At 45.6% G+C, this 57,671-nt stretch carries 47 protein-coding genes; 19 read left to right on the top strand and 28 right to left on the bottom strand.

Annotated features, from left to right (window positions below):
* Positions 1–269 precede the first annotated feature (269 nt).
* The gene (locus tag QUB52_RS03955) at positions 270–497 is read right to left on the bottom strand and encodes a hypothetical protein (protein ID WP_332967359.1); all 228 of its coding nucleotides are present in this window, start codon (positions 495–497) and stop codon (positions 270–272) included.
* Positions 487–759, bottom strand: coding sequence for a hypothetical protein (locus QUB52_RS03950; RefSeq protein WP_332972461.1), 273 nt, complete (start codon positions 757–759; stop codon positions 487–489). The genes QUB52_RS03955 and QUB52_RS03950 overlap by 11 nt, the downstream gene beginning before the upstream one ends.
* A gap of 199 nt (positions 760–958) precedes the next feature.
* On the opposite strand from QUB52_RS03950, the gene QUB52_RS03945 reads away from it, so the two are divergent.
* Together QUB52_RS03945 and QUB52_RS03940 are read left to right on the top strand one after the other, a co-directional pair.
* Positions 959–1,606 carry an RNA polymerase sigma factor gene (locus QUB52_RS03945; RefSeq protein ID WP_265235640.1) on the top strand — a complete coding sequence of 216 codons (648 nt, stop codon included), beginning with the start codon at positions 959–961 and terminating at the stop codon, positions 1,604–1,606.
* 129 nt (positions 1,607–1,735) lie between these two features.
* Positions 1,736–2,056: a 2Fe-2S iron-sulfur cluster-binding protein gene (locus QUB52_RS03940; RefSeq protein ID WP_265235590.1), complete on the top strand. Its 321-nt coding sequence runs from the start codon at positions 1,736–1,738 to the stop codon at positions 2,054–2,056.
* Positions 2,057–2,241: 185 nt separating this feature from the next.
* Here QUB52_RS03940 and treS read toward each other — a convergent pair whose 3' ends face one another.
* Positions 2,242–5,619 (bottom strand): maltose alpha-D-glucosyltransferase, encoded by a 3,378-nt coding sequence (gene treS, locus QUB52_RS03935; protein WP_332972500.1) that lies wholly within the window; start codon positions 5,617–5,619, stop codon positions 2,242–2,244.
* A gap of 380 nt (positions 5,620–5,999) precedes the next feature.
* Between treS and QUB52_RS03930 the strand changes: the two genes are divergently transcribed.
* Entirely contained in the window at positions 6,000–6,230 is a 231-nt protein-coding gene (locus QUB52_RS03930; RefSeq protein ID WP_265235591.1) for a photosystem II protein, Psb35-related, read from the top strand.
* 91 nt (positions 6,231–6,321) lie between these two features.
* Here the strand turns inward: QUB52_RS03930 and QUB52_RS03925 are convergent, their stop codons facing one another.
* The 3 genes from QUB52_RS03925 to QUB52_RS03915 all read right to left on the bottom strand — a co-directional run bounded on the left by QUB52_RS03925 (position 6,322) and on the right by QUB52_RS03915 (position 9,969).
* Positions 6,322–6,693, bottom strand: a complete 372-nt coding sequence (locus QUB52_RS03925; protein ID WP_265235592.1) for a DUF5615 family PIN-like protein — start codon at positions 6,691–6,693, stop codon at positions 6,322–6,324.
* Positions 6,690–6,920, bottom strand: coding sequence for a DUF433 domain-containing protein (locus QUB52_RS03920; protein WP_265235593.1), 231 nt, complete (start codon positions 6,918–6,920; stop codon positions 6,690–6,692). Before QUB52_RS03920 ends, QUB52_RS03925 begins: the two co-directional genes overlap by 4 nt.
* An 82-nt stretch (positions 6,921–7,002) precedes the next feature.
* The gene (locus tag QUB52_RS03915) at positions 7,003–9,969 is read right to left on the bottom strand and encodes an ATP-dependent Clp protease ATP-binding subunit (RefSeq protein WP_332972460.1); all 2,967 of its coding nucleotides are present in this window, start codon (positions 9,967–9,969) and stop codon (positions 7,003–7,005) included.
* Between the two features lie 250 nt (positions 9,970–10,219).
* On the opposite strand from QUB52_RS03915, the gene QUB52_RS03910 reads away from it, so the two are divergent.
* A complete protein-coding gene (locus QUB52_RS03910) occupies positions 10,220–11,635 on the top strand; it encodes an MBOAT family O-acyltransferase (protein WP_332972459.1) in 1,416 nt (471 codons plus the stop codon).
* A gap of 126 nt (positions 11,636–11,761) precedes the next feature.
* Positions 11,762–12,712, top strand: a complete 951-nt coding sequence (locus QUB52_RS03905; RefSeq protein ID WP_265235596.1) for an SGNH/GDSL hydrolase family protein — start codon at positions 11,762–11,764, stop codon at positions 12,710–12,712.
* A gap of 189 nt (positions 12,713–12,901) precedes the next feature.
* Here QUB52_RS03905 and QUB52_RS03900 read toward each other — a convergent pair whose 3' ends face one another.
* The 5 genes from QUB52_RS03900 to QUB52_RS03880 form a co-directional block, all read right to left on the bottom strand.
* Positions 12,902–13,552, bottom strand: a complete 651-nt coding sequence (locus tag QUB52_RS03900; RefSeq protein ID WP_265235597.1) for a Uma2 family endonuclease — start codon at positions 13,550–13,552, stop codon at positions 12,902–12,904.
* A 124-nt stretch (positions 13,553–13,676) separates the two neighbouring features.
* A complete protein-coding gene (gloA, locus tag QUB52_RS03895) occupies positions 13,677–14,072 on the bottom strand; it encodes a lactoylglutathione lyase (RefSeq protein WP_332972458.1) in 396 nt (131 codons plus the stop codon).
* A 110-nt stretch (positions 14,073–14,182) separates the two neighbouring features.
* Complete coding sequence (locus QUB52_RS03890) at positions 14,183–14,695, bottom strand: cupredoxin domain-containing protein (RefSeq protein WP_265235599.1); 513 nt, start codon at positions 14,693–14,695, stop codon at positions 14,183–14,185.
* Positions 14,696–14,714: 19 nt separating this feature from the next.
* Entirely contained in the window at positions 14,715–16,967 is a 2,253-nt protein-coding gene (locus QUB52_RS03885) for a heavy metal translocating P-type ATPase (protein ID WP_332972457.1), read from the bottom strand.
* A 214-nt stretch (positions 16,968–17,181) separates the two neighbouring features.
* Entirely contained in the window at positions 17,182–17,376 is a 195-nt protein-coding gene (locus QUB52_RS03880; protein ID WP_265235601.1) for a heavy-metal-associated domain-containing protein, read from the bottom strand.
* Between the two features lie 244 nt (positions 17,377–17,620).
* Between QUB52_RS03880 and QUB52_RS03875 the strand changes: the two genes are divergently transcribed.
* Both QUB52_RS03875 and QUB52_RS03870 read left to right on the top strand, forming a co-directional pair.
* A complete protein-coding gene (locus tag QUB52_RS03875) occupies positions 17,621–18,337 on the top strand; it encodes a DUF305 domain-containing protein (protein ID WP_332972456.1) in 717 nt (238 codons plus the stop codon).
* A 185-nt stretch (positions 18,338–18,522) separates the two neighbouring features.
* The gene (locus QUB52_RS03870; RefSeq protein WP_265235603.1) at positions 18,523–19,107 is read left to right on the top strand and encodes a D-glycero-alpha-D-manno-heptose-1,7-bisphosphate 7-phosphatase; all 585 of its coding nucleotides are present in this window, start codon (positions 18,523–18,525) and stop codon (positions 19,105–19,107) included.
* Positions 19,108–19,209: 102 nt separating this feature from the next.
* Here the strand turns inward: QUB52_RS03870 and QUB52_RS03865 are convergent, their stop codons facing one another.
* The 5 genes from QUB52_RS03865 to ftsH2 all read right to left on the bottom strand — a co-directional run bounded on the left by QUB52_RS03865 (position 19,210) and on the right by ftsH2 (position 28,235).
* Positions 19,210–21,693 carry an ATP-binding protein gene (locus tag QUB52_RS03865; protein WP_265235605.1) on the bottom strand — a complete coding sequence of 828 codons (2,484 nt, stop codon included), beginning with the start codon at positions 21,691–21,693 and terminating at the stop codon, positions 19,210–19,212.
* 96 nt (positions 21,694–21,789) lie between these two features.
* A complete protein-coding gene (locus QUB52_RS03860) occupies positions 21,790–23,016 on the bottom strand; it encodes a hybrid sensor histidine kinase/response regulator (RefSeq protein ID WP_332972455.1) in 1,227 nt (408 codons plus the stop codon).
* Between the two features lie 8 nt (positions 23,017–23,024).
* Positions 23,025–25,616 carry a PAS domain S-box protein gene (locus tag QUB52_RS03855; RefSeq protein ID WP_332972454.1) on the bottom strand — a complete coding sequence of 864 codons (2,592 nt, stop codon included), beginning with the start codon at positions 25,614–25,616 and terminating at the stop codon, positions 23,025–23,027.
* Between the two features lie 122 nt (positions 25,617–25,738).
* Positions 25,739–26,137, bottom strand: coding sequence for a hypothetical protein (locus tag QUB52_RS03850; protein WP_265235608.1), 399 nt, complete (start codon positions 26,135–26,137; stop codon positions 25,739–25,741).
* A gap of 208 nt (positions 26,138–26,345) precedes the next feature.
* A complete protein-coding gene (ftsH2, locus tag QUB52_RS03845) occupies positions 26,346–28,235 on the bottom strand; it encodes an ATP-dependent zinc metalloprotease FtsH2 (RefSeq protein WP_265235609.1) in 1,890 nt (629 codons plus the stop codon).
* Positions 28,236–28,926: 691 nt separating this feature from the next.
* Between ftsH2 and QUB52_RS03840 the strand changes: the two genes are divergently transcribed.
* From QUB52_RS03840 to QUB52_RS03830, 3 genes are all read left to right on the top strand, one after another.
* Entirely contained in the window at positions 28,927–30,009 is a 1,083-nt protein-coding gene (locus QUB52_RS03840; RefSeq protein ID WP_265235610.1) for a ParM/StbA family protein, read from the top strand.
* Positions 30,010–30,029: 20 nt separating this feature from the next.
* Positions 30,030–30,545: a hypothetical protein gene (locus tag QUB52_RS03835; protein ID WP_265235611.1), complete on the top strand. Its 516-nt coding sequence runs from the start codon at positions 30,030–30,032 to the stop codon at positions 30,543–30,545.
* A gap of 87 nt (positions 30,546–30,632) precedes the next feature.
* Positions 30,633–30,806 carry a hypothetical protein gene (locus QUB52_RS03830; protein WP_265235612.1) on the top strand — a complete coding sequence of 58 codons (174 nt, stop codon included), beginning with the start codon at positions 30,633–30,635 and terminating at the stop codon, positions 30,804–30,806.
* Here the strand turns inward: QUB52_RS03830 and QUB52_RS03825 are convergent.
* From QUB52_RS03825 to QUB52_RS03815, 3 genes are all read right to left on the bottom strand, one after another.
* Complete coding sequence (locus tag QUB52_RS03825) at positions 30,766–31,689, bottom strand: hypothetical protein (RefSeq protein WP_265235613.1); 924 nt, start codon at positions 31,687–31,689, stop codon at positions 30,766–30,768. The two genes, QUB52_RS03830 and QUB52_RS03825, sit on opposite strands and share 41 nt — an antisense overlap.
* A 165-nt stretch (positions 31,690–31,854) precedes the next feature.
* Positions 31,855–33,252 carry a magnesium transporter gene (gene mgtE, locus QUB52_RS03820; RefSeq protein ID WP_332967376.1) on the bottom strand — a complete coding sequence of 466 codons (1,398 nt, stop codon included), beginning with the start codon at positions 33,250–33,252 and terminating at the stop codon, positions 31,855–31,857.
* Positions 33,253–33,584: 332 nt separating this feature from the next.
* On the bottom strand, positions 33,585–35,321 hold the full coding sequence (locus QUB52_RS03815; protein WP_332972453.1) for an ABC transporter permease: 1,737 nt from the start codon (positions 35,319–35,321) through the stop codon (positions 33,585–33,587).
* Between QUB52_RS03815 and QUB52_RS03810 the strand changes: the two genes are divergently transcribed.
* On the top strand, positions 35,296–35,508 hold the full coding sequence (locus tag QUB52_RS03810; protein WP_332972452.1) for a hypothetical protein: 213 nt from the start codon (positions 35,296–35,298) through the stop codon (positions 35,506–35,508). The genes QUB52_RS03815 and QUB52_RS03810 overlap by 26 nt on opposite strands.
* A gap of 177 nt (positions 35,509–35,685) precedes the next feature.
* Here the strand turns inward: QUB52_RS03810 and QUB52_RS03805 are convergent, their stop codons facing one another.
* The 3 genes from QUB52_RS03805 to crcB all read right to left on the bottom strand — a co-directional run bounded on the left by QUB52_RS03805 (position 35,686) and on the right by crcB (position 38,266).
* Positions 35,686–37,029 (bottom strand): ABC transporter ATP-binding protein, encoded by a 1,344-nt coding sequence (locus QUB52_RS03805; protein WP_265235617.1) that lies wholly within the window; start codon positions 37,027–37,029, stop codon positions 35,686–35,688.
* Positions 37,030–37,237: 208 nt separating this feature from the next.
* Complete coding sequence (locus tag QUB52_RS03800) at positions 37,238–37,477, bottom strand: hypothetical protein (RefSeq protein WP_265235618.1); 240 nt, start codon at positions 37,475–37,477, stop codon at positions 37,238–37,240.
* 390 nt (positions 37,478–37,867) lie between these two features.
* Positions 37,868–38,266 carry a fluoride efflux transporter CrcB gene (gene crcB, locus QUB52_RS03795; RefSeq protein WP_332972451.1) on the bottom strand — a complete coding sequence of 133 codons (399 nt, stop codon included), beginning with the start codon at positions 38,264–38,266 and terminating at the stop codon, positions 37,868–37,870.
* Positions 38,267–38,359: 93 nt separating this feature from the next.
* On the opposite strand from crcB, the gene QUB52_RS03790 reads away from it, so the two are divergent.
* The 3 genes from QUB52_RS03790 (at position 38,360) to QUB52_RS03780 (ending at position 40,930) form a co-directional block, all read left to right on the top strand.
* Positions 38,360–38,989 carry a macro domain-containing protein gene (locus tag QUB52_RS03790; RefSeq protein ID WP_332972450.1) on the top strand — a complete coding sequence of 210 codons (630 nt, stop codon included), beginning with the start codon at positions 38,360–38,362 and terminating at the stop codon, positions 38,987–38,989.
* Positions 38,990–39,314: 325 nt separating this feature from the next.
* Positions 39,315–40,172, top strand: coding sequence for a M48 family metalloprotease (locus tag QUB52_RS03785; protein WP_265235621.1), 858 nt, complete (start codon positions 39,315–39,317; stop codon positions 40,170–40,172).
* Positions 40,173–40,324: 152 nt separating this feature from the next.
* Entirely contained in the window at positions 40,325–40,930 is a 606-nt protein-coding gene (locus tag QUB52_RS03780; protein WP_332970429.1) for a hypothetical protein, read from the top strand.
* Between the two features lie 248 nt (positions 40,931–41,178).
* Here QUB52_RS03780 and QUB52_RS03775 read toward each other — a convergent pair whose 3' ends face one another.
* From QUB52_RS03775 to QUB52_RS03755, 5 genes are all read right to left on the bottom strand, one after another.
* Positions 41,179–42,765 (bottom strand): hypothetical protein, encoded by a 1,587-nt coding sequence (locus QUB52_RS03775; RefSeq protein WP_332972449.1) that lies wholly within the window; start codon positions 42,763–42,765, stop codon positions 41,179–41,181.
* Positions 42,752–43,126 carry a hypothetical protein gene (locus QUB52_RS03770; protein ID WP_265235624.1) on the bottom strand — a complete coding sequence of 125 codons (375 nt, stop codon included), beginning with the start codon at positions 43,124–43,126 and terminating at the stop codon, positions 42,752–42,754. The genes QUB52_RS03775 and QUB52_RS03770 overlap by 14 nt, the downstream gene beginning before the upstream one ends.
* A gap of 281 nt (positions 43,127–43,407) precedes the next feature.
* Positions 43,408–44,136 (bottom strand): CHAT domain-containing protein, encoded by a 729-nt coding sequence (locus QUB52_RS03765; protein WP_332972448.1) that lies wholly within the window; start codon positions 44,134–44,136, stop codon positions 43,408–43,410.
* Positions 44,137–44,282: 146 nt separating this feature from the next.
* Positions 44,283–44,921 (bottom strand): response regulator transcription factor, encoded by a 639-nt coding sequence (locus QUB52_RS03760; protein WP_332972447.1) that lies wholly within the window; start codon positions 44,919–44,921, stop codon positions 44,283–44,285.
* Between the two features lie 259 nt (positions 44,922–45,180).
* Positions 45,181–46,377 carry a sensor histidine kinase gene (locus tag QUB52_RS03755; RefSeq protein WP_265235628.1) on the bottom strand — a complete coding sequence of 399 codons (1,197 nt, stop codon included), beginning with the start codon at positions 46,375–46,377 and terminating at the stop codon, positions 45,181–45,183.
* A 365-nt stretch (positions 46,378–46,742) separates the two neighbouring features.
* Between QUB52_RS03755 and QUB52_RS03750 the strand changes: the two genes are divergently transcribed.
* The 4 genes from QUB52_RS03750 to QUB52_RS03735 all read left to right on the top strand — a co-directional run bounded on the left by QUB52_RS03750 (position 46,743) and on the right by QUB52_RS03735 (position 56,445).
* Positions 46,743–47,204 carry a hypothetical protein gene (locus QUB52_RS03750; protein WP_265235629.1) on the top strand — a complete coding sequence of 154 codons (462 nt, stop codon included), beginning with the start codon at positions 46,743–46,745 and terminating at the stop codon, positions 47,202–47,204.
* A gap of 286 nt (positions 47,205–47,490) precedes the next feature.
* Positions 47,491–49,476, top strand: coding sequence for an efflux RND transporter periplasmic adaptor subunit (locus QUB52_RS03745; protein WP_332972446.1), 1,986 nt, complete (start codon positions 47,491–47,493; stop codon positions 49,474–49,476).
* 307 nt (positions 49,477–49,783) lie between these two features.
* A complete protein-coding gene (locus QUB52_RS03740) occupies positions 49,784–52,927 on the top strand; it encodes an efflux RND transporter permease subunit (RefSeq protein ID WP_332972445.1) in 3,144 nt (1,047 codons plus the stop codon).
* A 377-nt stretch (positions 52,928–53,304) separates the two neighbouring features.
* A complete protein-coding gene (locus tag QUB52_RS03735) occupies positions 53,305–56,445 on the top strand; it encodes an efflux RND transporter permease subunit (protein WP_332972444.1) in 3,141 nt (1,046 codons plus the stop codon).
* Positions 56,446–56,658: 213 nt separating this feature from the next.
* Here the strand turns inward: QUB52_RS03735 and QUB52_RS03730 are convergent, their stop codons facing one another.
* Positions 56,659–57,348 carry a phosphate ABC transporter permease gene (locus tag QUB52_RS03730; protein WP_265235633.1) on the bottom strand — a complete coding sequence of 230 codons (690 nt, stop codon included), beginning with the start codon at positions 57,346–57,348 and terminating at the stop codon, positions 56,659–56,661.
* On the opposite strand from QUB52_RS03730, the gene QUB52_RS03725 reads away from it, so the two are divergent.
* Positions 57,272–57,526 carry a hypothetical protein gene (locus tag QUB52_RS03725; protein WP_332972501.1) on the top strand — a complete coding sequence of 85 codons (255 nt, stop codon included), beginning with the start codon at positions 57,272–57,274 and terminating at the stop codon, positions 57,524–57,526. The genes QUB52_RS03730 and QUB52_RS03725 overlap by 77 nt on opposite strands.
* Positions 57,527–57,671: the final 145 nt, after the last annotated feature.

Here is a 57,671-nt window from a genome sequence, read left to right as displayed (position 1 = left end):
ACACTTGACCCTTGAAACACTAAATTATCTTTTGATGTGCGCTGGATACATATAGTTTATATGTATCAATTTAGATAGATGCAGCATCACCTACAACTCCATTATATAATTAAATTGACGTAAATATCAACAATATTTAAGCAGTTGCATTAAATGTATATGGTAGTGTAAAATTTGGCTAAAATACAATTTATTTTTAAAAGCGTTACAGAACAGTGGTGCAAACATTTAAGTGTTAGCAAGGTCTGCACTCTGCACGCTGCGAATCACTAAACATGGTAAGCAGTTATGGCAGTTTTTAAGTCAGAACTGTAGATAGACTCGACTCTAGGAAAAGTCGGATGACTCCACCAAAATTTAATTCTACTGCCTTTTGCTGGAGCTGAGCCAATACGAGTGTAACCTGCATTAAACATCAGTTGTTCAAAGTCAGCTACAGGCAAAGTTTTAGATAGAATTGGCGAAACACCTTGAATTGTGTGCTTGTCAAGGGTCATAACTCCCCTGATAAGTGGTATAGATTCGATAGTCTGACAATACTAGCCCTAACCCAGCAAAACTGTGAATTGTTCCCGGATATGTTTCTTCCGCTTCACTGCCACCAATACGGATTTTAAGCGGGCCAAACCAAGCATAAAAACCGGGAATCAGAGCATCCATACTGTAGGCGATCGCTCTTAATTGACCGTCATCAACCGCTACAGCTTTTTCTGGTACGGGTTCTTGTTGATTGGGAGTAATATAGCCTGAGTTTTTCATAACTTTTCTGCTCTGTGAAAAGCTCGATCGCGCGGATTCACATTATATACTATCTTCAAACACCGGCAAAATGCCAGGAATACCGATCTGCGGGCATCGTACCGCTAAAAAATCGCCCTCAAATCTGGAATGTCGATCGACAAATCGTGTAGAATCATGCTGCACCAGCATTTATTCCCACAACCGTTCCAGAACAATTGTGCAAACACCTGTTTTTTCCGAACTAAACCATCCTGTGGTCAAATCCCTGTTCCACCACAGCGATCGCGAATTATTGACTTTGTTTCAAAACCATCCCGATCAAGGGCGCTTCTTCACGGCAATTTTTTGCCGCTACGCTCAAATTGTCCACTCCCTGATCCGCCATTCCGTGCGATCGCCCGTACAAGGCGATTACCTGTTCGCCCACACTTGGCTGCACATCTATCACGAGCTCCGAGGCCTCGATTTGCGCCACGAAATGCCAGACTCTGATGGCGACAATCTCAGCCTCCAAAACTGGCTGATTAATGTCACCGCTATCTGCATCAATCAAGCCGAATTGCCCCCTGTAGAGTCGATTCACTACTCTCTGCAATCCGCTTCACCTCCCCTCTGGTGTTACGTCAGACAAGCCTTAGAATTGTTAGCGCCACTGCCGCGTTTAGTCGTGTTGATGGCTCAGACTTTCCGCTGGAGCGAAACTCGAATCGCAGCTTATTTGCAAGCAGAAGGTGAAGCAATTTCGCCCGCTCAAGTCAAGGCTTTGCTCCAAAAAGGATATCAAACTTTAGAATCAAATTTGCCGGAGGATATTCGCGCTATTTATCTAGATGAACATCTCGAATATCAACAAGCACTGGTCTAAATGTTGTATCCGATAAATTCGCTAATACCAATTATTCTTCAGTCCGCGGAGGCGGACTTCGTTTGTGTAGTAGCGGTTTCAACCGCCGACTCCTGAAACTCAAACTCAGACATAATATAAGAGGTGGAAATGGCAGTTTATCAAGTTCGGCTAGTGAATGAAGCGATCGCCCTCGATCGCACGATCGCCGTACCGGACGACCAGTATATCTTAGATATGGCAGAAGCAGCCGGCATCCGCTTGCCCAATGGATGCAAGCAAGGAGAGTGTTCTGCTTGCGTTGTCAAACTGCTCAGCGGTGAAATCGACCAAAGCGAACAAAAGTTTTTGAAGCCCTCAGAATTGCAAGCTGGCTACGCTGTTACTTGTGTTGCTTACCCGCTTTCTGATTGCACTTTGTTAACTCATCAAGAACAAGTTTTATATCAAGCAGCTCTTTATTTTAAGTAATGCAAAGTGGTTTATTTTTGAGTCCGCGAAGGCGGACTTCGTTTGTGTAGTCGCGAATTCTATTCGCCGATAAAATCAATATCAAAGCAGATTTAGTTAATATAAGGTGCGCACTGCGCACCCTACTCACTACTTAAAAATCAGCTACGGCCTGTGATTGACATTCAGCAATTCCAGAATCCGCTTCAATTGACATTCAGCAATTCTAGAATCCGTTTCAGCGGAATTTCCGCCCAATCCAATCGGTAATTGAGCTCGTAGGCCAGCTCAGAAACCCCTTTTTCCAAAATGTAAGCATCCAGCAAAACTTGCAGTTCTGGTATAGATTTGGGTAAGAAATTTGCATCGGCTGCTGTTACCAAATAGCTGTTAAGAAAAGTGAGGCTGACCCAGCGGTGCCAAACGTTCGCCCACTGCTGCATCTCCGGAAGATTTTCAGGGCGAATCATGCCACTTTGTACTTCATTGCGGAGTGCAAAAACAGAAGCATAATTGAAAGATTGTAGCATTCCCGCAACATCTCGCAGGGGCGATCTCTTCATCCGCCGCTCACTTAATGGTCGATTGCGTTCTCCTCCAAAATCAATAATTACGAAGTCTTTGCCCGTATAAAGAACTTGCCCAAAATGAAAGTCCCCATGACAGCGAATTCGATCGGCCGTGATTCTCAAGTTCAAAATAGACTTGAAACGTTCCATGAGCAAATCTTCGCGGTTGAGGATGCTTTGTCCCATTTTTTGCGCTTCTGGTGGCAGTTTGGACAAATGCTTTTTCAGCAGCAGCAAAGTTCTTCCTGCCATATTTCTCATCTGTTGATAGATAGAACGCTGGTAAAATGAGGTGAAGTTTTCAGGGGCAAAAGCGGGATTTTCTGGCTCAGAAGCTAAAGCGAGGTGGAGTTCGGCTGTCCGCTGACCTAAAAGTTCGGCTGATGCTAAGTAAGAGCCGATGAGTTCGCGAGCTAATGCCGGAATTTCTAGGGATAAATCGGCTACTAGCGAGTTTGACTGTCGCATTTGTGCGGTCAAAGCGCTGGGTAAATAATCTTCGGGAGAAGTAGATAAAAACTCGCCGGAATACTTTGCTTCTACTGTCATTACTTGCTCGAAATAGTCGCGTAGTGTGTCTAATGTATAAGACCAAGCGTCCCTACTGTCGGGGATGAGTTTTTGCAGTATTCCAACTGTAATTACTTGTTTTTCTGCTGTGCGGTATTCCAATGCTCCGGCAATTGGAGCGTAGTGTTGGATCGGGTTGTGCTCTGTTAAAAAGCGTCCGATTTCTAATTCGGGGTTGATGCCTTCCTCGACTTTTCGCAATATTTTCAAGACGAATTGATCGCCGTAACCTGCGGATGTATTGCTTTGTTCTTTTTTGAACAGGTGAGGCTCCAGGTCGGATAAATCTTGTTCTGAGCTGAATGCAATGTCAGGAATTCCTAGCAGTTGACCTGCTGCACCTGCGTAACTGCGAGAATTGGCGATCGCCCCCAGCAGCGCGCTCAGCAAGCCTTTGTCCCCAGCAGCATCAAATAGCACCCCGACTTCGTTGCTTTCAGGGAAGTGCAGGCGCGCGATCGCCCGATCGTCCAAATCACCTTTGATCTCTTCCCAACCTAAAGGCAAAACATAAGTTTCCGGCATTCCTTCAGTATAGTTCAACAACAAAAACAGAATGTAAACTTTAGAATCATCTCCGGTACTATTGTGGCATTCAACAGGCACGATATCGCTAATTTCTAACGATTGAATCGTCCTATCTGCACCCACAAACCAGCGATGGTTGTGCAAGTAATTAGGCAAAAGAGAGAGCAGCATCTCGCTTAATTGACTTGTAGCAAAAGCATTTTTCCAATTGCCGATGACCGCCAAACTCGGCAACTCTGTTTTAAAGCCGTGTGAAAAATCTTCTTGTTTAACAGTAAGAGTAAACCAGTAAAACGTGTGAGGACTCAAGCTCAAAAAGTAAGGCGACTCGCCAACTTGCGGAAACTCAGTGCGACCGAAAATCTCCACCGGAACAGCACCTTTAAACGGTGAAAGGTCTAATTCTGCCGTCTGCACGAAGCGCGACAAATTAGCGACTACCAGAATGTGTTCGTCTTGATAAGTGCGCACAAAAGCTAAAACTTTGCGGTTTTCTGGGTACAGAAACTCGCAAGTTCCGCGGCCGAATGCTTGGAAGCGTTGGCGAACAGCAATCAAGCGTTTCATCCACCACCACAGAGAACTCGGATTCGCCCGCTGCGCTTCCACGTTAACCGATTCGTAGTGATATTCAGGGTCAACAATTGGCGGCGCGTACAGCCGCTGCGGGTTAGCGCGGCTGAAACCTGCATTGCGATCGCTACTCCACTGCATCGGAGTTCTCACCCCGTTGCGATCGCCCAAATAGATATTATCACCCATCCCAATCTCATCGCCGTAATAAAGCACCGGCGTACCAGGAAGAGACAGCAACAAAGCATTCATCAACTCAATGCGGCGGCGGTTGTTTCCCATCAGCGGAGCCAAGCGGCGGCGGATACCCAAATTAATTCTCGCCTGAGTATCTTGAGCGTAAACCCGATACATATAATCTCGGTCTTCATCGCTCACCATTTCCAGCGTCAATTCATCGTGATTCCGCAAAAATAATGCCCACTGACAATTATTGGGAATCTGCGGAGTTTGCTGGAGAATATCGCTAATTGGGAAGCTATCTTCCATGTGCAAAGCCATAAATAAACGCGGCATCAGCGGAAAATGAAAGTTCATGTGACATTCATCGCCACCAGCATAATATTCAACCGCATCCTCCGGCCACTGATTCGCCTCAGCAAGCAGCATCCGGTTGGGAAATTTCTCATCTACGTGCTTGCGCAAATGCTTCAGGAATACGTGAGTTTCTGGCAAGTTTTCGCAGTTAGTACCTTCGCGCTCGTACAGGTAAGGCACCGCATCCATCCGCAGTCCGTCTACTCCCAGTTCCAACCAGAAATCTACCACATCTAAGATAGCTTGGCGGACGGCTGGATTGTCGTAATTCAAATCTGGTTGATGGGAATAAAAACGGTGCCAGTAATAAGCTTTTGCTACCGCATCCCAAGCCCAATTAGAAGTCTCAAAATCTTGAAAAATAATCCGAGCATCTTGATATTTTTCCGGCGTATCACTCCACACATAAAAATCTCTTTCGTTACTGCCTTTCGGGGCGCGGCGCGCTCGCTGAAACCATGCGTGCTGGTCGGAAGTATGGTTGACAATCAACTCAATAATGACTCTAATTCCCCGCTGGTGCGCTGCTTCTAAAAGCTCTTTAAAGTCCTCTAACGTGCCGTAAATTGGGTTGACGGTGGTATAGTGAGATGTATCGTAACCGTCGTCTCGAAGCGGCGAGGGGAAAAATGGCAGTACCCAAATTGCTGTTACTCCCAAGTTTTGCAGGTAATCCAGTTTTTCTGTCAGTCCCCGAAAGTCGCCGATGCCGTCTGCATTGCTGTCTGCAAAAGCGCGAATTGGTACTTCGTAAATGATGGCGTCTTTGAACCACAATGGATCGTCATTTAACATTGAGTTGGGCATAATTTTTATGGTGATTGGTAATTTTGATTTGGGAATGGCGATTTGGTAATTGAGATTTGTTAGTTCAAATCCAAACTGATAAATCATAACGCATAATTTTGCCACGATTCGTCATGCTAGCGGCAGAGTTTTAATCGTAATTTATTAACGCAAAACTTATAATTTCTTAATTAAAAAATTAAACAATCTATTTTGCTATTGCGGATACAGTTCACAATTGGGATACCGGTGCTTGCTAACTACACCCTATATTTCCCTCAAAGGTGCGGTATCCCGTACCTGCTGGACGGTTGGCACGACATTACACTACCTTGACGTTGATTGCTAAATTTTGTTACATTTATTTACATAAAGCAACAAAAGTTAAGGAAAAAACAAAAATGATTATTGTAATCGCTCTTTTGGTCGTCGGTTGGGTAGCGGCCTCAGTGATTGGTACTCAAGCATATTTTCTGGGCGAACAGTCAAAGCCCATTCACGATCGCAATTGGAATGATCAATCTTTTGAACAACTGGCAAAATCTGTGACTGGAACAGACATTGATTACCGCGTTCGCGTTCCCGCATACAGCATGGATGCTTATACCAGTCGCATGATGGGCAATTCGTAATATTCAGTAGCACGCTTCACTATTTTCAATAACAGGCTTTCTGGCCTGTTCCACAAGAAGATTTATTTTTTGTGGAACAGGCCAGAAAGCGTTATCGCAGTGTAATCGGCAAAATTCTCACCCTAGATCGCGTTTCATCCACAGAAATGAACGCCCCCGACTCAATTTGTGGCTCAAATTGACGCAATACTTCCACAATCAAACTCTCTATATTGGCAGGCAGTACATCTTGAATACGCACTTGAATTACAGTGGGAGAATCAGCTTGGGTAGCTGCCAGCAGTGTACCAAAATCTAAATCGTGAGTGAATACTGCATAGCCATTTACTCGCGCCCAGTCCATAATAACGCGATCAGTGGCACGAGGATCGCCGACTGTAGACCAATGAAGAGACTCTATTCCGTATTTAGTAAATACGAGAGTCCATTCAGGTGACAGGTTCATATCAATCAAAATTTTCACGCTATTTTGATAAGAATTTCTACTTCTTCAACTCGCCACGCTGCATAGGCAAGTGCTTCATATATATCTGCTTCTTCCAGGTAGGGATAAGCCTGCAAAATGTCGGACGGTGAGTGTCCCGATGCCATCAGTCCGACTATCGTGCCAACAGTGACTCGCAAGCCACGAATGCAGGGTTTTCCACCCATTACCTCTGGATTCAGAGTGATTCTAGTTAGTTGTTTCATGATTGTAAACTACCAGGCTTTCTGGGACACAAGAAGATTTATTTTTGGTGGAACAGGCCAGAAAGCCTGTTCCTAAATCCAGCTACAAACTGTTACCTACCAGGGCGGGGAGAGAGTCTTTTTTGCGAAACTGCAAAGCGTTATTTACGCAGTCGATCGCAATTGTATCACCTTCGACAAACGCATTTTCCAGAATCTTGTTAGCCAGCGGGTTTTCCAGCTCCCGCTGGATGGCGCGTTTCAAGGGACGAGCGCCATAAACTGGATCGTAACCGACATCTGTGATATGGTTTTTCGCCGCATCTGAGAGTTCCAAAGTGATTTTTTGCTCCGCCAACAACCGCTCGATCCGCTTCACTTGGATGGTGACGATTTGCCGCAGTTCGATCTTGCTCAACGTGTGGAACAAAATGATCTCATCCACCCGATTGAGAAATTCTGGCCGGAAGTGCGATCGCAAAGCAGTCATCACCCGTTTTAGCATTTGTTCGTACTCTTCGTCTGTCTCCCGTTCTTGAGTCAAGGATTTTTCATTGTTAGACTTGTTTTCAGACTTAATTTCAATCTTACTTTCCGTCTTACCTTCACTGTCAATATCAACTCGCTGGGCTGACACCTCGACAGTACCATCATCAGCAACTTTATAATCTGTCTTGGGAATTGATACCTCCTTCGGTTCGTGCTTGCGAGTTGCTGGTTTCTTGGCGGTTTTTTCCTTCTTCGCAAACACCTCTAAAATGTGATCGCTACCGATATTGCTAGTCATCACAATTACGGTATTTCTAAAGTCAACAACTCGACCTTGAGAATCGGTAATTCTGCCGTCATCCAACACTTGCAGCAAAATGTTAAATACATCGGGGTGCGCTTTTTCTACCTCGTCAAACAGCACTACCGAATAAGGATGTCTCCGCACTGCTTCGGAAAGTTGTCCGCCTTCGTCGTAGCCGACATATCCGGGGGGAGCTCCGACTAACCGGGAGACGCTGTGCTTCTCCATGTATTCGGACATATCGATGCGGACGATCGCATCATCGCTGTCAAACAAGAACTCCGCCAACGCCCGCGCTAACTCGGTTTTTCCCACGCCTGTGGGGCCCATAAACAAGAAAGAACCGATCGGTCTACCGGGATCTTTCATACCAGCCCGCGCCCGCCTAATCGCCGCAGCAACCGCCGTTACAGCCTCCTCTTGACCGATGACTTTTTTGTGCAAATGGCTTTCCAATTGCAGCAATTTTTGGCGTTCCGACTCTAACAACCGATTGACCGGAATTCCCGTCCATTTCGCCACAATTTCCGCAATATCACCCTCAGTAACTTTTTCCCGCAGCAGTGAAGAACCTTGAGCTTGCTGTTTCAAAAGTTCGGCTTCCTTGGCTTCGCGATCGCGCACCGCAGTCTCCAATTTACCGTATTTCAACTGCGCCGCTTTATTCAAATCATAAGCTCTTTCTGCCTGTTCGATTTGCACTCGCAATTGGTCTTCTTCTGCTTTCAATTTATTGATTGCATCCAACAACTGCTTTTCGCCCAGCCATTGAGATGACAATTTTTCCTGCTTGACTTTTAAGATGTCAATCTCTGTTTTGATGCGATCGATCCGGGGGCTGATGGTGGGGCTGGGAGAACCTTTTCCCTCGCCTTCAATCGACAATTTTTCCATTTCCAACTGCATCACCCGGCGGTCGATTCCTTCCAATTCCACGGGTTTGGAGGTAATCTCCATTTTCAAATGGGCGGCCGCTTCATCTACAAGGTCGATCGCCTTATCCGGCAAAAAGCGATCGGAAATATAGCGAAAAGACAGAGTTGCAGCAGCAACCAGCGCCGAATCGGTAATTTTTACCCCGTGATGGCGTTCGTAGCGGTCTTTCAATCCGCGCAAAATTGAAACAGTATCTTCCACAGTCGGTTCGCCAACAAATACTTGTTGAAAGCGGCGTTCTAGTGCCGGATCTTTTTCAATATTTTTGCGGAATTCATCGAGAGTTGTAGCGCCGATACAGCGCAATTCGCCTCTGGCTAACATCGGTTTCAACAAATTGCCAGCATCCATTCCCGAACCGGAACTGCCGCCGCCGCCAGTGCCAACAACGGTGTGCAATTCGTCAATAAATAGGACAATTTGCCCGTCGGAATCGATAACTTCTCGCAGGACAGAACGCAATCGTTCTTCAAATTCACCTCGGAATTTTGCCCCAGCAATTAAACTGCCCATATCGAGGCTGAATAGTTGGCGATTTTTCAAAGATTCGGGCACGTCGCCGTTAACAATTCGCTGGGCTAAACCTTCGGCGATCGCAGTTTTTCCAACTCCGGGATCGCCAATTAACACCGGATTGTTTTTTTGGCGGCGCGAAAGAACTTGGACGACACGGCGAATTTCTTCATCGCGGCCGATTACTGGGTCGAGTTTGCCTGCTTTGGCGGCTTCTGTCAAATCGCGGCCGTACTTACTCAGCGCGTCGGAGTTGGATTCGGGATTTTGGTTTTGACTTTGACTTTGGCTTTGGCTTTGGCTTTGGCTTTGGCTTTGGTTTTGATCTTTGACTTTGGTAGTAGCGCGAATTGATTTGATTGCTTCATCGAGTTTGGGGCGATCGATCGTCCCTGGGGCTGGTTTGCGATCGTATCCGGGGCGGCCTGGTGGCCCATCGCCCCTAGTCAGCAATCGCCTACCAACTCGTTCATCTTCTAGGAAGCCTATTAATAAATGTTCAACGGCGATAAAATTATCTTGCCAAGTCTGTCTGGCAGACTCAGCAGCATCTAACATCACTTCTAAGCCGCGGCCAAGGTATAGTTGGTCAGCGTTGGCAACTCTCGGCTGTCGTTTAGCAAAGGCATCTAACTGCTGCGCCAAGCGGGGGACATCGACTCCAGCTTGGCTGAGAATGCTGTTTGCTAGGGCTTGCTGTTCTAGAATGGCGATCGCTAAATGTTCAACCTCTAGCTGCTGATTGGCAAAGCGGCGGGCTACATCCTGGGATTTGACTATGGCTTCCCAGGCTTGATCTGTAAATTTGCTAGGGTCTGTTGGCTGCACGTTGGTTCCTCACAATCAAGGGGATTCCTGTTGTTATTCGTCAATATATCGTCTCACAACCATCATAATCTTGAAACACGATGTGTGAATCTATGAGTGCGGTTAACAAGAGCGGAAGTTGCCACACAATTGACCGCTTGTACAAGCTTACCGTCCGCAATCCACCCCAAAATTTGGTGTAGTCTGACCGGATCGCGCGATCGAACTTAGGAAAATATTGCCAGCATTTAAAAAAAATCGACTGAGATTTATGTTATTTCCCACTTACCAATTTTTAGTATTTTTCCTGATTCTTTTTAGCACAATCCTCTCTTTGAAGCCTCAAATCGATTTATATAAAATTGTCTTGCTAGTTTCCAGTTTATTATTTTATTCCTTTTGGAGTTTTGATTTTCTCTGGCTCCTAGTTTTAGGCACTGTCTACAATTATATCATTCTCCGGGCTGTCTGCCACAGCAAATATAAAAAACTTGCTTTCGTCTCCGGCATAATTTTCAACATTGCCAACCTCGGCATCTTTAAATATTGCAACTTCTTTGTAACTTCCTTATTTGAGGTACTAAACCAGCTACAGATTCCCGCTACCTTTCAAGTGTTGCAAATAATCGCCCCCGTCGGCGTATCATTCTACACTTTTAGAATGATTTCCCATTTAATTGACTGCTACCAACACAAAATCTCCTGTCCAAAATTTGTAGAATACGCCACCTACATTACCTACTTTCCCCAAATTGCCTCCGGGCCAATCTCGCGGGCTGGCGAATTTTACACGCAGCTAAATTCACCTAAAAAATACGATTATCAAATCGAAGAAGTTATAGTTTTAATTTTGTCGGGACTCTTCAAAAAATATACTTTATCGAGCTTTTTGTTTAACTTCACCCAACTCCCATTCAAAGTTCCCCAGCAATACAGCAGCATCGATTTAATCCTCGCCGCAATTTCCTATTCCTGTTTAATTTATGTAGATTTCAGCGGCTACTCGGATTTAGCTAACGGCATCTCCTGTTTGCTGGGTTTCAAACCCATTGCTAACTTTAATATGCCATACCGATCGCTCAGCTTGCAAGAATTTTGGAAAAGGTGGCACATCAGTCTTTCCGAGTGGCTGAGAGATTACCTTTACTTTCCCTTGGGCGGCAATAAATACGGCAAATTGCGGAAGTACGTAAATTTACTGATGACAATGGCGATCGGCGGATTTTGGCACGGCGCAGGTTTAAACTTTATTGTCTGGGGAGCAATTCACGGTTTAGGATTGGTTGTCAACCATCTATGTAAAGATATCCCCCAAGCTATCGGCTGGAAAATAGACTATCGCTTTCCCACATTTACAAAATTTTTCAGTTGGTTGTTAACATTTACCTTTGTTACCTGTAGTTGGGTATTTTTCGGCACTCCCAACTGGGAAACTGCGATCGGGTTTTTTCAGGGAATCTTTCGTTTTTCGGCTGCAACTTTTCAATTCAACTTTTGGCAATTGTATCTAGTAATTGCCGTCATTGGCGCGATCAACCTGTGGGGCGATCGCATTTCCAAGCTATTGCAAACCGTATTTTCCTTAAAAAACCTGTTCTTTCGGGTTGTCTTAGTTTCGCTGTTCGTGTATGCTATCTTGATGCTGGGGCCGAGCACCGTCCCACCTTTTATTTACTTTAATTTCTAAAAAAGCAAGTAAATCCACCTAATTAAACGTAAAATACGGATCGCTAAAAAGATTCCTGTGTATGTCTTATTCCCTTCTTCCCTTCTTCCTTCTTCCTTCTTCCTTCTTATGAGAGACCGAGAATTTTTGCTGATCGTTACTTCTGTAATTCTCACTTTAATGTTTTCTAATTTATCCTTATTTCTGAAAAGCTTTTCTTCAACTCCTTTAGCCAGTTCCGAAATTAAACAAGCAGCGCGCCAGATTGAAATAGACGGTTTCAGGAAATCAGAACAAGATTTTTGGAGCAAAATTAAAGATATTAATTTCGATAGCCTTCCAAAAAAATCCGCAACTTCTCCTGTAACAACCGCAACAAAATCGGCAGTTGCAGCCCCAAAACCTGCTAAAAAACAAACTCCAGCTAAACCAAAACTAACCGTACCTTATCGCAAATTTTTATTTATTGGAGATTCCGTAATGTTCGACTTAGGAACTCAACTCCAGTACACTCTCAAGGAAAAATACAATATCGCAAATACAAAACTTGACTACAAAGTATCGAGCGGATTAAATCGGATAGATTATTATGACTGGTATGCCAGAACCAGCGAAATTATCCAGGATTATCGACCAGATGTAGTGATAATTTTGTTCGGAGGCAACGATCCTCAAGATATCATTGATTCTCAAGGAAAATACCGGGCAATCCTGACCCCAGAATGGCAAAAAGCTTATCAAGAAAGAGTAGATAAATATGCCAAGTTACTTGGCTCTTCCTCCGTAAGAAAAGTGTATTGGATAGGTCAATCTAACTCTAATAGATCTGCGTATATCAAAGCTTTTCCAATCATGAACAATATTTATAAAAATGCTAAAAAAGCTTCTCCCAAAATTGAATTTATTTCTACTTGGGAAACTTTTGCAGAATCGGGAAAATTTGTTCCGATAGTTGCTGACAAATCGGGGAAGCGAGGCTATGTAAAAATTAATGACGGCGTGCATTTTACTTCCCACGGAGCTCACATTATCAGCGACGTAATTGTTGACAAAATGGCGAAGGATAAAGTCTTAAAGGTTCCTAAGAATAAGCCATAAATTGGGAGTCAGAAACCGGGTTTCTTCACTAAATCTTCGTGAGTATGCCAAAAATATCGCACAAACCCGGTTTCTTGGATTGGGGGGCGATGTGTGCTAGTCAGAAACCGGGTTTCTTCATTCAACCTCGGTGAAGATGCCAAAATTATCGCAGAAACCCGGTTTCTTGGATTGGGGGAAAACTCGATATTATTCTTCAATATTACTTGTTGGCTGGCTGACTTCTTCGTCTTTAACATCAAAGTTAATTCGTTCGTAAATCTCTCTCAGTGGCATTTGAAATTCTACGGATTCTAGGATTAATAGAGATTCCTCTGAATCATATTCTGTTAATACCCATTTCCCGTTAGAGTTTTTGGCAAATTGCTCAATGTGATAGCTATATTGATCTACTAAAATGTATTCCTGAAATTCAGGAATTGAGCGATAGGCGAGAAATTTACCACCGCGATCGTAGTCTTTGGTTGAATTCGATAAAACCTCGACGATTACCAGAGGATTTGTAACAATTGTTTTGTTACTTCCTTGATATTGTGGTTCTCCTTGAATCACCATGATATCGGGATAGACGTAGCGGCGAGTTAGGGGTATCCACAGCCGCAGATCATTGATAAAAGTCTCGTAATCTTGACCATTCACACTCAAGGGGAATTTTCGGCAAAAATTTAGTGCAATTTTATTGTGGTTCGCTGTTCCGCCTGTCATGGGTATGATTTCTCCATCATGGTATTCACTTTTGTCGATCGCACTTTCTTCTAATGCGAGATATTCCTCCGGGGTGTAGTGGCGTTTTTCGGTTGGCGGTTGCTTGGCGATTGCTGGTTTTTCTTGGGTTTGCATAGTCGTTCCCTTCTGATCTGAAGTGATTTGATGATAACAGCGATCGTGTGGAGCCTCAGAAACCGGGTTTCTTGCAAAATCTCGTGAGGATACCAAAAATATCGCAGAAACCCGGTTTCTTGGATTAGTCGAGTGGATTTTCCAGTTGAATTAATTCAACTTTATATCCATCTGGGTCTTGCACAAAAGCGATGACAGTTGAACCGTGTTTCATCGGGCCTGGTTCCCGAATAACTTTACCGCCGCAGGCTTTAATTGCTTCGCAAGTACCGTAAATGTCGTCAACGCCGATCGCAATATGACCGTAAGCATCGCCTAAATTGTACTCTGCGACACCCCAGTTATATGTTAATTCCAAAACCGTAGTATCGGATTCGTCGCCGTAGCCCACAAAAGCCAGAGTAAATTTACCGTCTGGATAGTCCTTTTGCCGCAGCAATTTCATGCCCAGAACCTCGGTGTAAAATTTGAGGGACTCTTCCAGGTTGCCGACTCGGAGCATCGTGTGTAGTAGTTGCATTTAGCTCACTCCAAATTTCTTAAGCTTTCATCTATTTTAGCGATTTCTTGCTTAAAAAACTCGCGCCTCAACCGTCGCAGTTGCCGCAGGTTGATAACTGTCTATTTGATTTAGCTTTGTACTTCCACCACACCCCTAAACATATTCATGCCGCAAGTAAATAGGTATCGTCCAGGTTTTTGAGGAGTGAATTCAACAGCCGTTACCTGATTTAGAGGTAATTCTCGCACAATGTGAAAATCTGGTAACAACACTTTTTCAAGACAACTATTTGGGTCGCGCCTCAAGAAATTGAGCCTGACTAATTGACCTGCTTTCACAACTACAGTGGAAGGCTCATAACCCCCGTCTACAGTAATAGTTAACTCTTGTATTCCCTGAATAGACTCAGCTTGCTGCCCTTGAGTTTTACTAAATAGAAACCACCACAATTCTAGACCAATTAATGCCAACCCTCCTAGAGTTACGCCAACTTTTAAACCGAATGGTTGTTGAATGGGGCGAAATTGAGTGGTTGAAGTAGAATTTTTGAATGGCATTTGGGAAGCTTGGACTCCGAAAGCCATTCCCACTATAATTCCTAAACTTCCGATGCTTCCTAAAATTTGACGCTGACTAAACATTTTTCAAATTCCTCATAATTTACGCAACAGATTTAACTTTAAAATTCCGCAAGCGCAAAGCATTAGTCACTACCGAAAGCGAACTAAAAGCCATTGCACCACCGGCGATAATCGGATTTAGCAGCCAGCCAAAAATTGGGTACAAAATGCCCGCGGCGATCGGTATTCCAGCGATGTTGTAAATAAAGGCAAAAAACAAGTTTTCGCGGATGTTCCGCATGGTAGCGCGTGACAGTTGAATTGCTGTAACTATGCCTTGCAAATCTCCTGAAATTAAGGTAATGTCGCTGGCTGCGATCGCCACATCGGTGCCGGTACCGATCGCAATTCCCACATCTGCTAAGGCCAAAGCCGGTGCATCATTAATCCCGTCTCCCACCATCGCCACAATCTTGCCTTCCCCTTGCAGCGCTTGGATTTTAGCGACTTTTTGGTCTGGTCTAACTTCGGCAAAAACGCGAGTAATACCGACAGATTGGGCGATCGACTCCGCAGTCGATCGATTATCCCCAGTCAGCATCACCACCTCCAAACCGAGTTTTTGCAGCGCTTTCACCGCCTGCGCTGACGACGGTTTGAGGGCATCAGCAATGCCCAGAATTGCCTCAATTTTGCCCTCTACAGCCATCCAAACCACCGTTTTGCTCGAAACTTCCAAAGCTCGCGCGCGCAGCTCCAGATATTCAGTATCGCAGCCTAATTCCTGCATCCACCTGAGTGTTCCCAGGGCGATCGACTTTCCGCCCACAACCCCTCGCACACCGCTACCCGCGACGGCCTCAAAATCCCGAACATCTGTCAAATTCACCTCTTGAGATTTAGCGTATCTCACAACAGCTTCCCCGACAGGATGCTCCGAATTTCGTTCTACAGAAGCCGCCAATTGTAGCAACTTTAACTCATTGCTATCCGCCGTTCCTTTAACAGTCACAAAATCAGTTACAGTCGGCTTCCCTTCCGTGAGAGTCCCAGTTTTATCTAACACAATAATTTGAATTTTTTGCGCTAATTCTAAACTATCGGCTCCTTTAATTAAAATCCCGTTTTCCGCACCTTTACCAGTTCCCACCATCACAGCAGTCGGAGTCGCCAAACCCAAAGCACAGGGACAGGCAATAATTAACACTTCCACCATTGTCACAGTCGCCAAAGTGAAGTTACCCGTCGCATTAAACCAAATAATAAAAGTAGCTAAAGCGATGGCAATTACTACGGGAACAAACCAACCAGTTACTTGGTCTGCTAACTTTTGAATCGGTGCTTTTGAACCCTGTGCCTCCTGCACCATCTTGACAATTTGAGCTAAAAATGTATCTTTGCCAACTCTTGTCGCGCGAAACTTAAAGCTGCCAGTTTTGTTAATTGTCGCTCCGATCACTTCGTCGCCAAGCTGCTTTTTGACAGCCAAACTTTCTCCCGTAACCATTGCTTCGTCTACCGTCGAAGAGCCTTCAATTACCTCTCCGTCTACGGGGATTTGCTCGCCCGGCCGCACCTGTACGATGTCGCCAATTTCCACTTGGGCGATCGGCACTTCCAACTCTTCCCCGTTGCGAACTATCCGAGCAGTTTTTGCTTGCAAACCCATGAGTTTGCGAATAGCTTCCGAAGTCTCTCCCTTAGCCCGATTTTCTAGGGTTTTCCCCAACAAAATTAAGGCGACAACGCTGGCGGCCACTTCGTAGTAAACGCTAGGAGTCAAACCTTGAGCCGTAAAAAAACCGGGGAAAAATGTCACAAATACCGAATAAAAGTAGGCTGCACTCGTTCCCAAAGCAATCAGGGTATCCATTGTCGCGACGCGCCGTTTTAGGGATTTCCAAGCGCCCACATAGAATGATTTGCCGCACCAAAACTGTACCGGTGATGTCAGCACTAATTGCAGCCAAAAATTGTGCAGCCATGCGGGGATGAATGGCAGGTGCAAGCCAGTCATGGCTGGAATACCACCCACAAACAGCAGGATGCTGATGATACCTGCTGTCCAGAGTTTTCGCTGCAAGTTTTGAGACTCAGATTTGCGATCGGCTTTGGCTGAATCATCCTCAGCCGCCATTTCTTGAAGTGGCAAAGCTTCGTATCCCGCAGCATCAACCGCTGATTGAATTGCTGCTAAATTGGTTTGCTTAGAGTCGTATTGGATAGCTGCTTGTTCCATCCCAAAATTGACGCTGCACTCAATTACGCCGGGAACAGATTTAATCGCTTGTTCGATAGATGAAGCACAAGAAGCACAACTCATTCCCCGCAGTTTAAGTGTAAGATTGTCCATAGGGTACTCCTAAACTAAATAAGAGCGCAGGTTGCCAAGGTATTTAGTAATTGGCATGACCGAGTTTCCAAATTACTGAGGAGAATTGCGCTCGAAATGATTGGTGCGATTGCTGGACGCTACGGTTATAGTTTTCAGCATTTCACCCTAATGTGAAATTAAGATGAAATGGCTGTATTCCTAAAGTTAGAAACCGCTGGCGTTGACCTAAAAATTAATCTACAGGATAGCCAGCAGATGCGATCGCTTTTCTAACTTCACTTTCCTCCTTAGCCGTTTGAATCGTGACAAATTTTGTCTTGAGATCCGCCTCAACAGCGGCGGCTGAGTCAATGGCTTGGACTGCTTTGGTTATTGTATTCACACAAGCAGAACAAGCCATCTTGGGTACTTTTAGCTGTAAAGTCATAATTGGAACCTCAGCAGAAACTACTCTGCTCAATTAATGAATTAACTCCATTGTAAAGTCTCCAGTCAGCAGGAGAGTCAAGGGAATTGCGAAATAAATCTGGAATTATGAAAAAAGTGGTTTAACACGCTACCTGAGACGGCACAGCAAGAATTATTTACAGATGATCATCAATAATTTCATCCTGATTTCATTTCTATCTGAGAAACTAAATATAAATGGCAGTTTTAAGGATATAAAATCAATGAAATCAACTTCATTAAAAACAGGCTTTGCAGCGCTGACATTGACCGCCACAGCCGTTTTAACCAGCGGAGTGCTTGCAGCTTGTTCAAAAGCTCCGACAAGCCAAACTCAAGCCCCAAATGTTACGACAGCAACTCAAACGAACAACAAGCAAGACGTGGCACAAGGCGGCAGCGGTGGCATGAATTATGGCATGAATCACAATATGTCAATGGATTTAGGCCCTGCTGATGCCAACTACGATTTGCGATTTATTGATGGCATGACAGTACACCATCAAGGTGCTATAAACATGGCGAAAGATGTGCTAAATAAATCCAAACGCCCGGAAATGAAAAAACTAGCAAATAACATGATTGCCGCTCAAAACCGCGAAATCAATCAAATGAAACAGTGGCGAAAAAACTGGTACGCCAAAGCCGAAAATACACCGATGGCTTATCACGCTCAAATGGGTGACATGATGGCAATGACTCCCGAACAAATGCAAAGCATGATGATGAGTATGGATTTAGGGGCGGCTGATGCTGAATTTGACCTGCGATTTCTGAATGCGATGATTCCCCACCACGAAGGAGCTTTAGTGATGGCTGAAGATGCTTTGAAGAAGTCGAAACGGCCGGAAATGAAGAAATTATCTCAAGAGATTCTGACTTCGCAAAAGCAAGAAATTGAGCAAATGAAAGAGTGGCGCCAAGCTTGGTACAAAAAGTAGTGACGGGGCGGATCAATTAATTGCAATATCTATGGATACTGGCTTGAATTTTTCATGGTAGCTAGAGTATAATTGAGGTCAAACGGTTTTTGGCATCTTAAAATCCCAAAAGCCTTTAAACTCCAATTATTTGAGCGCTACTCCTTGACAGTTCCAGACAGTATCTACAATCCGATCGCAATTCTATGAAACGAGCAGTATTTCTCGACCGCGATGGCGTTCTCAATATCGAAGCTGGCTACATTCACAAACTAGAAGATTTGCATTTAATCCCAGGCATAGCTGAAGCTGTACGCCGTTTAAATGATCGACAAATATTTTGCTGTTTGGTTTCCAATCAATCCGGGCCTGCGAGGGGTTATTATCCGGTCAGCCATGTTGAAGCTTTGCACAAACGCCTGTGTTTGTTATTAGAACAAGAAGCTGGAGCGAGGTTAGATGCTCTTTATTACTGTCCTTATTTGAGCGAAGCGGAAGGCGGAACAAACCCAGAATTTACGCGATATACGACTTGGCGAAAACCGAATACGGGGATGTTAGTAGCGGCGGCTTGGGAACACGATTTGGATTTGCCCAATAGTTTTATGGTGGGGGATAAAGCGACTGATGTTGATATGGCTCACAATGCCGGTTGTACTGGTATTTTAGTGCAGACTGGTTACGGCGAAAGCGTGTTGAGCGGGGAGTATCAGCACCATACTAAACCGGATTTTATTGCTGCAAATTTAGCTGCGGGGGTTGAGTGGATTTTGCAAGATTTTGATGATTAAGCTAGTCAGCAAATAAACATTGTATATTCGGGATGGGCTTTGAGCCCGTCCCAATTATTTTTGCAATATTGTCTAAGGTGGAAGACTTTTTAGGGAATCTCGTTATGCTGCCTCACGGACTGGCTGACGGATCGGAATTTGAATCAAAAACTTAGTTCCTTGGCCCAGCGTGGAAAAACACTCTAGCTTACCGCCATGTTTTTCGGTGATGATTTGATAGCTGATTGCCATCCCCATGCCCGTTCCTTTGCCTACGGGCTTAGTGGTGAAAAATGGATCGAAGATTTTCTGTTTCACCGATTCAGGCATTCCCGATCCATTGTCGGTGATGCCAATTTCTACCCATTCTGAACCTAACATGGTAGTGCGGATGATAATTTGATTGGGGCTGGCTTTGATTTCTTCGTAAGTGCGATCGCCCTTCACTTCATCGAACGCATCGATCGCATTTGCCAAAATATTCATCACCACCTGATTTAATTGTCCGGGGTAACATTCGACATGAGGCAACTGACTGTAGTCCAGAATCACTTCGATCTCAGGGTTCTCCGTCTTGACTTTGAGGCGATGTCCCAGAATCAGCAATGTACTGTCAATGCCTTCATGAATGTCAACCGCTTTGAATTGGGCCTCATCAAGGCGAGAAAAGTTTCGCAGCGATATGACAATTTCCCGAATCCGATTTGTGCCAAGTTTGATAGAAGACAACATTTTTTGCACATCTTCTACCAGAAATTCCAGATCGATTTCCTCAGCTAAGGCGCGAATTTCTGGATCGTCGCCCGGATGGCGCTGTTCGTAGAGGCGGATCATCCGCAGCAAATCTTCAGTGCAATCATTCAGAGGCGTGATGTTGCCGTGGATAAAGTTGACTGGATTGTTGATTTCATGGGCAACCCCTGCCACCAGTTGACCCAGGCTGGACATTTTTTCGTTCTGCACCATTTGCACTTGAGCGGTTTGCAGCGCGCTCAGGGTTTGCTCTAGCTGCCGAGCTTGATCGGTGGCGATGACTGCCAGTTCGTGAATGGCAGCAACTTGAGGTAGGGAAGTCCAGCAGGCGATCGCCACCGCTACAAACGCCAGCGTCATCAATAAAATAATCAGAATTTCGGGATTGAGAGCATTGCTTGTAGGGCGAATCCAGGTACACACGAACCAGCTTACCGTGGATGCAGCGCAGACCAGCAAAATTAGAATGCTGACCTGAGCCATTAGAAAATCTCGGTCTTTGACTGGGTTTTGGGGTTTCGCGTGCAGTCGATCCCACCAGGCGGGCCCGAATGGCGCGAAGGAACTGCGTCGCACGATCGCATCCAGGGCAATCAGAACGATCGGCAACAGAATACCAATCAGAAAATCTTGCCAACCCCAGGCAACCCCTCCCACTACTAAGGCAATAAATTCAAAGATCGCAATCCCAAGGGACAAATGTCCCCATCGGACATCAGGATCGTGGCGGCGCAGCCACAGCGCCAGATGAACGAACATAATTGAAACGACCAAGCACACACAAGAGATCACCACAATGCGGTTGACATCACCCCATACCAAAAACAGGAGGCTACTGAGTAAGGTTAAAATCAGCGCAGGTTCCAGTGTTCCTCGACGCGACAACACTCCAAACACTGGAGCCATGTTTCCATCTAACGCTCCCTGATACAAAAAGCGCGGTGTATTGGACACTGTTGTGGCGGTTCCCAGAAGGCAGCTAGAGGTAATCAACAGGGTCATCAACAAAGAGGTATAAGATCCCCAAAACGGTTTAGCTGCCGCCACCAAATTGGCATAGAGATCGCTACCGAGCGATGTGTCGCTTGCCAGTCGCATGAACACCCAGGAGCCCCCAATGTAAACGAAGGGCATTAACCAGGCAAACCAGGACAGAAATTTGAGGGTCATCTCTGGTTTTTTGCTATCTGCAATAAAGGCGGCCACAGTGTCAGAGGAGTAGAAAGCATAGGCTGCCCAGAAATACCACTTCAGCCCGTTGGGAGAACTAATGGAGCTGAATTTAGATGGCAACAAGCCCGGACTGTCGGGTGCAAAGGCTAACCAGCCTAAGCCTTGAGCAATAAATAGGAAGAGAAAGCCGATCGACGGTAGCACAAAGAAGAGGTGCAAAATTGCCAGCGCTCGCGACCCACTAAACGCCACAAAATATGCAACCAGCGTGAAGCCAATTTCCAGGGCTTTCTCTGGCACTGTCAGATTCATCGGTTCGAGATGATGTTGCACCAGAGCCGTGAGGACGATCGCGTTAATGGGAGGAACCGACACCCAACTCAAATAGTAGGCAAAACCCACATATCGCGCCACTGCCGGATAGTTCGGCAGCAAACGAGCCACATAGCTGGGAGTGCCACCGGAGACATCTTGCCACTTGCTGCCAAGTTGTCGCATTTGCAGGCTCAATAGCATCCCCACCAGCACACCGGGAATCCAAACCCACAGGGCGGCTGTGCCCAGTTCTTGATTGATCGTGGGAGCCAGCGTCAGCCAGATGAGAAATCCCACGACACTAAACCCCCAGGCTTCCGCAACAGTGAGGGTGCGCTGTAACCGAATCGGTGTGGAATACTCCATCGTTGCCTTTTTCCTTAGCTATTACCTTGATAGTCTCATTTACCATTTGAAATACAAAGCAACCAGCCGCAGTTCGGTGCAAGTTTTCTTTTCTTCTCATCGATCTGACTGAGTTTTGCAGGAAAGAGCCACGTAAGGAAGCGCGACTGTAAAGGTAGTACCAACGCCGATTTTGCTTTCGCAGCCGATCGCACCTCCTTGCAATTCAACCGCTTTTTTAACAATTGTTAATCCCAAACCGTTACCTTTAATCTTTCCAGTATTCTTGCAGCGGTAGAACATTTCAAATATTTTCCCTACTTCGGTTTCTGGGATGCCGATACCTTCGTCTCGGATGCGCATAATTAGTAACGGAGAGTTAATATTTGTCAATTGGTAATTGGCAAACAAACACTGAGGAGATAAGCAGAAAATAGCTTTTTTGTCTCCCTCGCCTGCTTGACGGCATTCCAATTCCAAAATGACTTGCCCGCCGTTTGGCGAATATTTGATAGCGTTGACGATTAAGTTAGAAATAATGCCGTGGAGCAATTGTTGATCTAATATGGCGCTGGTAACATCTGACGTAATTAATGTTAGTTTGTGTTTTGCTTCATTTCCTAACTGCAATTGATCCAGCAAGTCTTGACAAAATTCGACTAAATTTATCGGTAATGGATGACATTTGAGTTTGCCTGCTTCTGCTCGCCCCATGAACAGCATATCGTCGATTAGCTGGTTCATCTTCTGGGTAGCTGAGTGGACTAGCCGCAGGGTTCTGACTTGGGATTCGTCACTGCTGCGAGTGCGATCGAGCTCTAGGAGTTCCGCAGAGATTAAAATCGCGTTGAGCGGGTTGCGCAATTCGTGAGCAGCCATTGAAATATATTGGTTTTGGCGGTGCGATTTTTCTTCCACCGAATTTCTCGCTGCTTCCGAAGCTTTGAGAGCTTGTCGCATCTTGGTTTCGATTTCGTGCCTGTGCAGGGCAATCTCGATCGCCACCCGCAAATCATGTTGTTGAAATGGTTTGATAATATAACCAAATGGGTTTGTAAGTTTCGCTCTTTGCAGCGTTTTCTCGTCGGCATAAGCTGTTAAAAATACTGTTGGTACATCTACCTTGGTTCTGATTTTTTCGGCTGTTGTTATACCATCCATGTCACCTTTAAGCACGATATCCATCAGCACTAAATCTGGCCGTTCTTCTGCGACTTTTTCCAGGGCTTCTTCCCCTGAAGCAACCGTAGCTGTTACTGTATAACCCAGTTTTTTCAACCTGCCTGCTATGTCTTCGGCGACAATCACTTCGTCTTCGACCACCAAAATCTTGATCGGGTTCATATTATTTTTTAAATGCGCCGTCGATAAGTCAACTCAGCGAAACTAATATCGTAACAAATTCCGCACTCACTGTCAATGACAAGAGTTCCATCTAATTGGCAAGTCAACATCCGCACTAATCGCAATCCTAATGTTTCGGTATTTTCTACGTCGAAACCCGCCGGAAATCCCCTGCCGTTATCTTGAATACTTAAGTGAAATTGCTGAGAAGTTATTTCATGAAAATTAATATTAATTTCACCTGCCAAACTTTTGGTAAAGGCATATTTTAAGGAATTAGAAACCAATTCATTAATGATTAAACCGCAAGGAATTGCGGTTTCTATATTTAAAGAAATTGGGTCAACGTTGATATTGAATTGGATGGAAGTATTGCCGGAACTAAAAGATTGATACAAATTAGCAACCAAATTTTCAACGTAGGGCGGGAGATCGATCCGATCGAGATTGTCGGATTGATAAAGTTGCTCATGAATCAAAGCCATTGAATGGATGCGGACTTGGCTTTCTTCAAATAAAGCTAGCGTAGGTTCGTCTTCAATGTATTGAGCTTGAAGTTGCAGCAGGCTGGAAATTACCTGCATATTATTTTTGACTCGGTGGTGAATTTCTTTGAGCAATACTTCTTTTTCGCGGAGTGCTGCTTGGATGCGAGCAGAAGTCAATTTGCGATCGCTAATATCTTCGCAAATACCAGCGATGCGGTAAATATTGCCCGATTCATCGTAAATAGGAAAAGCTCGATCGCACACCCAGCGCATTGTGCCGTCTGGCCGAAAAATCCGATATTCGATATTGGTGGACTCACCCTGCAACACTCGCCCCATTGAGTCTTCCAACAAATGTTTATCTTCTGGATGCACCCACTCCATCATTTTTAAGGGCTCGGCATATAATTCTTCGTTGCTGCGCCCCCAGATTTGTTCGTAAGCTGGACTCAGATACAATAAATCGGTGAATTCAGCAGACATTAGCCAGAAGGAATTTTGGATATTTTCTGCTAGCTGGCGAAAGCGTTCTTCACTTTCACGGAGCGCTTTTTCGGCCTGTTTGCTTTCGCTAATATCTTCTGCAATGCCAACAACGCGGTAAACTTCACCAGCTTGATTTATAATGGGAAAAGCCCGATCGCGAATCCAGCGAATTTCGCCGTCCGGCCTGACAATTCGATATTCTGTCTCGTCTTCAGTTACAATTTTTTTAGAAAATTTAGCAATAACGCGAGCTCGATCTTCTGGATGGAGGGAATCTACTAAAAAATGTCCGCCAGCATACAATTCAGCACAGCTTCTGCCCCAAATTTCTTCGTAACCTGGACTGATATAAATAATTTCCTGCGGTTGAATGCCTACCATCCAAAACACGCTTTCAATGTTTTCGGCTAGCTGTCGGAATCTTTCTTCACTTTCTTTCAGTGCTGCTTCAGCTTTTTTCCCTTGCGTAGCTGCAACCACCGCATCGCTAATATCGCGCTGCACGCCAAAATACCCCACGATTCTTTCGAGAGAATCGTAAATGCAAATATAGTCGCCTTCCACCCAAATTGTAGTCCCGTCAAACTTGCGATTGTCATTTTCGATGTGAATTCTGCCAGCATCAAAAAATTGCCTGAATATCTCTCTGCAGCCAGCCAAGTTGTGGGACAATAAAAAGTTAAGAGTTTGGCCAATGAACTCTTCCCGATTAGCTCCGTATTGAGTGATCAAAGCATCGTTTGCCTTCGTTATCCGCCCGTTAGCAAATACGTAATCCAAAACTTTTTCCTTGTCAGCGGCATTTTTCCAGTGTACTGGTTCCTCCAGCATCATAAAGAAAAAGCCATCTAAAGATTGAGAGAAAAACAATTCTAGCTGTTCCTGGCTTTCCCGCAGAGCTTCTTCAGCGCGCCAGCGAGAGAGAATTTCTTCCTGCAATTGATTGTTGGCTGTTTTCAAGTCTTCAGTGCGCTTTTGATATTTAATTTCTAGCTGATTTTTGATTTCTTCCAGCGCTATTTCTGCCTGTTTTTTTTCGGTAATATCTTGAGTAACGACCATTCCTGCAAAAATTTCTTCCCGGTCGTTTTTAACGGGAGCAATTGTTGTTGAATAAATGCGATCGCGGTATTTATATTCAAAATTATTCTCTTTTCCTGCCAAAGCCGCGCGATATGTAGTCTCAAAAAGTGGCAAATCTTCAGGTGGGGATACTTCCCATAATGTTTTGCCTTCCAACAGTTCTTTGGACAAACCAACTGGTGCCAAACCTTGACCGTCAACGAGAGTATACCGCAAATCGCGATCGAACAAAAATACCGAGCCATTCGGATAATGTTTGATCAGAGTTCGGTACATTTCCTGGCTTTTTTCGAGAGATGCGATTAACTGACTTCGCTCGTCGTCGGCGATATCCAATTCAGTTGCGAAACCCGAAGAACCTGCATTTTTGACTGCTTTGAGTTGTGCTGCTAATTTCTGACACAATTCTCTCTGCTGCTGCAAATGCTCTTCGAGTTCGCGAATTTTTTCGCTTTGCTCTGCTACCAATGCTTCGCAGGTATCGAGAAGTTGATTTCCTGCGGGATAGCTACGTCGCGCGTACTCGGTGGGATCAATACACATATAGCAATTCTCAAGTGAGTGAGGTACAGATTCGGAATTGGGAATTGGGAATTGGGAATCTTGCCCGTTCTAGCTATTTTTGCAAGAGGTCTAATTAGGAAGTCTCCATCGACATTTTATGCTTATTCGATCGCCAATTTACAGGTATAGTCAACCAGCCTTGACAAAAATGAGTCGCGATCGACTAAAGTCCATCTGGGATCGAAATTCGACCAGTTTTCACCATCTTCGCTAATTCTGACAGTTCTAAACTCTCGCTGCTTGCAGTTAACTTCCATCTGCGCCCGCATTTTCTGGTCACTAAACTTCTGAGTTCCTAAAAAAATTCTGACTGGATAAGAGGGAGCGCCGGGAAAATTTGATTTACTTAATTTTACGCTGCTGGGATCGATGCAAATATCTACAAAACATCTTAATTTTTCGGCGCTGGCGCTCAAAGTATTGACGGAAACAAAAATCAAAGTAGCTAGAAAAAGGCTTGACAAATTCTTAGTTGTATGTTTTAAAAATCTAGTTTGCATCTGCGTTAATTTGCGTACCCTTCCCGAAGGCGAAGCGCCTACATCTGCGGTTATTATATCGAAAAATCAACTCAGCGGTTAAAATCGCTCCTAGACAGACAAAACCCGCTGTAAGGCGGGTTGAATTTCTTCAGTCCGCGTCGGCGGACTTTGTTTGTGTAGTCGCGAATTCTATTCGCCCTGAATATTTGCCGTCAAGATTAGCTTTTTAAAGCTGAGGAACATATTGTTCTTTTTCAGGAACAAAAGTGTATTCAGAGACGATTAGCCGCAACTCTTCGCCGTCGATGGTTTCTTTTTCGATTAACAAATCTACTAGGCGATCGATCACAGTGCGATTTTCGCGAATAATTCGGCGGGCGTCGTCGTAGCAACGATCGACAATTTCCCGAACTTGCGAGTCAATCCGAGAAGCAATTTCTTCGGAATATTCCGATCGCGCTGTGTAGTCGCGGCCGAGGAAAATTTCGCTTTGTTGAGCTTCTAGGGCGATCGGCCCCAAGGTAGACATCCCGTAGCGAGTCACCATTTGCCGCGCCATGCCGCTGACTTGCTGTAAGTCGTTGCCGGCACCGGTGGTGACTTCAGCATCGCCGAAAACTACTTCTTCGGCGGCGCGTCCACCCAAAGCACCACTAATGCGGGCTAGGATTTGCGATCGAGAAATTAAACCTTGGTCTTCGCTAGGCATAAACCAAGTCAAGCCGCGGGCTTGTCCGCGAGGAACTAAGGTAACTTTTTGTACGGGATCGTGGGCTTGAATTACAGTACCGACGATCGCGTGGCCGATTTCGTGGTAAGCAATTAAGCGTTTGCTCTTGCTGTCTACCAGCGGTGTGCCTTCCATACCTGCGACGACGCGATCGACTGCATCGTCAATTTCGAGCATCGTAATCGCTTCTTTGCGTCGTCTCGCCGTTAAAATAGCAGCTTCGTTGAGTAAGTTAGCCAAATCAGCGCCAGTAAAACCGGGTGTCCGGCGGGCGATGGCATCCAAAGAAATCTCCGCAGACAGCTTCTTGTTGCGCGCGTGAACTTCCAGAATTTCCAAGCGACCTTTGATATCCGGTACATCGACGCTAACTTGGCGGTCAAAACGTCCCGGACGCAGCAGCGCTGAGTCGAGCACGTCGGGGCGGTTGGTGGCAGCAATGATGATAATGCCAGTATTGCCCTCAAAACCGTCCATTTCGGTCAGCAACTGGTTCAGGGTTTGTTCCCGTTCGTCGTTACCACCGCCGATACCAGCGCCGCGCTGACGACCAACTGCATCTATTTCATCGATGAAGATGATGCAAGGAGCATTTTCTTTAGCTTTCTTGAACAAGTCGCGGACGCGGGATGCGCCGACACCGACGAACATTTCGACAAATTCGGAACCGGAGATGCTGAAGAAAGGGACGCCGGCTTCGCCTGCGATCGCTTTTGCCAGCATGGTTTTACCTGTTCCGGGAGGGCCAACTAGCAGCACGCCTTTGGGAATCTTGGCGCCGACTGCGGTGAAGCGTTCGGGTTTTTTGAGGAATGTCACGACTTCGGCGAGTTCTTCTTTGGCTTCTTCTACGCCTGCTACGTCGTCGAACAGTACGCCTGTTTTAGCTTCCATTTGAAAGCGTGCTTTGGATTTGCCAAAATTCATGGCTTGGCCTGGGCCTCCTGGCACGTTGCCGCCACCTCGGCGGAACAGGAAAAACAGCCCTCCTACTAACAATAGGGGAAATACTAGATTGCCTAAAACTCCCCAGATGGCGCCGTCGTTGCGCAGCGGGTGAGTGTCGAAGCTGATTTTGGAGTCTCTGAGTCTAGCAACGAGTTCTGGGGCATTTGAGGGCAAGTCCACCCGCCACCGCTGCTCGTGATTGTCCAGTTCGGGATCGACGGCTAGGACGATCGCTGTGCGGCCTCCGTCGTACAAATCAACGCTGGTGACTCGATCGGCGTTTAAGTAATCTAAAAATCTACCGTAGCTCAGGCGGGTGCTGGCGGTGTTCTTGCTCATCTCTGCGGGGGATGCGGCGAAGGCTCCCTGCCACAGGAAAAAGCCGATGACTAGGGCGGGTAAAGTCCAAAGTAGTATAGTTTGCCAAGAAATTTTCATAAATGCGGGTGCCTTGAATTGGGGACAGATCGGGTAAGCTGGCGGTGTGGGATGAGTGTGACAAAAGTTTACACTCAGAATCTTAACTAAATTTAACTTAACAATGCACGATCGGGCAAGATGATGACGATCGTCGCGATCAAGAAAAAGTTAGGTTAGTTACCATAAGGGCGATCGTCCCGAATATAATGTTTGATGCTGATTTCGATACCAATCTAGGTAAAGTTAGAAGAATCGCCGCAAAACCCACTGTCTTTAAGCGCGGCAGTGTCAAGGGATAAGGCGTCAGGAACCTCAGCCCTGACGGCATGAGGCTTGAAAGAGAAATCTAGCAAGCCGTTCTGACCAGCCTAAGTCTTAACTGACTACGTTTTTTGAGTCACGACACCGGGCGGATGCTTAGCTAGTCCCCTGCCATGTCATTTGCAGTTAAACAGTTTCAAGGTCACTGAAACAGTGCTGCAAGTCTAAAAAGCTCAGAAAACATTGGCCGACAAGCTAACTTTACCCCGCAAGGGAGGCTCGAAAGAGCAAAATGCTATGCGTACAGGATTGGGAGACTTGAAACGGTAACTGTCCCGTTGAGAGTGCAACACAAAAGCACACCGAACCAACCAATCCCAAGGCGGTAGTATATCCAAAACAATAATAAAGCCGTCCTAGAAGGACGGGGTTTCTACCCATTTTTCTGATGACAACTAGACAGCTTGTTCCTAATTCGGCTATGCTGACGCAGCAGACTAAGATCGCTTCTCACAAATCGATTATTAGTGCTGATTTGGGTCGTACAGCAACTAAAGCTTGCGTGAGTCGCAACCCAAATGGTGTTGTATTCATCCCTGCCAACGTGGCTGCGATGCCCGTCGAAAAGGTGCGGGGCGGCAGCTTTGAGTCAAAAGCAACAGACCCTCTGTTGGATATGTGGCTGGAGCACCAAGGCAAGGGGTACGCCATCGGCCAACTGGCCGCGGACTTTGGCGCTAATCTCGGCGGCGCTGACCAGTCGAAAGTAGTAGATGCTTTGGTTAAGGTTTTTTCCTGTGCTGGATATTTCCAAATGAAGGGCGAAATGGCAGTAGTGCTGGGTTTGCCTTTTTATTCGCAGGATCAGTTTGAGAAAGAAAAGGAAGAGATTATCAGCCAACTGCGCTCTCCCCACGTTGTGATCTATCGCGGCGAACGTTTGGAAATTGACATCCGCCACGTTTGGGTGATGCCGGAAGGATTCGGCAGCCTAATTTGGTGCGAGGCTCAAGACAACAAGGAGTTTTCGCCGGAGTTGCCGGAACTGTCGGTGGCTGTTGTCGATATCGGACACCAAACTACCGATTTGTTAATGGTCGATCGTTTCCGGTTCGCCCGCGCGGCTTCTAAGAGCGATTCCTTCGCCATGAACAAGTTCTACGAACAAGTTGCCTCAAAGATTCCGGGCGCAGACCCTCAATCTCTGTCTTTACTAGAAGCGGTGAATAAGCCGGAAGGCCAACGTTTCTACCGTCCTAGAGGAGCGACTAAGCCGACTAATTTAGATCCGATTATTAAGGATTTGCGGGAGGCTTTCGCTAACGAACTGTCCGAACGTTTGGTGCAGTGGCTGCCGGAACGGGTGACGGATGTAGTTCTGACTGGCGGTGGCGGCGAGTTTTTCTGGGAGGTTCTCCAACCTTTGCTGAAAGACGCCAATCTTAAGGCTCACTTGGCTCAGCCTTCTCGGAAAGCTAATGCTTTGGGACAGTTTATTTATGCTGAGGCTCAGCTAGCCACGATAAAGTAACGCATTAAGGCTTGAACCCTATGGCACTGTGGGCAAAAAATAAGGCGAATTTCTCGGTGGCGTTTACGGAAGATGCTGCGGATCAAACTTTGCTGGCGGCTATTGAAAAAGAGTTGGCTTTTACGAAGTATCAGACTTTCAGCAATCTCTGCAAGCAAGCTTTGTGGCAGTTTTTGTCTGTATCTGAGTCTCCTATCTCTACAGATAGCTCTCAGCGGTTGGAAGAGCGTATTGCTGAACTTGCGGTCAGATTTGCTGAGTTTGAGCGCAATGTTTCTGCTGAGGAATTAAGCCGTTTGGAGGGACTGGAACATCACCTGAGTCAATTGGGCGCACAGTTGGATCAGTTGCAGGGGAGTGTTAACAGTAAGTTTGCTCAAGTTTCTTTTGCCCAAGTTTCAAAAGTAGTAGAGCCTGATCCGATTGAGTCTGAATCTGTAGCGAATGATCTAGTTTCTGACGCTGAGGTTGCTCCTCGTCGGGAGTCCGATCCTTTATTGGAGCGTTTAAGTTCTTTGTTACCGCAAGATTTCTAGGCCAAGGCTTTTTAGCCTTGAGATGTGATGTTAGTGGCTCGCTGTTGGCAGCGGGTACTGAATAAATAAACAAAGTCGATCGCTCTTTTGAATAAAAAGGGCGATCGACTTTGTTATGGAAGAAGGAAGAAGGAAGAAGGAAGAGGGAAGAAGGAAGAGGGAAGAAGGGAGAGGGGAGAGGGAAAAATTGCCAAATTACCAATTATCAATTACCTCGATATTATTCCATCAATCCTAATTTTTGCAATCGCAAACGAATAGCAGCAGGCTGTCGCTGAAATCTCTGAGCTAATTCGCCAATTTGTTGATCGCTTGCATATTCTTTCTGCAAATTCTCGTCTTCCTCCCGACTCCACTTGATATAAGCTCTGGGATATTTCTGGCGAATTTTCTCATTTTGGGTTTTAGATCGATCGGCATTTTTTGGCTCGACATTCAAACCAGAACCCAACGGTTGATTAATTTCCCCGCCGCGACTAGCTACAGCCTCCTGCAAACGGTGGGGAATCACAGCCATTTCTTGAGCCAGCTCAGCCAAAGCATTGTCTACTTTTTGCTGAAGTTCTGTTAGCTGCCGCTGCTGCAAATTTCCCCACTGCGGCAGTTCGTTGATAAACTCCTGCAAGTCCAGAATTATTGTTGTCAAAGTTTCGACTTGTTGCAACTCCGGCCGTTGTTTGAATTGGCGGCTGGTGATTTCGATCTCGCTTTGAATCATTTTTATAGTTTTTTCTAAAATTATGATCCGCTGGCGCAGGTTCTCAATTGCTGAAATTATAGAGTGTGTGTTTTCTCCCTGTCCAACATTCTGATTTTCGCGAGATGTTTGAGCAAGAGCTTCGTCTACAGCATTGACAGCGAGTTGTAATTGTTCGATCGCGCGATCGCTAGTAGCTGCTTGTTGGTTTACGCGATCGAACACAGCCACCGTACTTGTTTTAACTTGCCCGCGCAACTTCTGGCGGTTCACAAAATTCAACACGAGGGAAATCACTACAGGAATTTGAGCATAAACGCTCTGCTGCCAAACCAAACTCGCAGCCAATCCCACAGCCGAGGCAGCAAGAAAGATTAATTCAGCAGTTTCTAACAAATTGCTCGATTTTGGATTTTGGATTTTGGTTGATGAATTAGATGATGACATAGGTTATTAATTGGGAATTGGGAATTGGGAATTGGGCATTGGGCATTGGGAATTGGGTATTGGGAATTGGGCATTGGGAATTGGGCATTGGGCATTGGGAGGCTGTAGATCGCCGAATTGAAAATTACTATAGTTTTTTTTTATATAACAATCTACTTAAATATATTAAATTTGCAAAATTAGTCGAGCTAAAGTGAAATAAATCAAAACTCCGAGGACATCAACTGCGGTGGTAATAAAAGGAGCTGACATTAAAGCGGGGTCTAAACCCAAAGAACGAAACAGAAACGGCAGAGATGAACCGGCAATAGAAGCTAAAATTGCGATCGCAAACAAACTCACCCCCACCGCGATGGCCACCGCTAAACTCCCTTGCAGAATATAAGCCCAGCCAGTCGCTACCGTCCCCAATATAGCTCCTAGTAGCGCTCCCGCCATCCCCTCCCGCACAATTATTTTCATCGGCCCCATTGCTGTAATTTCGTCAGTGTTCAAACCGCGAATTACAACTGTTGAGGACTGAGCTCCGACATTACCTCCAGTGCCAGTCAGCAGCGGAATAAAGGCTGCTAGGGCGACTACTTGTTGCAAAATATCTTCTTGAGCTCTAATGATTGCGCCAGTGACAGTATTGGTTAAAAGCAGAATAAACAGCCATACGACCCTTTTGCGAGCAACGGTGATTAAATCGGTCTGAAAATAATTGTCACCACCAGACTGGACGCCACCCAAGGCATAAATATCTTTGTCGGCTTCTTGTTCTAAAATGTCGATCGCATCGTCAACTGTAATGATCCCCACCAGACGCTGTTCGCGGTCTACAACGGGCACAGCTAAAAAATCATAACGCTGGATCAGCCTCGCTACTTCTTCTTGATCCGTTCCCGTTTGAACAGAAACTACCTCGCGGGTCATAATTTCGCCGACAGTTTTGTCGAGGGGAGAAGTGACTAAATCCCGCAAGGATAAAATGCCACTCAAGCATCGCGCCGCATCGGTGACGTAAAGAGAATAAATTGTTTCAGTAGTTCTAGCCAAAGAGCGAATTCGGTCTAAAGCTTGGGCGACGGTAAAGCTTTCTTTGAGAGAAATGTATTCTGGGGTCATGATCCGGCCGGCGGTACTGGCTTCGTAACCCAAAAGTTGGGCCGTAGCTTCGCGTTCCGTTGGGCTCAATTCACCTAAGAGGCGGCGGACTAAGATTGCCGGCAGTTCGTCAAAAAGTTTAGCTCGATCGTCCGGGGACATTTTGTCTACAATATCGATGACTTCTTGGCGTTTGAATTTTTCGCAGAGGGACTGCTGAACGCTGGAGTCGAGATATTCGTAAACTGCGATCGCTTCGTCTTTAGCAAGCAACCGGAAAGCTATTACTTGCATGGTTTCTGGTAGGCCTTCGATAGCTTCAGCGATGTCTGCTTCCTGCACCGGCTGTAAAATCGCTTTTGCTCCTTGAAAGTCTCCTTGTTCCAACAGGGCCTTTAACTGCGATCGAACTAATTCCCGCAGTTCTTTTCGCGCGTAGATGGGTAGCGAAGACGATTGATAATTTTTTTCTGTCACTGATGACCCTCCTAAACCTGTGCTGCGCGCCTTCCTGAATCCAGTTTATAGCCTATTGACACCACTGGTTGCAGTTATACGATTTACACGGGCGGGGTGAGCAACCCAATTTTTTGGCAGATGCGGCACCACCAAAACCAAGCTGTATTGTCGAAACCGAGTTTCTTGCTATTGTGTTTTTGATCTAGCGCCAAAGAGCGTGAGTTCGGGAAAGTGCGATCGATTACCAATTACTCATTACCAATTACCTGACATACCTCATCGCCGTTGAGAATGGCTATACTGTCAACTGTCAACTGTCAACTGTCAACTGTCAACTGTCAACTGTCAATTTAAACCAACAACTGATATTTTTCTTGAGCCAAACGGTAAAGCGGTCGCCACACCAAACGGTTAGTCAGTACAACCAACAGCGACATCACAGAAGTAGCCGCTAACAGTAAAGGAAAATTTCCCGATGCGGTAGCTTCGGAAATCGTCTCGCCCAAACCGCTTGTTCTAATTATTTCACCTTTAAACTGCACGTATTCGCTGACAATACTCGCATTCCAAGCTCCACCCACCGCCGTAATGATTCCTGTAATTAAATAAGGGAATATTCCAGGCAAAATTAAAGTTTTCCAGCGTTGTATTAGGGAAAGCTTGTAAACTTGCGCGGCTTCAAACAACTCCGAAGGTATGGCTTGAGCGCCCGCAATCACATTAAACAGTAAATACCACATTGTACCCAACATCATCAATGCCACAGAACCTATTTGCAAGCCACCTCCAGCGTGAATTAGAGCTAGTAGCAATACGGGAAATAAAGCCGTTGCTGGTACAGAAGCGGCTATTTGTACTAATGGTTGCAAAATCTGGGCTAAACGCGGATTTCGACCGATCGCAACTCCGACAGGCACCGTCCACAACAGCGATAGAAATAGGGCGCAAATGACTCGCAAAGCCGTGAAAAATGCACCTCCCACGACTTTTTGCCAGTCAGACAAACTCAGGAACCTGAGCAGCAACACCGCTTCCCAGGTTCCCCAAAGTACGATCGCAGCAAACCCGCTGACAAATATCCAATTTATCCAATTGCCGAGGCGGCTTTGTTGCCGAGGGCTTTTTGGTAAATGAGCAGGTGCAAAACCTCTTGCTAGCGCGCGATCGAAACTGTCACCTACGGGCGATATTCGCGACTTCAACACCCGCAACGTCGCCGATCGCCTTAAAAAATCCAACACCTTTGACTGCGGTACATTCGTCGCTTCTACGGCTTGATATTTAAACTTTTCTACCCAAGCAATCAAAGGCTGCCAGATCAAAAAGTCGATCGCGATAATCACACCAATTAATACAGCTAAACCCCAGCCGATCGCCCCAAAATTGCCTTCATTAGCTGCTTTGCCCAAATAGGAACCGAGTCCGGGCAAATTAAAATTTTTCTCGCCCAAGGTAAAGGATTCGATCGCAATTAAAAAAAACCAGCCGCCCGCCACTGACATGACGCTGTTCCACACCAGTCCGATCGCACCAGCGGGCAATTCTAACGTCCAGAACTGCTGCCAAGCATTCAGCCGATAAACTTGAGCAGCTTCCTTAAGTTCTTGCGGAATGCCGGAAAGCGACTGATAGAAACTAAAGGTCATATTCCAAGTCATCCCAGTAAATATTAAGATAATCGATGCGAGTTCTACGCCGATTCTTTGACCTGGGAATAAAGTAACTAATGCTAAAACAACTCCGGGTAAAAAGGATAAAACCGGAATCGACTGCAAAATGTCTAATAAGGGAATTAAAATTTTCGCTGCAAGGGGAAATCGGTAAGCTGAATAAGCATAAACTAGGGTAAATAGCAAGGCTAAAAAATAGGCTGCTGTCATGCGTAAAAGAGTCTGGGCTGTATACGCTGGCAAGACATTTAGCGTGGTCTCAATTTTAAAGTTTGGGTTGTAGTCACTGTTGAATTGAGATGCTGTTTGGACAATTACTAATATTAGAGAGAAAATTGCTAAAATTAGTAAGCCGTCTTGCCAAGTCCAAGCTGATCTTTCTAATGTTTTATTGGCGGGTGTTAGAGGTCTTGTCATAATTCCTAAGGAAGAGGAAAGAAGGCAGAAGGCAGAAGGCAGAAGGCAGAAGGAAGAGGGAAGAAGGCAGAAGGCAGAAGGAAGAAGAAAGAAGGAAGGAAGAAGGAAGAAGGCAGAAGGCAGAAGGCAGAAGGCAGAAGGCAGAAGGAAGTTCGGCAGCGGATTTCTTAACGGATTTAGCGGATGAATGGAAGGTTCGGCAACGAATTTAACGGATGAATGGAAGGTTGAAGTCAGAAGTTGTTATTAATGATTCGGTAAAAATACCAATGACTACTGACTACTGACTACTGACTACTATCAACTTTCAACTGACTACTGACTACTATCAACTGACTACTATCAACTTTCAACTTTCAACTGACTACTCATCTTTAGTTTCTGATTCTAGGAAGATTTCGCCCCCTGGTTCGTCGTAACTGTATAATTCGGCATAGCGACCCCAATCAATAGCTGTTTGCAATTGTCGCATGGCTTCTTTCGGGCTAAAGTGTGCTTCCAGAATATCCAGAATTAACTCTTCAGAAATGCGGTGATTGCGCTTGGCCTGAAGCATTCGAGAAATTTGCTGTACGAGGCGAATGTTGCTGAGAATTTGGGTGCGAACAATTTGTTTGCGCTGGTCAATTCCGCCGGCAATGAATTGAATGCCAACTGGTGTTAACAGCAGGTCGCCTTCTTGGATTATTAGAAAATCCATTAATTTTGCTGCTTCTACGATCGGCAAAATGTCGTCAACCTCTAACATTAATTCTTGACCAAGGCGGTAGAGGTCTTTTTCCTTGCGATCTTCCAGGAGTTCCAATAAGCCGGCGATCGCACCTGTTCGCACCTGCGGCAGAGATTGGTATTTAGCACTGGGCGCGGGTTCAGGTTGAGACACGGTAGTGGCACTTGCAGCGGGTGCAACCACGGTTTCGCAGCTTAACTCTGGATTCGTCAGAATTTTGTACACTTGGTCTACGAGGGCTTGGAATTGGGGAGTTTTGCGATCACGATAATGTGGCAAAGTGACGGTCAATTCGGCGCGAATTCGCCCCGGATTGCGGCCGAGGACTACAATGCGATCGGCTAAAATAACCGCTTCCTCAATCCCGTGAGTTACGATTAACACAGCTTTAGTCGGAATCTTTTTTTCCAGCCACAAATCTAATAACTCAAACCGCAAGTTTTCAGCAGTCAGAACATCTAAAGCTGAAAACGGTTCATCCATGCAAAGCAGTTCGGGTTCCACCGCCAAAGCTCTAGCAAATCCCACCCGCTGCCGCATTCCGCCGGAAAGTTCTTTCGGATAAGCATTTTCAAATCCGTCCAAACCGATAATATCAATCATTTTCAAGGCTTTTTGGAGGCGCGGTTCTGGCATTTCTCCTTTAGCTTTCAAGCCTAATTCTACATTTTCTAGTACCGTCAGCCAGGGATAAAGAGCAAAGTTTTGAAATACAATTGCTACCCCAGGATTTAAGCCGACTAAAGGACGATTGTGGTAGAGAATTTGACCTTCGCTGGGCGGGATTAGTCCGGCTATGATCCGCATTAATGTTGATTTACCTGACCCGGAAGGCCCGAGCAAAGCTACTATTTCGCCCGATCGCAGTTCTAAATTAATTGGCTCTAAAATAGAAATTTTTTGACCGTTTGGCTGCTGGTAAGCTTTGCTAACGTCTTTTAAGGTAATGAGGCACTCTGTTGCTGTTTTAGCTATCACAGCTAAACCCCCTCGCTTGTTGTTTAAATTTAGTTATTAGTCAGTAGTCAGTAGTCAGTAGTCAGTAGTCAGTAGTCATTAGTCATTAGTCAGTAGTCATTAGTCATTAGTCATTAGTCATTAGTCATTAGCAAAAGACTCTGCGAAAATCACAACTGTTGACCGATCACTGATTACTGATCACTGACTGCCGAGTATTCGGTCAATTTCATGTGATAGACGATCGCCTTTTCACCAGGAATAAGACTGGAATAGCAGCGAGTTGGAGCGCAACTGAAAATACAACCAGCCCAGTAATTGAGCGATCGCACAAAATTCCCATCGCCAAACTGCCCAGAAACCATGATAAGCCATAGCCTGTGTTAAATATCTCATAGGCGGAACCTCTTTTGTCCGCAGGTACGAGTCCAGCTACGGCGGCTTTCACCATCAATTCCTGGACTCCCATACCTATAACGCATCAAGCCATTCCTAGCAATGCCCCCTGCCCGTTCCCGAAGAACATTGATCGGGCAAACCGTGAAGAGCAAACGACTGTTAAGATGAGGGCCGAGATGCCGATGCGATCGAACAAACGCCCAAAGACGAAAGCGGCTGCTGGGTCAACGGCAGTAGCCCAAGCCTAGAATAGCGGAATTTGGTTGAGCGGGGCGATCGCGCTTTTGTGAAAGTGAAACGCAATCAGCGGAAAATCTGCATAGCCCGACTCAATCAGCCCTACAGCACCTAAATAAACCCAAAATAGGCTTCAGCAGACCTTCCCTTTGATTTCAAACGCTCCTGGTTCAAAATCACGGGGATTTGTATGTTGTCGATTATTAATTTTTATCAGTTGTCTCTATTTTCCTAAACGAGCTAATGTTGCACCTAACTGAACGGCGATTACTCCGAGTATGGCACTGCCAGCCCAGTAAAAAGTGGCCAAGCTGTAAAAGCGATCGCGCCACAAGACATTTGACTCTAAACCGTAAGTCGAAAAAGTAGTATAAGCGCCCAAAAATCCCGTCGCAACCATTAACCTCACTTCCGTCGGAATCGCCGGCACCCGTTCAAAAGCCAGGGTGATAAAAAATCCCATAGCCAAGCAACCCGTGATGTTAATAAAAAAAGTTCCGTAGGGAAAAGCTGTGCCGAAACGGTTGGCAAACCATAAGGTGATATAATACCGGCTCAATGCGCCGGCAATGGCACCGAAACTAATGGCGATCGGATGGCGGAGATTCGGGTCTTGCAGCATCAAAGGATTTTAGATTTGAGATTGAGCGGACTCATCTAAATTATTGTATGATTAAAATGCCGATCGCCATTTTAAAAATTATAGAGAGTATCTATGCAAATTGTGCTGGCTGCCGTAGACAATGACTTAGTTAGAGCCTGGGAAAGCACTTGTGGCAATATTGAAAACGTCAAAATACATCGAGGCTCAATCTTTGATGTGAAATGCGATGCGATTGTGAGTCCGGCGAATAGTTTTGGCTTCATGGACGGCGGCTTAGATTTAGCAATTTCGGAATATTTTGGAACTCACGTTCAAGAACGCCTGCAAAAACTAATTCAGACTCGACATCACGGCGAACTATTAGTAGGATTAGCCGAAGTTGTAGATACTGATCATGCAGAAATTCCCTATTTAATCGCTGCCCCAACCATGCGCGTTCCGACAATCTTAACAGAGACAGTCAATGTTTATCTAGCAACTCGCGCTATTTTAACTCTCGTAAAATTTGGTACTGTTCCAGATGGAACGCCTGTTAAACATATCATTGAAACGATCGCAATTCCCGGCATGGGTACGGGTACAGGTAAAGTACCGCCGGATATCTGCGCGCATCAGATGCAAGTTGCTCTTCAAGATATCTTCCTATCTCAATATGAATTTCCTGCATCTTGGCTGGATGCCCAAAAGTCTCATCATTTATTATATGCTAACGATGTCGGAGATTTGCAGTTTAAAAATTGAAAGGATTAAATCTTAATTTTTTAAATTGTTGAGAAACCTGGTTTCTTGGTGTTGTGTTTTTTTAGGTAAAGTGGCTGATTAAAAATTAAAGTGCGCTAAACCGTACCTCCAAGTTGGCGGTATTCTACACACGAGTGCAACGTTGGTAGATAAAATGTAAAGGAACTGAGGCAAAAACAACCAATAGCCAAGCAAAATTTATCTGTGATGCCACCAAATACTGCGATCGCAATCGGGTTGTGTAGGCGGCAAGATCCCATGAAACAACTATAGAATGTCGATCGACATAATTGCTTAATTTAGTGCTTTCAGGGAGAGTCCCGAAATGAATCAAATTAAAACTGCTGCTTTGTTAGGCTTGTTAAGTGCGCTGTTAATTACCGTTAGCTATTGGGTAATCGGCGGTTCGGGCGGTGCAATTATCGGCATTGGTTTGGCCGCCGCTATGAACTTAGGTTCGTGGTTTTACTCGGATAAAATCGCTTTGGCGGCTTACGGGGCTGTGCCGGTAACTGCTAGCCAAGCGCCGGGACTTTATACAATGGTGGAAAGACTGGCCCAGCGCGCTAATTTACCTATGCCGGGAGTTTACATGATTCCTACTCAGTCTGCTAACGCTTTTGCTACCGGGCGCGATCCCGAACACGCGGCGGTTGCAGTGACTGAAGGGATTATGAATATGCTGTCAGAGGATGAACTCGAAGGAGTTATCGCCCACGAACTTACTCACATTAACAACCGCGACACGCTGACGCAAGCGGTGGCGGCGACTGTGGCGGGGGCGATTTCGTTGTTGGCGCAAATGGCGAGTTACAGTAGGTGGTTTGGTGGCCGGGACGATCGCAACAGCCCGAATCCTTTAGGGTTACTGCTGACGATTATCCTCGCACCGGTGGCTGCTTCGGTGATTCAGCTAGCCATTTCGCGCACGCGGGAGTTTTCGGCGGATGCGGGGGCTGCACGGTTAACGGGCAATCCAAGGGCTTTGGCGAGGGCTTTGCAGCGGTTGGAAAGTGGGGCGCGCCAAATGCCTCTAGATGGTAATCCGGCTTTTGCACCGCTGTTGATTGTGAATTCGTTTAGTGGTGATTGGTTTAGAAGTTTGTTTTCGACTCATCCAACTACGGAATCGCGGATTGAAAATTTGATGAAGCTGGAACAAGAATTGCCTGGTTCTTATTAAGTGTTAGAATAAGTTTTGGCGCTACACATCGCAATTTTTAAAAGCCAGTATGGGTTCTGGTGTTACGGGTACAAAGTCTTAAATGCCAGAATGAATTCTGGCGCTACATATACAAAGTCTGCGTTTGCGGACTAAGAAAGGAGATAATTGATATGACAGATCCAAATGTGACCGAAGTAACAATCGTAGAGGCTACTCCCGAAACGACGGCGATCGTCAAAAAGGAGATGCCCGATGCGACACCGGAGACGATCGCCGAAACTGCTGCGTTATTTGATGCAATTAAAAAACGCGCTGCGGCTGAAGTCCAAGCAGCGGGAGAACTTACCCGCGAAGCTTATTTGAAAGCCCTCCAACAGGCTTCGGGTGCGATCGAACAAAATAAGTCGATCGCCAAAGAGAGAATGACTGAGGCTGTCAGCCTACTCAAAAAGGAATCTGAGAAAAATTGGCTGGTGGTTGATGCGATTAAAACGCGGGCTCAGGCGCAGGTGCAAGATGCCGGCGAAGTCAGTCGCGAGGCTTATTTGAAAGCGGTGCGACAAGCGCGAGAAGCGGTGGAACAAAATAAATTGATCGAACGCGATCGCATTGATCAAGCTGTTGATCACATTCAGAAGGAGACGGAAAAGAATTGGCACGTTGTGGTTGGGGAAATTGAGTCGATTGGTGTTCGATTGAAGGAGACGGCTAAGTCGGCTTGGAGTTCGCTAACGGCGTTTTTTGACAAGTCCGATCGCGACGATTCCGAGAAGTAAGATCAAGCAGGGAAAGTTAATTTAACCATATTGTCTGTTGCAAGCCCTAACTAGGACGGGCTCTCCGGCCCATCCCACAAAAAACATTTTTTCTTGTGGAACGGGCCGGAGAGCCCGTTCCAAAATTTGATTAAAAGGACTTTTGCAATCTTGTCTATTGTCTCTTGTTGGTGCGTCGCTCGATCGATATTTCGTCTGTTTTGGATACGATCGATCGCGACACACCATACTAATCTTGCTGTCAACTGTCAATGGAAAGGTAGCCGCTGCTTGATTTTTGGTAGGATTTTCTTGAGTTGCGCGATCGCCCATACCGACATCCACACACCCAATCCTGCACCGAGGCTAATCAGCAGTACGAGGATAAATGACGGGATTTCAATGTTGCTTAATGGTAGGTAAAATTTGCGATCGGGCGGGTCTTGTTTGATCAAATAAGGAGCTACGCTGGCTACTATGCCGACAAATCCTAAAGCTGAGCCTACTACTTGAATGGTTGCTTGTAATTCTGCATCGCGACGGGCTTCTGCGATCGCCACTACGCCCCTAATTGCTTCCATCGCCTTGTCTAGCAAGCCGGTGCCGTGTTTGAAATAACCTAAGTCAAATTTGATTTGTTCTTGGAACTGCGGGCAAGTTTCTTTGCTGAATAATTCTAGGAAGCTCAAATCAGAATATTTTTTGGCATCCCTACGATTATAACTTTTTCTGGATTTGATGTCAAGACTTATTTGATCTAAATTTTTTTGGTAATTTTGGGCGTTAATGGCGATCGTATTTTGCCTAATTTCCAAATTCATCAGCAACCGGGCATACTTAACAGCCCGCGGCGGCATATCGATTGTCTTGCGTTGTAGATGTTCTAATTCCTCTTGCTTTAAACCGGCACCTTTCAATTGGCGCTGGTGGGCTTCGTCATGTTGCAAATACTGGAAAGTATTGTCGATATCCAGTTCGATTTTTTCGTATTCCTTGCGGATTTCGGAGTAGTAGGCGCGACTTTCTTTGTAAGCAAGGATGATTTTGTGGCGGTACAAGAATAAATCTAAAAAGTCGGGGTAGTAAATATCCCAGATATCACTCGTTGTCTGACTATCGAAAAACCAAATCAGAATGTGCCCGAATTTATCTGGGTAATTGGGATTGCCGTATTCTAGAATCGGGCTACCGAATAATTCGCCTTGACGGTAAAATTCTGGTAAGTCTTCACCGGAAATAAAAGATTTTAGACAGAGTTGACCTAAGTTTTTGATAGAATTGGGATCTTCTTGGGCTGCTGCTTTTTGTGATTCGGTTAGCCAAGCGGTAAGCAGCAGAGTTTGACCGAAATAACTGTTAACTGACTTGTGCAGCAAGCAGTTATCGGGATTAAATTCATGGAAGATGCTAAGATCGACATCTGGTGTTTTAGTGCCATTAGTTTTTTCGGGGACGCGGAGGTTGAAGCCTAAGGCGTAACTGTCGTCAATCCGCAGCGGTTGGGCAAATCCTTCGAGGAAAATCTGCTGGTTGTCATAGTTGATATTTTTGCTTAAATATAAAGATCCCCGATTGTTGACTGCTTGTTTGATAATCAGCTTGACGCGGCGGCCTGGTGGTTGGGCGGTTTTGTATAAGTTGGTATCATTAAATTCGGCATCAATGTGGAGTTTTTCTTGCAGGATTTCGTTGCATTTTTCCCAGAGGTGTTGGGGATTTATCGGGGGATTTGAGGTTGGTGGTAGGGCTAGTTGTGGGGAGTTGGTAGGGGAATTTGAGCCTGATGATAGGGTATCCCAGACGTGGAAGGCGAATAAATGAACGTTTGGGGCGTATACTTGGTTATTTGGATTCATTCTGGGTATCGGCAATCTTTTTTTGGTCTAGTTTTTGCATTTCTTCGTAAGCTTTCATAATGATCTCTGGTGCTCTTTTGGTGAGATTTGCGATCGGTTCTACTGTACTTGGAAGGGCGTCACCGGGATCGTAGATTTCTCGCAACTCATTTATCTCGTCTCTTAATGCTTCTCCTAAATCGCCATGCTGCGTGCACCAATGTTTGATGGTATCACCAATGGCAGATTCATTGTCTGCTAAGTTGGTTATTGCTTTTGCCAAATTAGGTAAGTCTTTCCAGGCTTCTAACTCTGATTGAAAGATTTCTGGATATTCAGTCAGCAAAGTCATCAAAGCAATGAGGTTTATCTCGGGGTTCATAAATAATTCTCCGTTAATACAATGTGGGATTGTTCGTTCAGTTGACAGTTGACAGTTGACGGTTGACAGCGACCTCTACCCGGAAGGAAGAGGATTGGAGTAATCAATAGTCTGATTTTAATTTCTCCCTACAAGGGTTCCGGCTTTAAACCAATTCTTTCTGGTAATCGGGGGTTGGTGGGGACGGGAATCAAAGATGGTTGGTGAAGCCGTCTCTACGATATATGATAAGACAATTATACATCGAGAATACCGATTCGTGGCGACACACCCTAGGATTTTTAATATCCTGTGGCGCAGAATGCTGCCCAATATTTGGGTTTGCGGAAAGGCGGTTCATTGCTGGTGTCAAAACTTAACCAATCTTTGACCTTTTCTATTGAATTTTCATTTAATTTTAACAATTCAATCCAAACCATGAAATCCTCGCGGATGACGGCGCGCATCCAGTTTTGCGTGGCGTTTAAGGCAACGGCTACTGAAAATTTTGGTTGCAATTCTTGGTAAAATTTGATCATGAAAATTGCTGTGGCAAAATCATCGACTTTCCATAATGTGCTGACTACATTCATGCTTCCTGCATACAAGAAGCCGCTGGGTAAACCGATGTACTCATCTGTCATTGCTGTTGAGTCGGTTAACCCGGTTTCGCAGGCGGAAAGTGTGACGAGATTGCACTGGGGTAATTGTAAATTGGCAAAAATTTCTTGCAAAGTGAGGCATTTTTCAGGTATGACTGTTTTGCCGCTTCGCATTATGACACTGCGCTTTGTTTTGTCTTTGTCGTTACTTGTTTCTAGGGAACCGGCTAGGGCTAATAAGGATAGCAGCGGATTGTTAAAGTTGAATACTCCGTGGCCGGAAAAGTGGATGTAGCTGGCATTTGAGAGGTTTTTGGCGTTTTCGGTGAGGGCGATTTTGGTGGCTTGGTTTTTGATTAAGATGTCGTGGGAATTGAATCTTTGTTTGATGGTTTCTACGCAATGACAGGAATCGGGCTGGCTATCCAAAAGAGCTCGCAATCACCGGAATTGGGCGCTTTCCCGCAGTCCGGCGGGGGTTTAAACCCCTGGCGGTTTTTTGGGTTAAGCGATTGCTTCGTTCTTCGCAATGACAGAAATGGGATTCGCAATGACGGAAGTACGTTATAATTTGCCTAATTGAAGAGTGAATGGGCTAATAGGGCGGCTTGAGTGCGATCGCGCAAATTCAATCTACTCAAAATATTTGTAACATAGTTCTTGACTGTATTTTCCGACAAAAATAAGGTTTGAGCAATTTCTCGGTTGTTCGCGCCGGAAGCTATTAATCGCAATACTTCTAATTCTCTGGGCGTGAGTTGTTCTAATTCTGGGGGAGAAACTACGGCGGGATTTGTTACCGCTGGTGTCATCAAAGCTTTTTCAAACAATCCGGGGCCGAGTTGGGTGTGCCCTTTATAAACAGCGCGAATTGCTAGGGCTAATTCGTCGGGTTCGGTGTCTTTTAGCAGGTAGCCTTTGGCACCGAGTCGCATGGCTTGGCTGACGTATTCGTCGTCGTCAAAGGTGGTTAATACTAGGACTTTTGTATCGGGATAGGATTTGGTGATGGCTGCGGTGGCTGCTACGCCGTCCATCACGGGCATCCGAATGTCCATCAGTACGATGTCGGGCGCTAATGTGGGGATTTGGTCGATGGCTTGTTGTCCGTTTTCTGCTTCGCCGATTACTTGCATATCTGAGTAGCATTCTAGCATACTTTTGATGCCTCGACGGATGATATGGCGATCGTCTACTAGCAATATTTTAATCATATATAGACAGTTGACAGTTGACAGTTGACAGTTAACAGTTGACAGTTGACAGTTGACAGATGACAGATGACAGATGACGGCGGTTGAAACCGCGTCTACACAGGCAAAACCCGCCTCCGCGGGTTGAAGAGTGGGCGGTTAAAATTAGGTTTTTTTATTCAGTCCGCGGAGGCGGACATCGTTTGTCTAGACGCGGTTTCAACCGTACGTCCTCGTTTGTCTAGACGCGGTTTCAACCGCCGTTTTATCTTATCGCAATCTAAATATTTTGAGAGGGCAAAGAAACCGAAATTCGGCAACCGTTTCCTGACTCGCTGTAAATGGCAAATTGACCTCTCGCTGCCGCCACTCGTTCTCGCATTCCTTGCAGTCCAAATCCTGTGGTATTCTGGGCTGGATCGAAGCCTTTGCCGTTGTCAGAAATTGATAGATGAATCTGTCCGGCGTGTTGCTGTAACCCAACTGTTACCATTGTGGCATCGGCGTGTTTGTGAATATTTGTGAGCGATTCTTGCACAATTCTGTACAGTGTGGTATTCATTTCTTGTGATAGCGGAATTGGTAAACGAATTGAGTTAGATACTTCGATCGCAGTCATCCGCTGAAAATCTTGGAGCAGTTTGTCGATCGCACTTTCGAGCGATAATCCTTGCAAAGGGTTCGATCGCAAAACCGACACTGATTTGCGAATTTCTAAGAAGGCTTCCGATCCGAGTTGTTTGGCTTGTTTCATAAACTCTAGGGCTTTTTCATCCTCCGATTTCCAGAACAATAGGGCATTATTTAGCTGGATTGTTTGAGCCGCCAAGGTGTGTCCAAGTCCGTCGTGAATTTCGCGGGCAATGCGGTTGCGTTCTTGCAATGTTGCTTGGTCTTCTATTCGCAGTGCGTAGTAGCGGAGTTGCTCGTTAGTCACGGCTAATTTATCATGGGCAATTTCTAATTCCTCTCGGCTTTGGCGTTCGGCAATTAAGGCATTTATTAATAGTAAGGCAAATACTAATGTCAATCCAAATAATAACACGTTGCTCAGTCGCCATTCCCAAACAGTGGCAATGACTCTTTCCGGTAAAATTGGTTTTAATAACAGCAAAGAACTATAGGAAAGCAGCGCTAAACTCAAGACTGCTATCTGTCCGGGCTGCCGGAAAATCATGCAACTCCGCATTAGCAGAACGAGAAATAGCAAAAAGCTCGATCGGCTAGATAGCCCTTCCGAAACTATCGGTAGCAAAATTAAGCCAAATTCCAGGGCGGTAAATAAAAGTTTTCTACTCAGCCGCACTGTTGGCAAACGTAACCCGATAGCGCCGAAAAGTGCGATCGCGCCCACGCGCAACACCAGCGACAAAAGCGATCGAAATGGGTGCAATACTTCCATGAATGCTGCCGTTGCTAGCAGCAGCCATTCTAGATAAAGCAGCAAGCGAAAGGACGGATAGGTCAAGCGAATCATAGAATTTTTCCCCATCAAAACCTGGAGTGATTCAAGTAAGGTCGCTGACCTAATTGTAAATGGTATCTTGGAGTTAAAAAACATATTACCCCCTTGTGGTGAGGAAAGTTCGGCTTAGGATAAACGGTTTGATGCTTGTACACTGTCAACTGTCAACTGTCAACTGTCAACTGTTATATGTAGCTTAGCGAATGTGCGATCGCACTTACTAGAGCCTTTGCGGCTGATTTTGGGGTTTGGGACTAGGAAAAAAGTCACAAGGGCTATGTGCTTTTTGACTGGTATGGTTAGGAGTTTGGGGTCATGCGGCGATCGATTTTACGTTGTAACATTGGTGCAAGAAGGTTAATTATAGGCAGTGAATCATGAAAATAAGTACGATCGCACCAGCATTTATTCTCGCCGGTGCCATGTTGATAGGCGGTTTGTCTGCTTGTGCGTCACCCAACACCCCGTCGGCTGCGGAACCTAATTCTCCGGCCGCGATTCCAATCAGTTCATCGGAAATGAAGGCGGATGCTGCTTCCTCTAAAGATGCTACACCTGATGTGGTGGCGGCAAATCCGACAAATTCCCAGAAACCGAAGATGTCTGATGCTGAACGCGCACAGAAGCGCCAGGAAATTAGTCAACAACTCGCAAAGGTACTCACACCTGAGCAATATAAAAGCTTGGACGCTAAACTTAAGTCTGGTGAAAAAATGCGTAAAGCTTTGACTGAAATCAATCTGACTGCTGAACAAAAGCCAAAAGTTAAGGCGATTCTCAAGGCGGCTTATCCTCGCACGCAAAATGGGCAAAAGTCGTCTGAAGCTAAACCTCAGTAATACTGTGATTGCAAATTTTGTGCGATCGCAATTATAAGTTTTTTCAGGTGTGAATTGCGTATTTGGGGCGGGCTAGAAGCCCACCCCACAAGAATTTTGAGGGTTAGTAGGGTGCAATTAAATTGCATCTGTGCGGCGGCGTCGGAGCAACGCCCCACAAGAATTTGAAGTTGGTATGATACGGATTTGGGGTGAAGTTTTTTTTGTGATTTTTGATTGTTTTGCGTGATACATCCTGCAATAACGGCAATTCAGAGTAAGAGATATTTTTATACAGAGGTTTCTGATGATTGAGGAAATTATTAGTGAAAGTCGGAATGGCACTCGCCCTAAAGTTTCTGAGGAAAATCTGAAGCTGAATGAGCAACTGCCGCACAACGTTGAAATTGTTGATGAAATTCCGAAAAAAGCTCTCCCTGAAGTGGATCGGGAAGCTCCAATTTTGCCGGAAAGCGAACCTACAAATAATGTTGTAACTAAACAACCAAAGACTGAAAAAGTGCTGGCGAAAGGGCGGATTGCACTGTTTTTGCTGGCGTTGTTGGTAATAGGAGGTTTGGGATTTTTGGTTTGGCAACGGGCTGCTACTCCGAAAGTGGAAAAAGCGAGCCGCCGCGGTGGTAAAATGCAAGTGACTCCGGTGATGGTGGCGACGGTGACTAAAAAAACAGTGCCGATTCAACTACAAGCGATCGGCAATGTGCAATCTGGTGCTACTGTTTCTGTTACTGCTCAGGCTAGCGGCCGGGTTACAGGGGTTTATTTTAAGAAAGGACAGGAAGTTAAGAAAGGACAGTTGCTATTCTCGATCGACGATCGCTCTCAAACTGCATCGATCCAACAAGCTCAAGGCATTGTAGCAAAAGACCGCGCGCAAGTACAACAAGCGATGTCAAATCTTGCTAAAGATCAAGGAGTTGTTGAACAGGCTAGGGCGACTCTTGACAAAGATAGAGGAATTGTCGAGCAAGCTAAAGCGACTCTGGAAAAAGATCAGGGTGTTGTCGAACAAGCCAGAATGACTATGGCGAAGGATAAGGGAGTTGTTGAACAAGCTAAAATTACTTTGGAAAAAGACCAAGGTGCTGTCAAACAGGCGATCGCAACTTTAACAAAAGATCAAGCGCAAGCGCAATATGCCGCCGCCCAAAGTCAACGTTACGCCGAACTCTACAAACAAGGAGTAATCAGTCAAGATCAAGCGCAACAATATGCTACCAGCAGTCGCGCCACTGCGGCAACAGTGGAGCTTGACAAACAGGCGATCGCAAATGCGGAAACTGCGCTCAAGAGCGATCGCATTGGTATCACGAATGCGGAGTCTGCGGTGAAAGGTGACGAGGTGGCGATCGCAAATGCTGAAACTGGGGTGAGGAGCGATTTGGTCGGAATTGAGAACGCTCAGACGGCGGTGAAGAGCGATTTGGTGGGGATTGACAATGCTCGTGCTGTCGTTGAGGGCGATCGGGCTGCGATCGAGGGTGCTCAAGCTAGTGTTAGCGCCGACGGTGGCACTTTGCAAAATGCTCAAGTGCAATCATCCTATACTAAGGTGTTTTCGCCGATCGACGGACGCGCCGGAAACGTGCTGGTAACAACAGGAAATGTGGTGCAACCAAGCACTGACAAACCCTTAGTAACCATCTCTACAATTAATCCGATTCAAGTTGCCTTTGCGGTTCCAGAATCCAACTTACCAGATATCCAAAAATACGCGGACAACGGCAAGCTGAAAGTTGATGTCACTTTTGCGGGAAACACTCGCCCAATATCAGGAACTTTGTCCTTTGTAAATAATACGGTTGACAATTCGACTGGTTCAATTCAACTGATTGGTGATTTCAATAACGCAGACGGGAAACTATTTCCTGGTCAATTTGTCAATACTACATTAACCTTATCTCAACAACCAAATGCGATTGTTGTTCCCTCCCAAGCAGTACAAACAGGGCCGAAGGGACAATTCGTATTTGTCGCGCAGTTCGACGATACGGTGGATAATGTGCCTGTGGTTGTGGGGAATACAATCAACGGCTTGACTGTGATCAAAAAAGGCCTGAAGGCGGGTGATGATGTTGTCATTGACGGACAAGCAAATCTGGTTGATGGCGGCAAGATTACCGTTAAAACCGCAGCGGATGCTGAAGATAATTCAGAGTCTACTAAAGGGGATAGTTCAGATACATCTGGGGATAAGAAATCTCCGGGTAAATCCGCAGGTGATTCCAATTCACCGGCAAATAAATCTGGGAAATCGCGCAAAAATCCCTAGGATGATCGAGCGATTTTAGATTTTGGATGTGATGATTAGGCCTCGATCTCGCCTAACCCCCCTTAAGAAGGGGGGAACCGGAAGTGTTCAAAGTCTCTCTTTCTTCAGGTGAGAATCGGAAGTGTTCAAAGTCTCTCTTTCTTCAGGTGAGAATCGGAAGTGTTCAAAGTCTCCCTTCTTGAGGTGAGAATTAGAAGCATTCAAAGTCCCCCTTCTTAAGGGGGATTTAGGGGGATCGAGATTTAGGAAAAAACGAAATATATCAAATAACGGCAATTCTATTCTCATCCTAAACAGGTATACATAAATGAATTTATCAGAACCATTTATCCGCCGTCCAATTATGACCACCTTGGTGATGGCGGCGATTCTAATCTTTGGTTGGATGAGTTATCGACTGCTACCAATTAGCGATTTACCCAACGTCGATTATCCCACAATTCAAGTTAGCGCTTCCCGCCCCGGCGCTAGCCCAGAAACGATGGCTGCTTCGGTGGCGCGCCCGCTAGAAAAGCAATTTTCCAGCATTGCGGGACTCGATACGCTAACATCAACCAGTACCAGCGGCAAAACTCAAATTACCCTGCAATTCAATCTCAGTCATAATATTGATGATGCGGCGCAGGATGTGGAATCGGCAATTTCTTCAGCATCGGGACAAATCCCCAACGATTTACCAAATCCGCCGACTTATAGCAAAGTCAATCCCGCCGATGGGCCAATTCTTTACCTTTATCTCACGTCCCCAACTTTACCGCTTTCTGAGGTTGATAGCTACGCGCAAAGTTATCTCGCGCAAAAGCTTTCGACAATCAACGGTGTGGCGCAAGTTCAGATTTACGGTTCCCAAAAATACGCCGCCCGAATTCAACTCGATCCGCAACAGTTAGCAGCGCGGCAAATTGGCATCGATAAAGTACAAACTGCTATCCAACAAGGCAATGTCAATTTACCTACAGGAAGCCTTTCGGGAAGTCATAAAAACTTTGCTGTGCAAACTAACGGACAGCTTAAAGATGCTGCTGCATTCCGCCGTTTGATTGTAACATATAAGAACGGTCAACCTATTTATCTCGAACAATTAGGGCGAGTGGTTGACAGTGTAGAAAATACTCAACTTGCTAGTTGGTATAATAACGATCGCGCAATTATCCTCACAATCCAGAGACAGCCGGGTACGAATACCGTCGAAGTGGTTGATACGATTCAAAAATTGCTACCAAGTTTGCAAGCCCAGATGCCAAGTTCGATCGCACTTGGTGTCATGTACGATGCGTCTCAATCGATTCGCGAGTCTGTCGATGATGTCCGGTTTACGCTGGTTTTGACGATCGCCCTTGTCATCTTAGTCATCTTCGTCTTTTTACGCAACCTGTCAGCCACAGTCATTCCCAGCTTAGCGCTACCGGTGTCACTGATTGCCACCTTCGGCGTGATGCACCTGTTCAACTACTCGTTGGATAACTTGTCAATGATGGCCCTGACGTTATCCGTGGGCTTTGTGGTCGATGATGCGATCGTGATGCTCGAAAACATCGTCCGCCACATCGAAGCCGGAGAAACCCCACGAGAGGCGGCGCTAAACGGTTCCAGGGAAATCGGATTTACCATTTTATCGATGACGCTTTCCTTGGTGGCGGTGTTTATCCCGATGTTATTTATGAGTGAGTTGCTAGGGCGCTTGTTTCATGAATTTGCCGTCACGATTGCAGTTTCAATTTTGGTTTCCGGCTTTGTATCTTTGAGTTTGACACCGATGTTGTGCAGCCGTTTTCTCCGCCCAGTAAATCACGCCAGTCAAAGCAAACTTTATCAAGCTTCCGAGTACGTGTTCGATAAAATTTTGAGCTTGTACGATTGGAGTCTCAAAATAGTCTTAAAGTTTCACCGCACCACAATGATTTTATCATTAGTTATGGTGTTCGCCACAGTCGGATTATTTATCGCAGTTCCCAAAGGCTTTATTCCCAGCCAAGATACCGGACAAATTACCGGAATTACCCAAGCCGCCCAAGATGCCTCCTTTGATGAATTATCTCGCCACCAGCAAGCCGTTGTCAACGTGATTCGGCAAGATCCAAACGTGGAAGCAGTCAACTCAAATATCGGGGCTGGAGCGAGCGCAAATGGCGGCGGGGCGGCGGTTGCAGGAAATTCTGGCAGTTTGTTTATTCGGCTCAAAGAGCGATCGCAACGACAGATGGGTGCGGATGAAATTGTGCAGAATTTGCGATCGCAACTAGCAGAAATTCCCGGCATTCAAGTCTTCTTGCAAAACCCTCCCGCAATCCCACTGGGCACGCAACAAAGCACCGGATTGTACCAATTAGCGCTGCAAAGTTCCGACGTTTTACCGCTGCGAGAATACGTGCCGCAACTGGTGGATAAAATGAAAGCAATGCCGGAAATTCAGGATATAAACAGCGATTTGCAGATGACTTCTCAAATCAAAGTTGACATCAATCGCGACAAAGCCTCAGCTTTAGGAATCACCGCCAGTCAAATCGAAAATACGCTGAGAAGTGCCTACGGCGCTTACCAAGTTTCCACGATTTACGGTGCGAGTAACCAGTATCAAGTCATTTTGGAACTCGAACCGAAATATCAAAAAGATCCGAATGCTTTGAAGCAGCTTTATATGGCGACAACAGGTAATGCGAGTGATGCTTCTGGGAGTCAAACGCAGGTACCGCTAGCAACGTTTGCGACAATTTCTCAGGATGTCGCGCCGTTAATTATCAACCACGTCGGGCGGATGAATGCTGCGACGATTTCCTACAATCTCGCCCCTGGGATGGCGCTGGGAAGTGCCAATAGCGCGATCGACCAAATCGTCAAATCCGTGATTCCCGACAGCATCACGACCAATTACAAGGGCGCTAGTCAAGTGTTTCAGAGTTCGCTGCCGAGTTTGGGTATCTTATTGGCGATCGCAATTTTGGTCATCTATTTAATCCTCGGTATTCTGTACGAAGATTTCATCCATCCGATCACAATTCTTTCGGGATTACCTTCAGCGGGATTTGGCGCGTTATTAACACTGATGTTGTTTGGCGTTGAGCTCAACGTTTATTCATTCATCGGGATCATTTTACTGGTAGGGATTGTCAAGAAAAATGGGATTATGATGGTCGATTTTGCGATCGAATCCCAGCGCATCGACGGCAAAAAACCAGCAGAAGCAATCTATCAAGCTTGTTTAGTAAGATTCCGGCCGATTATGATGACTACAATGGCGGCATTAATGGGCACTTTGCCGATCGCATTGGGAGTCGGTGCAGGTTCAGAATCTCGCCGCCCGTTAGGTATTGCAGTTGTCGGCGGACTTTTGTTTTCGCAAGTATTGACATTGTATCTCACGCCCGTATTTTACATCTACATGGAATCGTGGCGAAAGAAGCTTAGGGAGGTGAAGTTTGGGCAAGTATTTTATGTTAAAGGAGGACGTTGACAGTTGACAGTTGACAGTTGACAGTTGACAGTTGACAGTTGACAGTTAAAGTCGTAGGGTACGTCGCTATTAAAAATCCCTGATAAATACCGACAATGCAATAGCGACGCACCGGGTATTTCCAAGAGATTATGTACACAAACATAACACTTATTAAGTCATAAATATTTGTCAAAATCGGATCGGGTGCGTCGCCCTGAGATTGTTGATATTTAGTTAAGTATTGTCGAGGGCGATACACCCTACAACTGAACTTTCTAAAGCCCCAACTACCAACAAACTTTTGAATCCGTTAAATCCGTTAAAAAATCCGTTGCCGAACTTTCCCCATCCGTTAAATCCGTTACAGAATCTGTTGCCGAACTTCCTTCACAATTATGAACCTATCAGAAATCTTTATCCGCCGCCCCGTAATGACTACCCTAGTCACAATCGGCATTCTATTCTTCGGTTTAATGAGTTATTTCCTGCTACCAATTAGCGCCTTACCGCACGTAGAATATCCCTTTGTTAGCGTCTCCGCTAGCTTACCCGGTGCCACGCCAGAAACCATGTCATCCTCAGTCGCCGCGCCGCTAGAAAGACAGTTTACAGAAATAGCAGGCCTCAATTCCTTTAACTCCACAAGTTCCACCGGTAGCGCCAATATTTCCCTGCAATTCGACTTCAGCCGCAGCGTCAATTCTGCTGCAAAAGACGTACAAGCTGCGATCGCCGCCGCAGGTTCATTACCCGCTGGAATGCCCAAACCGCCCACCTACCGCAAAGTTAACCCTTCTGTTTCACCAATTCTCTACCTATATTTGTACTCAAAAACCCTGCAAATTTCAGCAGTGAATGAAGCCGCCGAAATAACCATCGCTCAACCCATTTCTGCGATCGAAGGTGTGGCGCAAGTGCAGGTTTACGGGCAGAAACAATATGCAGTGAGAATTCAACTAGATCCGCGAGAATTAACCGCCAGAGGCATCGGATTAGATCAAGTAAGAACTGCAATCACGCAAGGTAATGTTAACTTACCAACCGGCAGCCTTTCCGGTGACAACAAAAGCTATTTAATTCAAGTAAACGGTCAATTAAATAAGGCAGCCGAATATCGATCGCTAATCGTAGCCTACAAAAACGGCGCAGCAGTGCGGCTGCAAGATTTAGGTAACGTAATTGACGACGTGCAAAATAACAAAGTGTTGAATTTGTACAGCGATAAACAAGTCACAAATCAACCTGCAATCTTGCTCGCAGTGCAGCCTCAACCGGATGCAAATACTGTCGAAATTGTCGATGCGATCGTCCAAATGTTACCCGCGCTCAAACAACAAATTCCGCAATCGATCGAAATAGGAATTATGTACGATCGATCGCAATCAATCCGCGCCTCTGTGGATGATGTGAAATTCTCCTTAGTGTTGTCAGTGTGTCTGGTTGTCTTAGTAATTTTTATCTTTTTACGCAACATCACAGCGACGCTAATTCCGAGTTTAGCTTTACCTGTGGCGATTATTGGCACTTTTGCTGTGATGTATCAGTTGGGATACTCGTTAGATAATTTGTCTCTGATGGCGCTGACGCTTTCAGTCGGGTTTGTGGTGGATGATGCGATCGTAGTTTTGGAAAACATTGTGCGCCACCAAGAAATGGGAGAAGCGCCACTAGAAGCAGCATTAAAAGGCTCGAAAGAAATTGGTTTTACCATTCTTTCGATGACACTTTCATTGGTGGCGGTGTTTATTCCTCTGATGTTTATGAGTGGATTAATCGGTAGATTGTTTCACGAATTTGCGGTGACTATTGCTGTAGCAATTTTGGTTTCGGGATTTGTTTCTCTGAGCCTGACGCCGATGTTGTGCAGTCGTTTTCTCAAATCGTCCCACTCACACCCAAAAAACCGCTTCTACCGCATTTCAGAGCGGGGATTCGAGCTACTTTTGTACGGATACGAATGGACTCTCAGACCTGTTTTGAAATACCGTTTTGTGACGCTGATTGTTTCAGTAATTCTGCTGGTGCTGACGGCTTATCTATTCGTGTTAGTTCCGAAAGGTTTTATTCCGACTGAAGACACTGGACAACTGATGGCTAACACGAAAGGAGCGCAAGATATTTCCTTTGATGATATGATGATTCACCAACAACAAATTGTTGATATCTTGCGGAAAGATCCAAATATTGCAGCGTTGAATTCAACTGTAGGTGCTAGCGGGCCAAACGCATCGGCGAATAACGGACGGATTACAATTAGGCTGAAACCCCGATCGCAACGCCGCCTCAGTGCGGATGAAATTATCCAAAAATTAACTCCAAAATTGCGCGGAATTCCCGGTATTCAAGCTTTTTTGCGCTCTCCTTCGGCGATTCCGATCGGCGGTCAACAAACGAATTCACAATATCAGTTTACGGTGCAAAGTTTAGATTTGCAAGCGCTGCGTCAAGCGGTGCCGGAATTGTTAGCTAAAGTTAAAACTATACCGGGATTGCGCGGTGTCGATAGCGATTTGCAATTGAGCACGCCTCAGCTTGAGGTTAAAGTCGATCGCGCCAAAGCAGCAATCGTCGGTATTAGCCCGCAACAAGTGCAGAAAACCCTTAGCGCTGCTTACGCTTCTGGGCAGGTTTCGACGATTTATACTCCAAACAATCAATTTACGGTTGTGATGGAGCTAAAGCCCGAATATCAGCGCGATCCGAGTGCTTTGTCGATGTTGTATGTGCGATCGAATACTGGACAAATGATCTCGTTAGATGCGATCGCCAGTATCACCCAAACCGTCGGCCCGCTCACAGTCAATCACCTCAGCGGACTGCCTTCTGCTACAATCTCCTTTGATACTCTCCCCGGTACATCGCTGAGTCAAGCCACCGAAGCTATTGAGAAAGTTGCTAAGGAAGTTTTACCGCCGTCAGTTACTACAAGTTTTCAAGGTTCAGCCCAGGTATTCAACCAATCATTTAACGATTTAGGCTGGTTATTAGTCGTTTCAATTGTGGTAATTTATCTGATTCTCGGTATTTTGTACGAGGATTTCATTCACCCGCTGACAATTTTGTCCGGTTTACCATCAGCCGGATTTGGTGCACTGTTAACCCTGGTAATTTTTGGGGTTGAATTGAATCTGTATTCGTTTATCGGAATTATTCTGCTGGTGGGAATTGTCAAGAAAAATGGGATTATGCTGGTGGATTTTGCGATCGAGAAACAGCGCGAAGACAGCAGCCGCAGCGCCTATGATGCCATCTACGAAGCTTGTATCGTGCGCTTCCGCCCGATTATGATGACGACGATGGCGGCTTTAATTGGCACTTTGCCGATCGCCCTGGGCGTGGGTAGCGGTTCAGAATCGCGCCGCCCGTTGGGAATTGCGATCGTCGGTGGATTGCTGTTTTCGCAAATTTTAACGCTGTATCTGACTCCGGTATTTTATACTTATATGGAAGGCTGGAGAAAACAGTTAGGTAATCCCAAAATGAAGCTGTCAGAATTTTTCTGGCGTCCTAAAACTCGACCTTCAAGCCGTAATTAATCGCAAGAATCGGCGGTTGAAACCGCGTCTATACAAACAAAACCCGGATGGTGCGCGGGTTGAAGAAGAATGGGCGGTTGAAACCGCGTCTACACAGACAAAACCTGCCTCCGCAGGTTGAAGAGCGATCGGTTGAAACCGTACGTCCTATCTTCATTCTTCATTCCGCGGAGGCGGAACTCGTTTGTGTAGGCGCGGTTTCAACCGTACGTCCTATCTTGTCGCTCTTTGATTATCAGTATCCCGCCCTTTTTTCTGTCTACCTTTTTTAATCTGCTGACTCATTTCCACAAACAAATCCTTGCGTAAATAAGGATAATCGCTCACCCACACATCGCGACTGGGAATGTAAATATCCGAAACTTTGCCAATTCTACCCAAATCTTCTTGATTTGACATGATTAACATTAAAGCAGCTTGGCCGGGGACAATTCCCTGGTGATTTTTCTGCAAGGGAGCTTTAATTGTAGTAGTAAATCCAGTTTTATCGCCAACTTCTAAGTTAATTCGCGGTTCTAAGTTATCAACTATTACGAGTTGTCCTTTTTGATTGACTGTTTCTTCTTGACTTGTGACTTCATCGGTGATATAAATATCTAAAACTCGCCCTTGCCAAAAACCGCAGTATTGATATTTTCGGCATTGTGCATTTCGCAAACTAGCCCAGAAAATCGGCCCCCACAGCCAGTACAAACCGGCCATCAATCCGGTAATTAAAACTAGAGGTCCCACATCGGAACCTGCGAAGTTGTAGATAACAAGCAGCAAAACTACGACTACCGCAGAGATTAACATTCGCCTTAAGAAATCTGGCGGTTTTCCCCAGATGTATTTGTATTGTGCTCCCGTGGCGACGGCGGGAATTAGTTCTTTGAATGTTTCTTGGGTTAGGGGAATTAGCATAAGACAAAGGAAGAAGGAAGAAGGAAGAAGGACGAAGGAAGAAGGAAGAAGGAAGAAGGAAGAGGGAAGAAGGAAGAAGGAAGAAGGAAGAAGGAAGAAGGAAGAAGGAAGAGGGAAGAAGGAAGAGGGAAGAGGGAAGAAGCTAATTAACATTAGGTGCGTCAGGGAAAGTTATTAGTCTGTTGTTAAAACATTTAGCCCGCTCCGCACCCTACAATAACTCGATCCCCCCTAGCCCCCCTTCAGAAGCAGGGTGGATTAATTGTCGAGAAGCCAAATCAAGGCTATGAAGGCTATTGGCGGACATTATGCGAAGGATTTAA

Origin of the sequence: Microcoleus sp. A6-C6 (genome assembly GCF_036705955.1) — a bacterium.
Classification (GTDB): Bacteria; Cyanobacteriota; Cyanobacteriia; order Cyanobacteriales; family Microcoleaceae; genus Microcoleus.
The sequence above is the reverse complement of the archived record's forward strand: the minus strand, read 5'-3'. Positions and strand labels throughout refer to the sequence as shown.

Bases quoted from the DNA above. Each gene is read 5' to 3' on its own strand.
- QUB52_RS03955 (WP_332967359.1), bottom strand. From the start codon at position 497: ATGACCCTTGACAAGCACACAATTCAAGGTGTTTCGCCAATTCTATCT.
- QUB52_RS03950 (WP_332972461.1), bottom strand. From the start codon at position 759: ATGAAAAACTCAGGCTATATTACTCCCAATCAACAAGAACCCGTACCA.
- QUB52_RS03940 (WP_265235590.1), top strand. From the start codon at position 1,736: ATGGCAGTTTATCAAGTTCGGCTAGTGAATGAAGCGATCGCCCTCGAT.
- treS (WP_332972500.1), bottom strand. From the start codon at position 5,619: ATGCCCAACTCAATGTTAAATGACGATCCATTGTGGTTCAAAGACGCC.
- QUB52_RS03930 (WP_265235591.1), top strand. From the start codon at position 6,000: ATGATTATTGTAATCGCTCTTTTGGTCGTCGGTTGGGTAGCGGCCTCA.
- QUB52_RS03920 (WP_265235593.1), bottom strand. From the start codon at position 6,920: ATGAAACAACTAACTAGAATCACTCTGAATCCAGAGGTAATGGGTGGA.
- QUB52_RS03910 (WP_332972459.1), top strand. From the start codon at position 10,220: ATGTTATTTCCCACTTACCAATTTTTAGTATTTTTCCTGATTCTTTTT.
- QUB52_RS03900 (WP_265235597.1), bottom strand. From the start codon at position 13,552: ATGCAAACCCAAGAAAAACCAGCAATCGCCAAGCAACCGCCAACCGAA.
- gloA (WP_332972458.1), bottom strand. From the start codon at position 14,072: ATGCAACTACTACACACGATGCTCCGAGTCGGCAACCTGGAAGAGTCC.
- QUB52_RS03890 (WP_265235599.1), bottom strand. From the start codon at position 14,695: ATGTTTAGTCAGCGTCAAATTTTAGGAAGCATCGGAAGTTTAGGAATT.
- QUB52_RS03885 (WP_332972457.1), bottom strand. From the start codon at position 16,967: ATGGACAATCTTACACTTAAACTGCGGGGAATGAGTTGTGCTTCTTGT.
- QUB52_RS03880 (WP_265235601.1), bottom strand. From the start codon at position 17,376: ATGACTTTACAGCTAAAAGTACCCAAGATGGCTTGTTCTGCTTGTGTG.
- QUB52_RS03875 (WP_332972456.1), top strand. From the start codon at position 17,621: ATGAAATCAACTTCATTAAAAACAGGCTTTGCAGCGCTGACATTGACC.
- QUB52_RS03870 (WP_265235603.1), top strand. From the start codon at position 18,523: ATGAAACGAGCAGTATTTCTCGACCGCGATGGCGTTCTCAATATCGAA.
- QUB52_RS03865 (WP_265235605.1), bottom strand. From the start codon at position 21,693: ATGGAGTATTCCACACCGATTCGGTTACAGCGCACCCTCACTGTTGCG.
- QUB52_RS03860 (WP_332972455.1), bottom strand. From the start codon at position 23,016: ATGAACCCGATCAAGATTTTGGTGGTCGAAGACGAAGTGATTGTCGCC.
- QUB52_RS03855 (WP_332972454.1), bottom strand. From the start codon at position 25,616: ATGTGTATTGATCCCACCGAGTACGCGCGACGTAGCTATCCCGCAGGA.
- QUB52_RS03850 (WP_265235608.1), bottom strand. From the start codon at position 26,137: ATGCAAACTAGATTTTTAAAACATACAACTAAGAATTTGTCAAGCCTT.
- ftsH2 (WP_265235609.1), bottom strand. From the start codon at position 28,235: ATGAAAATTTCTTGGCAAACTATACTACTTTGGACTTTACCCGCCCTA.
- QUB52_RS03840 (WP_265235610.1), top strand. From the start codon at position 28,927: ATGACAACTAGACAGCTTGTTCCTAATTCGGCTATGCTGACGCAGCAG.
- QUB52_RS03835 (WP_265235611.1), top strand. From the start codon at position 30,030: ATGGCACTGTGGGCAAAAAATAAGGCGAATTTCTCGGTGGCGTTTACG.
- QUB52_RS03825 (WP_265235613.1), bottom strand. From the start codon at position 31,689: ATGTCATCATCTAATTCATCAACCAAAATCCAAAATCCAAAATCGAGC.
- QUB52_RS03815 (WP_332972453.1), bottom strand. From the start codon at position 35,321: ATGACAAGACCTCTAACACCCGCCAATAAAACATTAGAAAGATCAGCT.
- QUB52_RS03800 (WP_265235618.1), bottom strand. From the start codon at position 37,477: ATGGGAGTCCAGGAATTGATGGTGAAAGCCGCCGTAGCTGGACTCGTA.
- crcB (WP_332972451.1), bottom strand. From the start codon at position 38,266: ATGCTGCAAGACCCGAATCTCCGCCATCCGATCGCCATTAGTTTCGGT.
- QUB52_RS03790 (WP_332972450.1), top strand. From the start codon at position 38,360: ATGCAAATTGTGCTGGCTGCCGTAGACAATGACTTAGTTAGAGCCTGG.
- QUB52_RS03785 (WP_265235621.1), top strand. From the start codon at position 39,315: ATGAATCAAATTAAAACTGCTGCTTTGTTAGGCTTGTTAAGTGCGCTG.
- QUB52_RS03780 (WP_332970429.1), top strand. From the start codon at position 40,325: ATGACAGATCCAAATGTGACCGAAGTAACAATCGTAGAGGCTACTCCC.
- QUB52_RS03775 (WP_332972449.1), bottom strand. From the start codon at position 42,765: ATGAATCCAAATAACCAAGTATACGCCCCAAACGTTCATTTATTCGCC.
- QUB52_RS03770 (WP_265235624.1), bottom strand. From the start codon at position 43,126: ATGAACCCCGAGATAAACCTCATTGCTTTGATGACTTTGCTGACTGAA.
- QUB52_RS03760 (WP_332972447.1), bottom strand. From the start codon at position 44,921: ATGATTAAAATATTGCTAGTAGACGATCGCCATATCATCCGTCGAGGC.
- QUB52_RS03755 (WP_265235628.1), bottom strand. From the start codon at position 46,377: ATGATTCGCTTGACCTATCCGTCCTTTCGCTTGCTGCTTTATCTAGAA.
- QUB52_RS03750 (WP_265235629.1), top strand. From the start codon at position 46,743: ATGAAAATAAGTACGATCGCACCAGCATTTATTCTCGCCGGTGCCATG.
- QUB52_RS03745 (WP_332972446.1), top strand. From the start codon at position 47,491: ATGATTGAGGAAATTATTAGTGAAAGTCGGAATGGCACTCGCCCTAAA.
- QUB52_RS03740 (WP_332972445.1), top strand. From the start codon at position 49,784: ATGAATTTATCAGAACCATTTATCCGCCGTCCAATTATGACCACCTTG.
- QUB52_RS03735 (WP_332972444.1), top strand. From the start codon at position 53,305: ATGAACCTATCAGAAATCTTTATCCGCCGCCCCGTAATGACTACCCTA.
- QUB52_RS03725 (WP_332972501.1), top strand. From the start codon at position 57,272: ATGTATTTGTATTGTGCTCCCGTGGCGACGGCGGGAATTAGTTCTTTG.
- QUB52_RS03730 (WP_265235633.1), bottom strand. From the start codon at position 57,348: ATGCTAATTCCCCTAACCCAAGAAACATTCAAAGAACTAATTCCCGCC.